General features: G+C 39.0%; 43 protein-coding genes, 4 pseudogenes and 1 riboswitch. Of the genes and pseudogenes, 5 read left to right on the top strand and 42 right to left on the bottom strand.

Features of this window, described 5'->3' with window-relative positions; all coding sequences use genetic code 11:
* The 8 genes from AWH02_RS02940 to AWH02_RS02905 form a co-directional block, all read right to left on the bottom strand.
* On the bottom strand, positions 1–4,345 hold a 4,345-nt coding region (locus tag AWH02_RS02940; protein WP_145762177.1), incomplete at its 3' end, for a CshA/CshB family fibrillar adhesin-related protein.
* A 180-nt stretch (positions 4,346–4,525) separates the two neighbouring features.
* Positions 4,526–5,128, bottom strand: coding sequence for a lysozyme family protein (locus AWH02_RS02935; protein ID WP_046165585.1), 603 nt, complete (start codon positions 5,126–5,128; stop codon positions 4,526–4,528).
* Positions 5,128–6,102, bottom strand: a complete 975-nt coding sequence (locus AWH02_RS02930) for a nucleoid-associated protein (RefSeq protein WP_060553589.1) — start codon at positions 6,100–6,102, stop codon at positions 5,128–5,130. Before AWH02_RS02930 ends, AWH02_RS02935 begins: the two co-directional genes overlap by 1 nt.
* 1 nt (position 6,103) lies before the next feature.
* On the bottom strand, positions 6,104–7,366 hold the full coding sequence (glyA, locus tag AWH02_RS02925; RefSeq protein WP_045503008.1) for a serine hydroxymethyltransferase: 1,263 nt from the start codon (positions 7,364–7,366) through the stop codon (positions 6,104–6,106).
* A gap of 47 nt (positions 7,367–7,413) precedes the next feature.
* Positions 7,414–8,004: an L-threonylcarbamoyladenylate synthase gene (locus AWH02_RS02920; RefSeq protein WP_060553588.1), complete on the bottom strand. Its 591-nt coding sequence runs from the start codon at positions 8,002–8,004 to the stop codon at positions 7,414–7,416.
* On the bottom strand, positions 7,997–8,827 hold the full coding sequence (gene prmC, locus AWH02_RS02915; RefSeq protein WP_060553587.1) for a peptide chain release factor N(5)-glutamine methyltransferase: 831 nt from the start codon (positions 8,825–8,827) through the stop codon (positions 7,997–7,999). Before prmC ends, AWH02_RS02920 begins: the two co-directional genes overlap by 8 nt.
* Positions 8,827–9,906: a peptide chain release factor 1 gene (gene prfA, locus AWH02_RS02910; protein ID WP_060553586.1), complete on the bottom strand. Its 1,080-nt coding sequence runs from the start codon at positions 9,904–9,906 to the stop codon at positions 8,827–8,829. The genes prmC and prfA overlap by 1 nt, the downstream gene beginning before the upstream one ends.
* Before the next feature lie 32 nt (positions 9,907–9,938).
* Positions 9,939–10,514, bottom strand: a complete 576-nt coding sequence (locus tag AWH02_RS02905) for a thymidine kinase (protein WP_045503019.1) — start codon at positions 10,512–10,514, stop codon at positions 9,939–9,941.
* Between the two features lie 121 nt (positions 10,515–10,635).
* Between AWH02_RS02905 and AWH02_RS02900 the strand changes: the two genes are divergently transcribed.
* Positions 10,636–10,818 carry a 4-oxalocrotonate tautomerase gene (locus tag AWH02_RS02900; RefSeq protein WP_060553585.1) on the top strand — a complete coding sequence of 61 codons (183 nt, stop codon included), beginning with the start codon at positions 10,636–10,638 and terminating at the stop codon, positions 10,816–10,818.
* 113 nt (positions 10,819–10,931) lie between these two features.
* Here AWH02_RS02900 and AWH02_RS02895 read toward each other — a convergent pair whose 3' ends face one another.
* The 11 genes and pseudogenes from AWH02_RS02895 to nox all read right to left on the bottom strand — a co-directional run bounded on the left by AWH02_RS02895 (position 10,932) and on the right by nox (position 23,371).
* Positions 10,932–12,197 (bottom strand): nucleobase:cation symporter-2 family protein, encoded by a 1,266-nt coding sequence (locus tag AWH02_RS02895; RefSeq protein WP_037622361.1) that lies wholly within the window; start codon positions 12,195–12,197, stop codon positions 10,932–10,934.
* A gap of 1 nt (position 12,198) precedes the next feature.
* On the bottom strand, positions 12,199–12,780 hold the full coding sequence (locus tag AWH02_RS02890) for a xanthine phosphoribosyltransferase (RefSeq protein WP_008808652.1): 582 nt from the start codon (positions 12,778–12,780) through the stop codon (positions 12,199–12,201).
* Positions 12,781–12,864: 84 nt separating this feature from the next.
* A riboswitch (purine riboswitch) is annotated at positions 12,865–12,962 on the bottom strand.
* Positions 12,961–13,944 carry a GMP reductase gene (gene guaC, locus AWH02_RS02885; protein WP_008808651.1) on the bottom strand — a complete coding sequence of 328 codons (984 nt, stop codon included), beginning with the start codon at positions 13,942–13,944 and terminating at the stop codon, positions 12,961–12,963. It overlaps the preceding riboswitch by 2 nt.
* Before the next feature lie 182 nt (positions 13,945–14,126).
* Positions 14,127–15,467: an MATE family efflux transporter gene (locus tag AWH02_RS02880; protein WP_060553584.1), complete on the bottom strand. Its 1,341-nt coding sequence runs from the start codon at positions 15,465–15,467 to the stop codon at positions 14,127–14,129.
* A gap of 70 nt (positions 15,468–15,537) precedes the next feature.
* Positions 15,538–15,729, bottom strand: a complete 192-nt coding sequence (locus AWH02_RS02875) for a twin-arginine translocase TatA/TatE family subunit (protein ID WP_060553583.1) — start codon at positions 15,727–15,729, stop codon at positions 15,538–15,540.
* On the bottom strand, positions 15,729–16,445 hold the full coding sequence (gene tatC / locus AWH02_RS02870; RefSeq protein WP_060553582.1) for a twin-arginine translocase subunit TatC: 717 nt from the start codon (positions 16,443–16,445) through the stop codon (positions 15,729–15,731). The genes AWH02_RS02875 and tatC overlap by 1 nt, the downstream gene beginning before the upstream one ends.
* On the bottom strand, positions 16,435–18,129 hold the full coding sequence (locus AWH02_RS02865) for an FTR1 family iron permease (RefSeq protein ID WP_060553581.1): 1,695 nt from the start codon (positions 18,127–18,129) through the stop codon (positions 16,435–16,437). Before AWH02_RS02865 ends, tatC begins: the two co-directional genes overlap by 11 nt.
* Positions 18,107–19,315, bottom strand: a complete 1,209-nt coding sequence (gene efeB, locus AWH02_RS02860) for an iron uptake transporter deferrochelatase/peroxidase subunit (protein ID WP_060553580.1) — start codon at positions 19,313–19,315, stop codon at positions 18,107–18,109. Before efeB ends, AWH02_RS02865 begins: the two co-directional genes overlap by 23 nt.
* Positions 19,316–19,319: 4 nt before the next feature.
* Positions 19,320–20,195 (bottom strand): annotated as a pseudogene (efeO, locus tag AWH02_RS02855) (iron uptake system protein EfeO).
* A gap of 135 nt (positions 20,196–20,330) precedes the next feature.
* On the bottom strand, positions 20,331–21,881 hold the full coding sequence (locus tag AWH02_RS02850) for a ClC family H(+)/Cl(-) exchange transporter (protein WP_060553579.1): 1,551 nt from the start codon (positions 21,879–21,881) through the stop codon (positions 20,331–20,333).
* Between the two features lie 113 nt (positions 21,882–21,994).
* Entirely contained in the window at positions 21,995–23,371 is a 1,377-nt protein-coding gene (nox, locus tag AWH02_RS02845; RefSeq protein ID WP_060553578.1) for a H2O-forming NADH oxidase, read from the bottom strand.
* Positions 23,372–23,649: 278 nt separating this feature from the next.
* On the opposite strand from nox, the gene AWH02_RS02840 reads away from it, so the two are divergent.
* Genes AWH02_RS02840 through AWH02_RS02830 form a run of 3 tightly spaced genes read left to right on the top strand, consistent with a single transcriptional unit; the run spans position 23,650 to position 26,463 of the window.
* Positions 23,650–24,579, top strand: a complete 930-nt coding sequence (locus AWH02_RS02840; protein WP_185952637.1) for an FAD:protein FMN transferase — start codon at positions 23,650–23,652, stop codon at positions 24,577–24,579.
* Between the two features lie 19 nt (positions 24,580–24,598).
* Positions 24,599–25,204 (top strand): NADPH-dependent FMN reductase, encoded by a 606-nt coding sequence (locus AWH02_RS02835; RefSeq protein ID WP_008808641.1) that lies wholly within the window; start codon positions 24,599–24,601, stop codon positions 25,202–25,204.
* Positions 25,205–25,221: 17 nt separating this feature from the next.
* On the top strand, positions 25,222–26,463 hold the full coding sequence (locus AWH02_RS02830; protein ID WP_045503061.1) for an NAD(P)H-dependent oxidoreductase: 1,242 nt from the start codon (positions 25,222–25,224) through the stop codon (positions 26,461–26,463).
* Between the two features lie 47 nt (positions 26,464–26,510).
* Here the strand turns inward: AWH02_RS02830 and sdbB are convergent, their stop codons facing one another.
* The 21 genes and pseudogenes from sdbB to AWH02_RS02725 all read right to left on the bottom strand — a co-directional run bounded on the left by sdbB (position 26,511) and on the right by AWH02_RS02725 (position 46,398).
* Complete coding sequence (sdbB, locus tag AWH02_RS02825) at positions 26,511–27,068, bottom strand: thiol-disulfide oxidoreductase-associated lipoprotein SdbB (protein ID WP_045503064.1); 558 nt, start codon at positions 27,066–27,068, stop codon at positions 26,511–26,513.
* 76 nt (positions 27,069–27,144) lie between these two features.
* Positions 27,145–27,855, bottom strand: a complete 711-nt coding sequence (gene ccdA2, locus AWH02_RS02820; protein ID WP_045503067.1) for a thiol-disulfide oxidoreductase-associated membrane protein CcdA2 — start codon at positions 27,853–27,855, stop codon at positions 27,145–27,147.
* A 281-nt stretch (positions 27,856–28,136) separates the two neighbouring features.
* The gene (locus tag AWH02_RS02815) at positions 28,137–29,840 is read right to left on the bottom strand and encodes a cache domain-containing sensor histidine kinase (RefSeq protein ID WP_060553576.1); all 1,704 of its coding nucleotides are present in this window, start codon (positions 29,838–29,840) and stop codon (positions 28,137–28,139) included.
* On the bottom strand, positions 29,837–30,571 hold the full coding sequence (locus tag AWH02_RS02810; RefSeq protein ID WP_060553575.1) for a response regulator transcription factor: 735 nt from the start codon (positions 30,569–30,571) through the stop codon (positions 29,837–29,839). Before AWH02_RS02810 ends, AWH02_RS02815 begins: the two co-directional genes overlap by 4 nt.
* A gap of 59 nt (positions 30,572–30,630) precedes the next feature.
* Complete coding sequence (gene msrB / locus AWH02_RS02805; RefSeq protein ID WP_060553574.1) at positions 30,631–31,737, bottom strand: peptide-methionine (R)-S-oxide reductase MsrB; 1,107 nt, start codon at positions 31,735–31,737, stop codon at positions 30,631–30,633.
* A gap of 15 nt (positions 31,738–31,752) precedes the next feature.
* Positions 31,753–32,316 carry a redoxin family protein gene (locus AWH02_RS02800; RefSeq protein WP_060553573.1) on the bottom strand — a complete coding sequence of 188 codons (564 nt, stop codon included), beginning with the start codon at positions 32,314–32,316 and terminating at the stop codon, positions 31,753–31,755.
* Between the two features lie 70 nt (positions 32,317–32,386).
* Positions 32,387–32,722, bottom strand: coding sequence for a hypothetical protein (locus AWH02_RS02795; protein WP_060553572.1), 336 nt, complete (start codon positions 32,720–32,722; stop codon positions 32,387–32,389).
* Between the two features lie 27 nt (positions 32,723–32,749).
* Complete coding sequence (gene ccdA2, locus AWH02_RS02790; RefSeq protein WP_008808632.1) at positions 32,750–33,460, bottom strand: thiol-disulfide oxidoreductase-associated membrane protein CcdA2; 711 nt, start codon at positions 33,458–33,460, stop codon at positions 32,750–32,752.
* A 142-nt stretch (positions 33,461–33,602) separates the two neighbouring features.
* Positions 33,603–34,652 carry a sensor histidine kinase gene (locus tag AWH02_RS02785; RefSeq protein WP_060553571.1) on the bottom strand — a complete coding sequence of 350 codons (1,050 nt, stop codon included), beginning with the start codon at positions 34,650–34,652 and terminating at the stop codon, positions 33,603–33,605.
* Positions 34,628–35,332, bottom strand: a pseudogene (locus AWH02_RS02780) (response regulator transcription factor). Before AWH02_RS02780 ends, AWH02_RS02785 begins: the two are co-directional and overlap by 25 nt.
* Positions 35,333–35,412: 80 nt before the next feature.
* A complete protein-coding gene (locus AWH02_RS02775) occupies positions 35,413–36,633 on the bottom strand; it encodes an SSURE domain-containing protein (protein WP_060553570.1) in 1,221 nt (406 codons plus the stop codon).
* 123 nt (positions 36,634–36,756) lie between these two features.
* Positions 36,757–37,452, bottom strand: coding sequence for a hypothetical protein (locus AWH02_RS02770; protein WP_060553569.1), 696 nt, complete (start codon positions 37,450–37,452; stop codon positions 36,757–36,759).
* A gap of 45 nt (positions 37,453–37,497) precedes the next feature.
* The gene (locus AWH02_RS11135; protein ID WP_060553568.1) at positions 37,498–37,704 is read right to left on the bottom strand and encodes a hypothetical protein; all 207 of its coding nucleotides are present in this window, start codon (positions 37,702–37,704) and stop codon (positions 37,498–37,500) included.
* 138 nt (positions 37,705–37,842) lie between these two features.
* Positions 37,843–38,166: a hypothetical protein gene (locus AWH02_RS02760; RefSeq protein ID WP_060553567.1), complete on the bottom strand. Its 324-nt coding sequence runs from the start codon at positions 38,164–38,166 to the stop codon at positions 37,843–37,845.
* 164 nt (positions 38,167–38,330) lie between these two features.
* Positions 38,331–39,656 (bottom strand): branched-chain amino acid transport system II carrier protein, encoded by a 1,326-nt coding sequence (gene brnQ, locus AWH02_RS02755; RefSeq protein ID WP_060553566.1) that lies wholly within the window; start codon positions 39,654–39,656, stop codon positions 38,331–38,333.
* Positions 39,657–39,806: 150 nt separating this feature from the next.
* Positions 39,807–40,361, bottom strand: coding sequence for a GNAT family N-acetyltransferase (locus AWH02_RS02750; RefSeq protein WP_045503088.1), 555 nt, complete (start codon positions 40,359–40,361; stop codon positions 39,807–39,809).
* Positions 40,362–40,416: 55 nt separating this feature from the next.
* Positions 40,417–42,195 carry an ABC transporter ATP-binding protein gene (locus AWH02_RS02745; protein WP_060553565.1) on the bottom strand — a complete coding sequence of 593 codons (1,779 nt, stop codon included), beginning with the start codon at positions 42,193–42,195 and terminating at the stop codon, positions 40,417–40,419.
* 9 nt (positions 42,196–42,204) lie between these two features.
* Complete coding sequence (locus tag AWH02_RS02740) at positions 42,205–43,941, bottom strand: ABC transporter ATP-binding protein (RefSeq protein WP_060553564.1); 1,737 nt, start codon at positions 43,939–43,941, stop codon at positions 42,205–42,207.
* Between the two features lie 263 nt (positions 43,942–44,204).
* Positions 44,205–44,666 carry a hypothetical protein gene (locus tag AWH02_RS02735; protein ID WP_060553563.1) on the bottom strand — a complete coding sequence of 154 codons (462 nt, stop codon included), beginning with the start codon at positions 44,664–44,666 and terminating at the stop codon, positions 44,205–44,207.
* Between the two features lie 276 nt (positions 44,667–44,942).
* Positions 44,943–46,154 (bottom strand): tyrosine-type recombinase/integrase, encoded by a 1,212-nt coding sequence (locus AWH02_RS02730; protein ID WP_060553562.1) that lies wholly within the window; start codon positions 46,152–46,154, stop codon positions 44,943–44,945.
* A complete protein-coding gene (locus tag AWH02_RS02725; protein ID WP_060553561.1) occupies positions 46,147–46,398 on the bottom strand; it encodes a DUF3173 family protein in 252 nt (83 codons plus the stop codon). Before AWH02_RS02725 ends, AWH02_RS02730 begins: the two co-directional genes overlap by 8 nt.
* A gap of 355 nt (positions 46,399–46,753) precedes the next feature.
* On the opposite strand from AWH02_RS02725, the pseudogene AWH02_RS11130 reads away from it, so the two are divergent.
* A pseudogene (locus AWH02_RS11130) lies at positions 46,754–47,439 on the top strand (IS110 family transposase); the annotation flags it as partial.
* Between the two features lie 117 nt (positions 47,440–47,556).
* Here the strand turns inward: AWH02_RS11130 and tnpA are convergent.
* Both tnpA and AWH02_RS02715 read right to left on the bottom strand, forming a co-directional pair.
* A pseudogene (gene tnpA / locus AWH02_RS02720) lies at positions 47,557–47,982 on the bottom strand (IS200/IS605 family transposase).
* Between the two features lie 499 nt (positions 47,983–48,481).
* A partial coding sequence (locus AWH02_RS02715; RefSeq protein WP_145762176.1) for an LPXTG cell wall anchor domain-containing protein occupies positions 48,482–48,877 on the bottom strand: 396 nt, incomplete at its 5' end.

The raw sequence follows: 48,877 nt of genomic DNA, 5'->3' as shown, positions 1-48,877 counted from the left end.
TTGGTTTCGTATCATCAATTGGAACCAATGGATTACCTTCTGTGAAGGTTGGGGTACCTTTTTGCGGTTGACCTTGGATACCATTTGAAGTGGCATCCGTTGAAGTTGGTGTTACTTTCGTAAACTCTGGACTGTAGGTTGCAGTGACTTCTGTACCGTTCTTATCTACGCGTTTGACTGTGACTGGATCTGGGTTTCCGACAAACTGTTTGTCTGGAGTGAAAGTTACAGTTCCATCTGGTGCAATCGTGTAAGTTCCTTGACCTGGAATGTTCTTCTCTTTGCTTCCATCTGCGAAGGTTGGCTCAACTGTTTCATCGATTGGAACCAGTGGGTCACCTCCTTGGAAGGTTGGGGTACCTGTTTGTGGAACACCCTGCGGACCTGTGCTAGTTGCGCCAGTTCCTGTAGGAGTCACTTTAGTCACTGTTGGTGTATAAGTTGCAGTAACTTCTGTACCGTTCTTATCTACACGTTTCACTGTGACTGGATTAGGAGTACCAACGTACTTCTTATCCGGAGTAAAGGTAATAGATCCATCTGGATTGATGCTGTATTCACCTACACCTGGAACTGTTTTCGTTGACTGACCGTCTTCGAAAGTCATTGGTTTCGTATCATCAATTGGAACCAATGGATTACCTTCTGTGAAGGTTGGGGTACCTTTTTGCGGTTGACCTTGGATACCATTTGAAGTGGCATTCGTTGAAGTTGGTGTTACTTCTTTCACAACCGCTTGGTACTTAACGGTAACAGGAGTTCCATTGGCATCCATACGAGTCAATTCAAGCTCTGGTGTTTCACCCTTGAACTGTTTGTCTGGAGTGAAGGTCACCTTACCATCTGCGTTCACTTCGAACTTACCAACATTTGGAACTTCCTTCACAGCTGTCCCATTGTCAAATAGTGGAGTCGAATCCGCTGGGAATGGAACTGAGTCATGGCCTGGAGTGAAGGTCACTTTACCTTCTTGGACTTGACCTTGAAGTCCTTCTGTCTTATCACCCGTACCAGTTGGTGTTACCTTAGTGAACTCTGGACTGTAAGTTGCAGTCACTTCTGTACCATTCTTATCCACACGCTTAACAGTTACTGGATCTGGTTTGCCTACAAACTGCTTGTCTGGAGTGAACGTCACTGTTCCATCTGGCGCAATCGTATAGGTTCCTTGACCTGGAATGGTCTTCTCTTTGCTTCCATCTGCGAAGGTTGGCTCGACTGTTTCATCGATCGGAACCAGTGGATCGCCACCTTGGAAGGTTGGTGTGCCGGTTTGTGGAACACCCTGAGGACCTGTGCTGGTTGCGTTAGTGCTGGTTGGGGTTACCTTAGTCACTGTTGGTGTATAAGTCGCAGTAACTTCTGTACCATTTTTATCCACACGTTTGACGGTTACTGGAGCTGGTGTCCCAACATACTGTTTCTCTGGCGTGAAAGTAATGGAGCCATCTGAGTTGATGGTGTAGACCCCAACACCTTGCACAGTCTTAGTTGGCTGACCGTCTTCGAAGGTCATTGGCTTGCTATCATCAAGCGGTACCGCAGGATCTCCCGCTGTAAAGGTTGGCTTGCCAGACTGTGCTTGACCTTGCAGACCAGTTGATTCAGCATTGGTGCTTCTTGGTGTTACTTGGGTTACCTTAGGTTGATAACGTGCTCGGTGTGCTTTACCATCGGTATCACTGACTTGAACTACCACTGGGTCTGGTGTGCCATAAAAAGTTTTGATAGGTTTGAAGATCACTTGGCCGGTATTTGGATCCAATTCATAGATTCCCACTTGCTGGCCATTAGACATTGCAGGCACCGTGTTGCCCGCTACCGGCTGACTGCTCGCATCCACAAAGCTGGCCGGACGAGAAGCGTCTGGTGTAACAGGAGTCGAGCTGGTATCATCATCGTTAAAGACTAACGTTTTATTTTGTTCCAGTCCCTGAAGATCACTTGATTCGTAGTTTGGAATCTTACGAACTGTCGGCACATAACGGCCATCCATTGTAGTCAATTGATCATTTTTATTAGGATCAGAAGCATCCGTCGAAGTCCATCCAGTTGATGTACCATTGCTATCAGTCCAGCGAATATTAATTCCGTCAGCAGTTCCAGAAAAATCCACTTTTGGTGTAAAGGTTACTTGCACATCATTGCCATTGACGGTCACTCGATAGGTGCCTTCAGGACGAACATACGAGTTAGCATTAGTTGGTGCGATAGCCGTTCCACTATTATCCAAAACCTGAGGCGCTTGGGTGCTCATAACTGTATTGACACTGTCGTCTGAGCGATCCGTTCCTTTAGGTGTGAAGTGAAGGACAGCAGTTTGAGTCTCACCTGTAAAGCCGTCTGTAGTCTGCTTCTCCCCCTTTGGAGAATAAATGCGGTGCAAGAGCATATCTTCTACTTCACCACTAAAGGCAATACCGGTTGGTTGCTCAATATCGCCTTTATTAGTCGCAATTCGGAAACGCATACCCAATTTGTCCACTTGACCGCCACTAATATTTGGGTTGGCATTGAAGGTCAAGGTATAGTCACCAGCAGCTGTAATCTCTTGTATGTTGCTACCTTCGCTTTCATTAAAGACTCCATCATTATTGAAGTCTATCCAGGCCTTGACATAAGATTTAGCATTGCCATTTGGGTTAGCTTTGATTTTGATCGTATATGTCCCATTTTTTGCTTTGTCTAAATCTAGCAAATCATTAGAAGTACTTAATTGATCGTCTGCTAGTAATTGGCTGGCTCCCTCGTCCTTAAGCTCCTTTTTATCATCCAGAACCCAGTCATTAGATGACTCAACATCAATATCAGCTGGCGTTGTTCCTAAATAAGGTTGATTGATAGGATCGTTTGTCACTGAATCACGTGTCGAAATGGTATGGAAGGCCTCACCATAACTTTCCGGCGCATCGCTCCCGTCTACCACGAGGAAGCCCATCATCATGGCTTGTTGCCCAGATGATGCAACATAGAAACCTACTTCAGAGGCCCCACGCGTCATCACGACAGGAACAGTCCGTTCATTAGAACGGTTTGGTCCAAAGACCTGACTTCCAAGACCACCCGTCACGGTATCTGGACTGAGGTATTTATACCAGTCTACGCTCTTATCCTTAAGGATTAAGAGGCCTCTTCTCTTAACGTCCTCATCATCCAACATTTTTTTGGTGATAACCGTATAGGCTTCTTTGGCCGGGCTCTTCATCTTCCATTCACCCATATATTCCCAACCCGTACCGTTAGTGGTAAAGATTGCGAATTCACCTGGGTTGGCATCTTCACCATCGGCCATAACCACCGTAGGGGCTACACGCTTACCAAGATAGGTAGCCTCAATATCGAATTTTACCCCCCAGTTGGTAGAGTTCATTGGATAAACTAACTGAGTCTTGCGCTTCTGAGTATTAAAGCCTTGGTCACGTATGGTCGTCCATTCGTTCTGGGCTGCCCCTGTGACTGATGGAGGTGGTGTTTTACCATAATATGGCGCAGATGTTAAGAAACCATTCTCAGCGTCGGGGTTATAGGTCCCCTCTGTTGCAGTACCTGCAACCCGCTTTTTATAGATTTCAGTTGAGTTAAAAGGCTTGAGCTCTTTGACCGTTAAGGTCACTACATAGCCAGGTGAAATTTCCTTGGTGAAGGTGGTCCCTACCTTAAGACCACCACGTTGATCCAAGTTTTTCCAACTTGCGCTATCTGAAAAATCAAGCCAACTAATCTGCTTAGCTAGCTGAACACTGTCTTTCTTAACTGATTCATCCAAGCTTGGTTTAGGGACCCTAGGCTTAGAAGTTGCATCGTCTGCCCCAGCAGGACCAGTACCTATCGTAACTCCTGTTGTTCCACTGTTCTCTTGTCCAGTAGGTGTAGCATCCCGTCTCACACGACGAGAACGACTAGCTTGAGTCACGTCTGTTTTCACTCCTGAATTCTCAGCTACTACCTGCGATTCAGTTGATCCTTGCCCAACAACAGTTGATTGAATATCATCACCACTTTTAGTTTCAATAGAATCGCTAGTTTTTTCTACTTCCTCTAATCCCGAATTTCTTTGAATAGGATTATCAGCGGATTGTGACTTTTCAGAATCAGGTACAGATTCCGTTTTTTCTGTATTTTGAACCTGTTCATAAGTTGTTGATTCGTCAGAAATTACTGGCGACTCGGTTACGTCTGCTTTACTAATCTCATTTTGGGATCCATTAGTACTAGTTTCTTCAGCACTAACTTGTGTAGCTGTCCCTAAAAGAATCAAGGTCGACAAGAGTACAGAACAAACACCAATGTTTAGTTTTCGAATTGAAAACTTACTCAGGTGAGTATTAAATAAATCTTTTCCCATAATAATCTCCTAAATACGCATTTAATTCCAATTAATTATTATACATTATTCTAATTAAGATATCTATATATATATCTTAATATAGAATAATATTTTATAATGAAAACCAAAAACTTATGTAGAATAAAAAAAGCTTAAAACCAATGAATCCTTGATTTTAAGCCAATATTAAAAAACATTTTAGAACCAATTCATAACTCTCATGATATACATATTTAGTCTGACCTGACGGGAATAATAATAATTACCGCCGTTGATATAGAGCTCTGGACCGTGGAAAATTGAAATCAAGTTATAGTAGCCATAGGTCTTGCCGGTTACATTTCCTAAGCTTGGTGCTACTACTTCTTTGGAATACTTTTTGGCCAGCTCCAGTGTATTCTCGCCACCGTTTTTAGCTACGTAGTCGATATAGGCTTGACCGAAATTATAGGCTTGTACTGCTGTCCAAACATCTACTTTTTTCTTGCTAGCCAACTCCAGGTTATCAGATAAGGTCTGGACGCCCTGACGAATACTTTCTTTGTTGTCCCTGATAGCATTGGTCTGACCGGTCGCGCTTTCACTGGACTGCATAACATCAGTATCTTTCCCCTTTGTTTCTGTATAAATCATGGCCAGTACCAATTCCTCATTAGCCGCTGTGTCACGTTCGTCCAATACTTCTCTGACTAAAGTCTGATACTTCATAACCTGCTTGACATCATGATGAATCTGATAAATCTTGTAGCCAGCAAAGAGCACAAAAAGGACTAGAATCAGTCTTCTTAGAAATTTAAACATTATTTATTTTGGATATCCTCGATGTTCTTAATCAAAATAGAATAGGTCCCATTATCGTTCTGAATAAATTCTACTGACTCTGCGTCTTGATAGATATTATTAGGAACAATGAGCTCGATTCCATTTGAAAGGGAGAGTTTTTGATTTTCAAACTTTTTCTTCTGGCGACTGCTGTCAATCTCATCAAATTTGACTGGCTCAGGAATAGCTTCCTTGACTTGGTCAATAAAACTAAGACGAGCTGTTAGATTGTTGTCAAAAAGATCATCAGCCAGTTTCTCAGGTGACAGTTCGTCATTTTCTTCCAGATTTTTGAAAATGCTGGACTTGACCTTGGACTGGAACTGGAAATCGTCTTTATTAAAACTTTCAGCAACCCTCTGAGCTGTTTTCTCTAAAGTTTTAATTGATTTCTTGGCTGAGATTGTCGGATTGACCTGCAAGAGATTGTCTGACATGTAATTGAGAAAGGCACCGTTGTACTTGATACGCTTTTCAATCAGGTGGTACTTGCGAGATCTGAGATTGATGACAACAGCCTCATCCGCACCTGTACCAAAGCCAGGCAGATTGTTCTGAGTTAGTTTGATAGGATTGTCCACCTCACCACCCAAGTGGGTCAGAGTTTCCCGCAGAGCAATCCGCAGAAAAGCAAAGTGCTCCACACCCTCTTTGTCAAACTGGACAAAAATCAGATCGTTGGTTTTCTGGTTTTCACTGACTGAAAACTCCTCTTGCCAAAGCTTAGCAACTGTCACTGATGTTTTCAGCAAGTCATCTGAAAGTTGGGATAAAAAGATGTTTTCGGGATCGAAAACACCTGTTTTAGCATCGTCAGAATACACCCGCTCAATCTTCTTGCGCAGGTATTCTTCAATCTTGGGAGTGATGTTGAGTAATTTATCCGCCAACAGCAGTTCGGTATCAGCTGGGCTGAATTGATGAATAATCGCTTTTTTTACGTAAATATCCATCTTAGTTCAAGCCCTCATAAAGTGGAAAAGCGTCCGTCAATTCGCGAACTTCTGCCCGCACTTGGTTCAGCACCGCTTCGTTCTCTGCATTTTCCAGAGCCTTGATAATAAGCTCTGCTACCTTGATGCTTTCTGTTACACCAAAGCCTCGAGCTGCAATTGCTGCTGTACCGATACGAATTCCACTAGTCTTAAACGGTGACAAAGTCTCGTAAGGAATGGAGTTTTTATTAAGCGTAATATTGACTTCATCCAAGAGATTTTGAGCTACTTTCCCGTTTTCTACAACCTTAGTAACATCCACCAAGAAAAGGTGATTTTCGGTGCCGTCAGAAATCACACGGAACTTGTCATGTTGACGGAAGACTTGGGCCATGGCTTTGGCGTTATCCAAAATCTGCTGAGCATAGACTTTGAAAGCTGGATCAAGTACTTCTTTAAAGGCAACTGCTTTGGCTGCAATAACGTGTTCCAACGGTCCGCCCTGAATTCCTGGGAAGATAGCTGAGTTAATTTTCTTAGCCAAGTCTTCATCATTGGTCAAAATCAATCCACCGCGAGGTCCTCGCAAGGTCTTATGGGTCGTCGTGGTTGTGATATCCGCATAAGGCACAGGGCTAGGATGGAGACCTGCAGCAACCAAACCAGCGATGTGAGCCATATCTACCATAAGCTTGGCACCGACTGCATCAGCGATTTCACGGAATTTTGAGAAGTCAATGATGTGAGAATAGGCTGAAGCTCCCGCCACAATCAGCTTAGGTTGAACTTCTTTGGCCTGCTGGAGGATAGCATCAAAGTCCAGTAATTCTGTTTCTGGGTCAACACTATAAGATACAAAATTGTAGGTTTGGCCAGAGAAACTGACCGAAGCACCGTGAGTCAAGTGACCGCCAGCAGACAAATCCATACCCATAACTGTATCGCCCGGCTCAATCAAAGCCATATAAGCTGCACAATTAGCCTGACTACCTGAGTGAGGTTGCACATTGGCAAACTTAGCACCAAAGATTTCCTTGGCACGTTCAATTGCAAGGCTCTCAATCACATCCACTACATCTGTCCCACCATAGTAACGGCGACCTGGGTAACCTTCAGCATACTTATTGGTCAAAATAGAACCTTGAGCAGCCATGACAGCTTTAGAAACGACATTTTCTGAAGCAATCAGCTCAATATTATGTTGCTGACGTTCTTCTTCTTTTGCAACTGCTTCCCAAATCTCTGGGTCAAATGCTTTGTAGTCTTCTTGGTCAAAAATCATAAGGTGTCTCCCTTCTTTTGCGAAAATAGGACCTAAGGTCCTAAAAGTTAAAATTTTATACCATTTACTTGGGCGAGGATATCCTCACGAGTAATCGCTCCCTGGCGTAAAATATGAGCCTTTTCTCCAGATAAGTCTAGGATGGTTGAATCCTGACCTGTCAAAGCAGCATCATCTTCTACTCCCGAGACTTGCTCTTGAAAATCCATCACAATCTGCTGAAAAGAAGTTCCACTAACTTTTCCAGAAAGATTGGCGGATGGACCAATCAAGGGACCGTACTTGCGAATCAAGTCCAGTGTAACCGAATGCTTAGGAATTCGAAAGCCAACAGTATCCATACCCGAGTTTATCCAAGTCGGCACTTGGTCATTGGCTTGGAGAATAATTGTCAATGGCCCAGGCAGAAAGGCTTGGTAGAGTTGATCTAGATAAGTGGGCTGATTCTTAGAAAAGGCATAAATCTCTTCTAAGCTAGCCACATTAAGATTAAGAGCCTTGTCGCGAGGTCTTCGCTTTAACTCATAGACTCGCTCAACCGCCTCTTCATTCAATGCCTGTGCAAAGAGGCCATAAACAGTTTCTGTTGGCAGGACAACTGCTCCGCCTGCTGCCAGAGTCTTTTCTATTTTATCCATTGTCCATCGCCACCATTCTATCTTTGCCAAATTGATCTTTCAGAACTCGGATTCGTTTTTGCGGGAAGGATTCTTTCAATAACTCCCTGACACCGTCACCCTGCTTGTAGCCAATCTCCAGATAGATTTTTCCTTTTTCTGTCAGATAGTCCCCTGCTTGCTCAGCTATTTTTCGGTAGATGGCATAGCCATTCTCTCCAGCAAAGAGAGCCATGTGAGGCTCTGAGGTCAGAACATTAAGTCCAACTTCATCCTTATCTTCTTCTGAAATATAAGGCGGATTGGAGACGATAATGTCAAATTTTCCTTGTATTACATCTAAGCAATCAGATTGGACAAGAGTGAGGTTGAGCCCGCAAGACTGAGCATTTTCTCTTGCCAAGGAAAGAGCATCGCTTGAGAGATCAGAAGCAGTAATCTGCCAGTCTGGACGGCTGTTTGCTAGTGCAAGAGCAATGGCTCCGCTACCTGTTCCGATATCCAAGACAGATAGAGGTGTTTCGGGATTTTCTGACAAAATCAGCTCCACCAGCTCCTCCGTCTCAGGCCTTGGAATCAACACCCGCTCATCCACCTTGAGAGTCAGGCCGTGAAAGTCACTGCTACCAATAATATATTGGGCAGGTTTGTGAGCAAGTAGCTGCTCTTGAATTGCTTTTAGCTGCTCACGTTCTTCCTGGCTGACTTCTGTCCGAAGTTTGAGAACAAAGTCGGTAAAGGAAAGCTGATTGAGAGCCCGATAAACGAAAGACAGGCTTTCTGCTTCTTCTCCCGCTGCTACCAGATCCTGCTCTAGCTCAGCCAAATATTGAGCCAATGTCATTACTTATTCAACTCTTCTAGTTTTTGCGTTTGGTCATAGAGAACCAAAGCATCAACGACTTCATCCAGTTTACCAGCTAAAATTGTGTCCAGTTTTTGCAAGGTCAGTCCGATACGGTGGTCTGTTACTCGGTTTTGCGGGAAATTATAGGTGCGAATCCGCTCTGAGCGATCACCAGTACCAATTGTAGACTTGCGTTCTGCATCCTGCTCATCTTGAGCAATTTGAGCAAAATGGTCTGCCACACGAGCTCGGATGATTTTCATAGCCTTATCCCGGTTCTTCTGCTGGGTCCGCTCTTCCTGCATTTCAACCTTGATATTGGTTGGCAGATGGACGATACGAACCGCAGTCGCAACCTTATTTACATTCTGTCCGCCGGCACCTGAAGCGTGGTAGATGTCCACCCGAAGATCTTTAGGATCAATGTCGTATTCCACTTCTTCAATTTCTGGCATCACCAAGACAGTTGCCGTCGAGGTGTGAACGCGACCTTGGCTTTCAGTCACAGGAACTCGCTGTACACGATGAGCGCCCGATTCATACTTGAGTTTTGAGTAGACCGACTGACCCGAGACCATAGCGACTACTTCCTTGATCCCACCTACACCATTATAAGAGGCTTCCATAACTTCAAAGCGCCAGCCCTGACTTTCAGCATATTTTTGATACATCTGCAAGAGGTCTCCTGCGAATAACTGCGCTTCGTCTCCTCCTGCAGCTCCGCGGATTTCAAGAATAATATTCTTATCGTCGTTTGGATCTTTGGGTAAAAGAAGAATTTTAAGCTTTTCCTCGTATTCTTCTTTTTCAGCCTTGGCATCTTTTAGCTCTTGCTTGGCCATTTCCTCCAAGTCCTCATCACCACCAGATTCCTTGATCATTTCTTCAGCGTCGACGATGTTTTGGAGGACTTGTTTATATTCGCGATAAGCTGTTACAGTATCGCGAGTTCCAGCTTCTTCCTTAGAAAGCTCCATGAAACGTTTGGTGTCAGAGACCACATCTGGGTCACTCAATAATTCTCCTAACTCTTCGTAGCGATCTTCAACCGCCTGTAACTGTTCATAAATATTCATAGATTTTTCATCATCTCCTTTATTTCAATCATTCAATTATTAATGTCTGGCTTAAAATAATGCTTGCGACAGACTGGGATATAAGTTTCATTACCACCGATTTGAATCTGTTCCCCGTCATATACTGGTTTTCCATGATCTGTTCGCAAAACCATAGTTGCTTTTCGTGAACAGTATTGGCAGATAGTCTTGATTTCCTCTATCTTATCAGCCAAGAGCAAGAGGTGTTTAGAACCTTCGAAGAGCTCGTTACGAAAGTCGTTTTTTAGACCAAAAGCCATAACCGGAACATCTAGCTCATCTACTACTCTAGCCAAATCATAGACATGGTGGCGTTTTAAAAACTGAGCCTCATCGATTAAAATACAGTAAGGTTTTTCTGGTAAATTTTTGATATAGCCCAAAATATCTGTATCTTCTTCAATTGCCATTGCCTGGCGTTTCATACCAATTCGGCTTGATACATACCCAACACCGTCTCGAGTGTCAACCGCGCTGGTCATAATCACAACACCCTTGCCCTGTTCCTCGTAGTTATGAGCAACTTTTAAGATCTCAATAGTCTTTCCTGAGTTCATTGTGCCGTATTTATAATATAATTGAGCCATAATCTCTAACTTTTTCTTCTTCCATTCTATAAGTTAATCCATTTAATTGTACCATAATTGGACAAGCATTAAAACCTAAATTGTGATAAAATAAGGTTAAGAAAATAAAGGAGGCAATCTAATGCCATTTGTTAGAATTGATTTATTTGAAGGTCGTACGCTCGAACAAAAGAAAGCTCTTGCTAAGGAAGTGACCGAGGCTGTTGTCAGAAATACTGGTGCTCCTCAATCTGCAGTCCATGTCATCATTAACGATATGCCTGAAGGAACCTATTTCCCACACGGTGAAATGCGTACAAAATAATCTATAACCGCTACTCAAGCGGTTTTTTTATTTGAAAAAGGCCGTAAATGTACTGACCCCAAAAGTTAGATATTAGAAATCTAACCTTTGGGGGGCAGTTCAAAAACAGCCTCTTATTTATTTTTTCGATTTAAAACAGCGTTTAAAATAATTGCTATAAGACTGGCCATGACAATGCCATTTGAAAAGAACATCTGTAAACTAGAAGGCAGACTGTTAAAAAGGCTACTTCCGTTTAAACCAACCCCAGCCGAAATAGAAACTGCTGCAATTAAAAAATTATGTTCGTTGTGCTCGAAATCAACACGAGCCAAGATTTGCATCCCTTGAATTGAAACAAAGCCAAACATGACTAACATTGCTCCACCCAAAACAGGATTAGGAATAATTTGAGCTAGAGCACCAAATTTTGGTACAAGTCCCAAAAGAACTAGGAATCCTGCTGCATAGTAGATTGGCAAACGAGTCTTAATTCCAGACAACTTGACCAAACCAACGTTTTGAGAAAAACCTGTATAAGGGAAGGTATTGAAGATACCACCAAGCAAGACTGCTAGACCTTCAGCCCTGTAACCATTACGCAGGCGTTTGCTATCTATCGGATCTTTGGTAAGATCAGACAAGGCTAAATAGACTCCTGTTGACTCTACCATAGAAACTGTAGCAATAATACACATCATGGCAATCGAAGAAAATTCAAACTTGGGAGCACCAAAGTAGAAAGGTGTAGGAATATGAACAATTGGAGCTTGAGAAACAGGAGTAAGATCTACTAGACCCATACAACCCGCAATAAAAGTTCCAATAACCAGACCAATCAAGATAGAAATAGATTTGACAAAACCTTTAGTAAAGATATTAATCAGTAAAATGATGAGTACAGTAACAGCTGCTAAGATTAAACTTTGAGCAGTTGGTTTCTCAACATTATTTCCCATATTACCAATCGCAACCGGAATGAGAGTTAATCCAATAGTTGTAATGACAGACCCTGTCACAACCGATGGGAAAAGATCAGCAACCTTTGAGAAAACACCAGAAATCAAAACGACATAGATACCTGATACTATGAGGGCACCAAACATGGCACCACTTCCGTGACTTTGTCCAATCATAATTAATGGAGCTACAGACTGGAAGGCTACTCCTAAAACGACAGGTAAACCAATACCAAAGTATTTATTTAACTGTAGCTGGAGAAAGGTTGCCACCCCGCACATAAAGATATCTGTTGAAATTAAATAAGTCAGTTGTTCAGCAGAGTATCCTAAAGCTCCAGCAATCATAATTGGAACCAAAATCGATCCCGAATACATAGCCAATAAATGCTGTAAGCCCAGAACGGCTGCTTGCGAATGTTTTTCTTCTTTGTATTCCATCTTATGCATCTGCCTTTCCAAATACAACTTTTCCATTTTCAAACTTTTCAATCCTAGCTAGAGAAACAACTCTTTGCCCGTCATCTTCCAATAATTTTCTTCCAGATTGAAAAGACTTTTCGATGACAATTCCAATAGCTTCAACACTCGCACCTGCTTGTCGAATAATTTCAACCAAACCTTTAGCTGCCTGTCCATTAGCCAAAAAGTCATCAATCACTAATACCTTATCCGAAGGACTCAGAAATTTTCCAGCAATTGAAACAGTCGAAGTCACTTGCTTTGTGAATGAATATACTTCAGCTGTTAAAATCCCCTCAGTCATGGTAATATTTTTAGCCTTTTTAGCAAAAATCATAGGAACTCCTAATGCCTCAGCAGTATAGACAGCTGGGGCGATTCCAGATGCTTCAATCGTCACGACCTTTGTAATTCCTGACTCACGGAACCTATCAGCAAATACCCGGCCTATTTCTTTCATTAAAGAAAAATCAACCTGGTGAGTCAAGAAAGAATCTACTTTGAGAATATTTTCCCCTAAAACATTTCCGTCATGGAGGATTCGTTCTTCTAATTTTTTCATTATATCTCCTTTTTAAAACAAAATAAGGACCCGCTTAAAGCAAGTCCTCATACAACGACAGTAACCTGTTACAAAAGTAACAGGAAACTTGTAAGACTCACTTATTGTTAGATGTTTGGCATCTTGTAGAGACCTTGCCCCAATCATTAGCAAGATAAATAAGTTTTTCTTTATTATACCTTAATGTGCATCGCCATTCCAAATAGAATTCTTAACGATAACATAATCAACTCTAGTTAAACTGTGCAGATCACGACCACCTGCATAAGAAATCGAACTTTGCAAATCCTGTTCCATCTCAGTCAATGTATCCTGTAAATGACCTTTAGCAGGCAGTAGAATCTTTTTTCCTTCAACATTTTTATAGGCACCCTTTTGGTACTCAGACGCGGAACCATAATATTCTTTGAATTTATCACCATCGATTTCAATAGTCTCACCTGGGCTTTCAATATGACCAGCAAAGAGCGATCCAATCATAACCATACTAGCCCCAAAGCGAATAGACTTGGCAATATCTCCATGTGTCCGAATCCCACCATCAGCAATAATCGGCTTACGGGCAACCTTAGAACACCATCTCAAAGCTGATAATTGCCAACCACCTGTGCCAAAACCAGTCTTTACTTTGGTAATACAAACCTTACCTGGTCCAATCCCTACTTTTGTCGCGTCTGCTCCAGCGTTTTCCAGTTCACGAACCGCTTCGGGTGTACCAACATTACCAGCAATGACAAAAGTCTCAGGCAGTTCTTTTTTGATATGTTGGATCATCTTAATTACACTGTCAGAATGGCCATGAGCAATATCAATGGTGATATATTCAGGTGCATCTCCTTTCAGACTGCTAACAAAATCATATTCATAATCTTTAACACCAACCGAAATAGAGGCAATCAATCCTTTTTCATGCATTCGTTTAACAAATGGCTTACGTCCTTCTTCATCAAAACGATGCATAATATAAAAATACCCTCCTCGAGCAAGCTCTTCCGCAACCGACTCATCAATAATCGTTTGCATATTAGACGGTACAACTGGCAAGCGGAAGGTGTGATTACCAAACTTCACTCGTGTATCTGCCTCAGATCGACTTTTAACCACACATTTTGCTGGGATGAGTTGGATATCTTCATAATCAAAAACTTGAAAATCATTTAGCATAGAGCTTTCCTCGCAATAATCTTTATTTAGACCTACCTATGCACTTTCGCATCGCTACGTCTTTCTTGACGTTTCCTAATGAAGTTTACCACAAAAATAAGATTTAGCAAAATTCTAAAGCTATTTAGCGAGTAATTGTTCGGATATCACGAACTAATATCAAATAAGAGAACTTTCACATTTTATTTGCATTTCTTTTCGACTTGCTTCAAACGAATTTGATAAAGAATACCAGTGAAAATCAAGCTGGCGATTAAACCAATCCAGTAGCCATAAGGACCTAACTTACAAATATTATCTAAAAATAATCCAAGCGGAAGAGCTACTCCCCAATAGCCAATTAGTCCAAGGTAAAATGGTACTGTCGTATCCTTGTAGCCACGAAGAATACCCTGTAAAGGAGCCGCAAACGTATCTGCTAGTTGAAAGAATAGGCTATAAGTTAAGAAGATGGAAGTTAGAGCGATAAACTCTGAGTTTGTACCATAAAGAGAAGCAACCTGATTTCGAAGTAAATAGAGAAATACAAGCGTAAATCCTGAAATAAGCAAAGCCGTAACCCTTCCTAAGCGACAGTATTTTTTTACATCATCATAGCGTTTGGCACCAATTTCATAAGAAACCACAATCGCCATTGCCGAAGATATGCCAGCGGGGAAGGCATACATAAGATTTGAAAAGTTCATGGCCGATTGATGGCTAGCAATCACCATTGATGGAAACTTGGCCATGATAAGCCCTACAACGGAAAAAATAACGACTTCAGCAAAAACAATTCCACCAATTGGTAAGCCCAGACGTAATCCCTCCTTAATTCCCTCTGCTACCACTCTTTGTCTTTTCCAAAGTTTATATGATTTAACCTTTGGATGTTTAATTAAAATCAATATTGAAATGAATAAGAGGACCCAGTAAGCTATAGATGTTCCAAGACCAACTCCTGCACCTCCCATTTCTGGAAAACCGAATGCACCATAGATTAAGGCGTAATTAAAACCAGCATTTAAAGGCAAAAGTAAAAGCATCAAATACATGGAGAGGCGAGTTAAACCAAGTGCATCTAAAAGTGAGCGTACGACACTAAAGAGTAAAAGCGGAATGATGCCAAGAGATAGGTACATGAGATAATGTTTAGCCACTACTGCTACTTGGTTTTCTAAGGTTAAACTATCTAAAATAAGAGGAGCTCCAAAAAATACCAATATAAAAAGGACAATTGATAAGCCAAGCGAAAGATAGATAAATTGATAAAAATCTGAGGCAATCTTTTTTTCATCTCCTTTTCCCAAATGATGCCCAACAATTGGCACTAAAGCAGATACAATCCCTGTTAAAAAGGAGAAAAAAGGACTCCATAGACTTGTAGCCATAGACACACCAGCGAGATGGAGAGTATCATACTGTCCAGTCATGGTTGTATCTACGAATGACGCTGAATAATTTGCCAACTGATAAATCAAGACGGGAATAAAAATCGAAAGAAATAACTTCAAGCGCTGGCTAAAATGATAGGTCTGATGCATAAAAATCTCCTCTAACCTTCTTTTCTCTAACTATACTATAAGCAAGGATGATAGTCAAAAAGAAAAAGGGTTACTCCCCTTTTTCCTTCTTGTCTTGCGAATCTGTGTCTTTCTCATTATTATTCATAGCATTTTTAAACTCTGAAAACATTTTTCCAATTGATTGTCCAAGCTCTGGTAAACGCTTGGGACCAAAAATTAGCAAGGCTCCTAATACAATAATAATAAGACCTGGCGCTCCAATATCTCTTAAAATGCCCATTATTCACTCCTCTTTTCTTTCTTTTTGTATATATAATAGCTGAGCAACAGACTGACTTCATAAAGTAAAATCAAGGGAACTGTCATAGCTAAATCGCTGATAAAGTCAGCAGGTGTCAAAATAACTGCTAGGACTAACAAAATAAAGTAAGCATACCTTCTATATTGTACCAAAAAATGTGGTTTGAGCAAACCAAGTGACGTAAAGAATGATACTAGAACTGGCAATTCAAACAAGAGGCCAAGCGGAATCGTTGTATGAAAGAGAAAGGCCAGATAATTTGGGGCGGTAAGCTGTGTCTCAAACAAGCCCTCTCCCAGTGAAAGAAGGACTTGTAAAATAGCTGGACTAACAAAATAAAAACCAAAAGCTAATCCCAAAACAAAACAGATAAAGGTCGTCGGTATGTAGGCAAAAATCGCTTTCGATTCCCTTGAAGTCAGAGCCGGCCTAACGAACTGCCAAATTTGATAAACCATAAAAGGCAAGGTCACACTAAAAGCTAGCAGGCTAGACAAACTGACGTAAATCCAAAGAATATCATTCGGTCCTAAGACAAGCAACTTCTTTTCAAATCCACTGGTCAACCAGCTATAAATATCACCTGCGTAGATAAAACCAAGTAAAAATACCAGAAGAAAGCAAGCTAAAGTCCAAATGAACCGTCTACGAAACTCTGTCAAATGTTCTACGATAGTTTGTTTTTTATGATCCATGGCTACTCTCACGATTCTTCCATGTAATGATAAGTACAATAACTACAAAAATCAATTGACAAGTTACAACTTCCAGACTTGGATAAATTCCAGCCCAATCAATCGACGGGAAACCATTGATCAGATGACTTGGTAAAATGTTAGTTAGCTGGAGAGCATGGATACTAACCCCCAGCATTTTAAATGCCAGAGCATAAATGAGCCAAGTCAGAATCAAGAAAATTCGATGTGGTTCGAAATAAGCAGAAGCTTTATTCATAACTAAAGCAAGAACAAACAAAACAAGAAGTGCCAGTCCTATCCCTAGGAAAAAGCCTGCCTTATCAATCCTAGGATAGATTCCCGCATAAAACAGAATCGTCTCTGCCCCTTCTCGAAATACAGCTAGAAAACTAAGAGCAAACATAGAAATGAAACTGCCAGTAGCTGTGACAGCCTTCATCTGGCTTTCCATAAAGTCATTCCACTTTTTAATTGAGGACTTGCTATGTAGCCAAATACCGACCAAAATCATCATTAAAACCGCAAAAATCCCGACTGCTCCTTCGATAATCTCACGATTAGAACCTGACGATACTGCTGGGAAAAGGAATTGAAGCAAGACAGCAATCGCTAAGCTTGCTAAAATCCCCATAACTGCTCCTGTATAAACCCACTTTAGTCCTTTATTCATCTTAGCTGCTTTTAGTGTCGTGACAAGAGCCATAACGATCAAGAGTGCCTCTACTCCTTCTCTCAAAAGAATGAGCATAGCATCAAAAAAGTTATAGGATGCACTCGTATCAATCTGCGACAAATCATTAATTAAGGCCTGTAGCTGATCTTGATATTTCTTTTCATTTCCCTTAACCATGATGACTGGAGTTTCACTCTCGACTCGAGTATAGAGACTAGGATTGCGCGTGCTAACGTCTCCTTCAATGCTTGGCCAGATAGTGATGAATTTTTTCATATTTGAGCTAGCTTCTTGAGTTTTTCCAGCTTTAAATTCATCCAAGGCTTTTTCAAGTAACTGGATGCCATCTTTTAAAGTGAGATTTCCTTCAGTTGTAGCAACCTCTTCGCCCTTTACAAAACTATCAATAGCAGTCTTTAAGTCATCAAAAGAAGATTGAACACTTGAAAAATCAACTGGCTCAGTCTCAATTGCACTACGTAAAAAAGAAATAGCCGTTTCAATCTTACCATAGTGAGCTGTACTATTATCACGAACAACTCCTTCATTCACCGTCCAGGTTGAGTTCATTTTTTTATAAGCTGAACGAGTTTGTTCAAGATTCTTTGCTGAAATAGCTGCCTGTAAATCTGCAAATCTTGACTCTAATCGACTAACCAACTTTTCTTTTTCAGCATTAAGATCGACTGGATGTTGCTCCTTATCAAACTTTAAGAGCTCAGACGAAATCGTTGTTAAGTTTTCCTTAGTCACTTCATTTATTGTCAATGCTTTGCTGACTTCTTTACCAGCTGGTGAATCATGGTTCTCTAATTGTTCAAATCCTTCCTTTATCTCATCAACCAATTTCTTTGCTTTAGCCTGGTCGCCTTGCTCTACAGCTCTTGTAGCATCCGTTACCTTTACAAAAAGCTGGCTAAAGCCCTCTTCAGCAAAAACAGGTTTAGCGAAAAAAAGGAAGGCTATTGCCAAGATAATTAGGAGTTTATTCAAATAATTTTTGACCAAGGTACTCTCCTTTTTTCACACCAGCAAAGCAAGCAAAGAGGCCACTACCAATATGTGTTACATATTCATTCATCTTGTCCTGAGCTCCAAGATTAGTCTGTACTTTTACAAAACTATCCGGATTCTTTTGGAAGGCAAGAAAAAGAAGACCTGTATCAAACTGACCTGTTTTCTCGACGATACCATCGGAATAAGAATAAGATCGACGATAGATTGGTTTGTTTACTTCTTTAGCTAAGCGAACGTGAGAATCGACCGGTAAGAGATCTAAATCAACCTCATCAAATTCATCTTTCTTACCAAACGGGGCGCCACTTTCTTTATAACGACCAAATGTATTTTCCTGCTCCTGTAGGTTTGTCCGATCCCAAGTCTCAAGAAACATTTGAATACGACGAACAGCCATATAAGTGCCACCTTTCATCCAGTCGTCACTATCAGTCCAGATTACTTTATCAAAATCCTTTTCTTTGGTCACATTGGCAGTTCCATCCTTAAAGCCAAAAAGATTTCTAGGTGTTGACATACGGTCTCCAATTGCTGCAAAACCTGATTGACTCCATTTCATGGTAATAGTATTTCTGGCCTTACGGACTAGATTTCTGACTGCATGAAAAGCTACTTGTTCATCATCAGCGCAAGCTTGGATAACAATGTCACCACCCGTGTACTTTTCTTGCAATTGCTCTTTTGGAAATGGGGGTAAATCACGAAATTCTTTAGGACGCTTCTTTTCTAGGCCCATTTTTTTCAAAAAGTCAGCTGACACACCAAAAGTAAGGGTCAAACGATAGGGATTTAGACCCACTGTTTCACCAGTGTCGCTAGGTGGCAAAAGAGCATTGGAGCCATCTTTTTTGACCAATTCCCCATCCACTAGCTTGCTACTATAATCAGTCCAATCCTTAAACATTTGAATAACTTCTTCTTTGTCGGTACTATGTAAATCAAGCACTACAAAATAGATATTTTTTTGCATTGGAGTCGTAATCCCTGCTTGATGCTCACCGTAAAAGCTGATTTCTTCACCACCATCGGAAATTTTCTTTTCTTCTTGTGCTTTATTAGCGAAAAAAGCAGAGGCACCAGAAACACCCAGTGCTAGACCAGCGCCTCCAATCCCTGCTTTTTTAAGAAATTCACGACGGTCCATCTTTTTTTCAAACCATTTTTCGTCGTTTGTCATATCATTACTTCCCGTTCAAAATGACTCCCATTTGGGACAGAGGTTCACCAAGTTTTGTAACTGCTTCAGCTAATTCTTTAGTATCCTCTTTAGTTAAGTCTGTATATAGCTTATAGTGCTGACTATCTGTCATATGTTTATCCAAGAGGCTATTAACATTTTTAAATTCTTTTTCTAAAGAAGCTACAAGCTTTTCGTCTTTATTCTTGATAAGTGGTTTAAAAAGTTGGAAAATTTTCTCTGCACCCTCAATATTTGCACGGAAATCGTACAAATCTGTATGAGAGTAGATTTCCTCTTCACCAGTAATCTTGCTTGTTGCAACTTCATTTAATAAGTCAACAGCACCAGTCAGCATCATATCAGGAGTAACCTCTACTGTTGCAACTTTGGCCTTCAATTCCTTAATGTCATTAACCAATTGATTAGCATAAGTTTCTGTTCCAGAAGTGGTATTTTGTTCCCACAAGATTTTTTCAATACGGTGGAAGCCTGACCATCCTTCTTCAGTCTTGTTCTCATCCATATAATCTGCTAAACGAAAATCAATTTTTACATCAGACTCACCAAAACTTTCAGCAATCGGTTCTGATCGTTCATAGCTCATTCGAATAAGTGGATAGATTTTCTTTGCTTAGTCAAGCTTTCCTTCCTTAAGAAGAGAGGCGAATTTTTCAGTATCGGTTAACAACTGATCAATTTGTCCTTCCACAAAAGTCTTATATTCTGACGTAGCCTTATCTAAAGCCTTCTTATCATTAGACGATAAGGTCACTTTTGCTTCACTACTACTTGAAGAAGTTTTGCTTGTGTTTGTATTTGCAGAACAAGCTGTCATGAGAACAGCTGCTGAAAATAGGACAAGGCCCATTTTTTTCATGGTCTATCTCCTTTAAATTCTAAATAATGTTCAAGAAATTATATCAAAAATTTTCTCATTTTTCAATAAATTGTCAGATAATTTAATCCAAATGAAAATTCCCTTGTCAGTTTAAAAAAACAAGGGAAGTATATCTTATAGTAATAAGTCTTTTATTTTTCCAATTTCATGTTGTTTAACGACCAAATAAATCGTATCCCCTAAGTAGAGTTTAGTACTTCCGTTAACAGTATTCTTCTTACCTTTATGAATATTCATAACAATCAGAATATCTGGCGGAAGATTTAAATCCCTCACCTGTCTATTCGAAATTTTTTCGGAAACAGGGATTTCTATTAAAGTTGTTTCTCCATCATCTCCTATATTATCTGGGAGCATTCTTTCTAACATAGCTTCATAAACTGGTGCTCCGCCTAGCAGATCCATTATGATATAGGCTGTTAAGGTAACGATTGCTATAGGCATTAGATTTCTGATATCGCCCACCATCTCAGTCACTAAGATCATGGCTGTCAGGGGAGCTTTTGATATTGCACCAAAATAACCACTCATGCCTAAAATGATAAAAATTGGAAATTGATTCCAACTAACAAGGCCAAACTGCACACAGATATTTCCAACAATCGCTCCTAATAGAGATCCCAGTGCTAAAATCGGAAGAAAAATACCACCTGGCAAACCACTTCCATAAGAGATCATACTCCAAATAAATCGAATAAGAAAGAAAGCAATAAGGCTTGTAAGTAAGTAATTATGTGAATGCAAGGAGAGAATCAATTGATTCCCTCCTCCTAAAATTTGAGGCAGAAAATAACCAAGAGGTAAAATCAAGACAAATGCCACTGCCGGGTAGTAGTTCGGTGATAAGTGTAAAATCTTACCGATTTTTTTATACAAGTCAGGCATATACAGGACAACTTTTTCGTAAACATAACCTGAAATTCCTAAGAAAAGGCCCATAAGTAGATAAATCCAGTATTGTTGCAATTGCATTGCTGGGATATTATCAGGCATATCTAAAACAGGTGTAAGTCCAAAAATCACCAAGGAAACAAAATTTGCTACCAGACTAGCTACCAGAGTTGAGATCCAAAAAAGTTTTGAAAAATGGCGATAAACTTCTTCGACCACAAACAATAAACCCGCTATCGGAGCATTGAAGGCAGCAGCCAGACCAGCTGCAGCTCCACTAGCAATCAAAACCCTTTCTTCAACGGGACTAAGCTTAAGCCATTTTGCTAGCCCTTTACCTCCAACAGCCCCTAGTTGAATACTAGGTCCTTCCCTACCTAACATGAGACCACTTGAAATAGCTAAAAAGCCAGCAAGAAATTTTTTCCATAATACACTCCACCAGTCCAAGGACATGAGCCCCTTCAGCTCAGCCTCTACTTGAGGAATACCCGATCCTTTAATATTCTTTTCAGACTTCATTAGCCAAGCAACCAAAAACATAATAAGTAGGTAAAGGATTAAAATTATTACTAGAAAAATTAAATTTTCATGGCTTTTTTCATACAAGGATTGAATCCAATGAAAACTCTTCTCAATCATGAGGCGAAAAAGACCTACAATACCTCCAACAAACAAGCCCACTAAAATCCCACGAAAAACTTGAGAAATAATAGAACTATTTGCCGACTGAAACTCCCTTTCAGGAAGAGATTGAACAACTTTTTCTTCCATATCTTCTCCTACCCTTTTTAAAACTATTGTACCATATTTTAAAAAGGAGCTAAACTATTTTTGAAAGTGGATCTAACATGCAAAAAGCTCCTCAAAAAGGAGCTTTCTTCATTTTATTCAGCTGAAAGTGCAGCCATAGTAATGTAATTATATGGCTTGTTGAAGTGTGGCAAGAAGAACAAGTCCATAAGAGCAAGCTTATCTATTGTCACTTGTTCTTGAATTGCTAATGAGAACATGTGGATACCCATTGAAATTGAGATATCACGAGAAACCATTTGTGCCCCTAAAACAATACGAGTGTCCTTGTCATAAACGATTTTCAATGCTACTTCATGGTTATCATGCTTGATGAATTCTGGTTTTTGCAAGTCGTTGAAACCAGTTTCTACTGCATTATAACCCGCTGCTTTTGCTTTTTCAAGAGTCAAACCAGTTGATACCATGTGAAGGCCATAGATTGAAATACCATTTGATCCTTGAACACCAATTCCTTCTAATTCATGTCCACAAGCATTGTGTGCACCCACGATACCAGAACGAACAGCATTTGAAGCCAAAGCGATGTAACTTGTTTCTTGACGAGCATTGTCGTAAATCGTTGCACAGTCACCAATAGCAAATACACCTGGGATTGAAGTTTCTTGCTTCTTATCTACTAAAAATGCACCGTTACGGAACAATTCGATTTTTCCTGCTCCCAATTCTGTATTTGGACGGAAACCAACAGCAAGGATAACCATATCTACATCAAATGTTTCCTTATCAGTTACTAAGCGTTCAACTTTGCCATCGCCTTCAACTGCCTGTACAGTTTGACCAAGCGCTAAGCGAATATTGTGGTCTTCCAAGTTCTTAGCCATCATTTGCGTAAAGTCTTTATCATAGTATCCATTCAAGACAGTATCTACGATATCAACCAAAATAACTTCTTTTCCAAGACGCTCAAAGGCTTCAGCAAGTTCAACACCAATGTAACCACCACCAACTACTGCAACACGCTCAATATGTTTACTCTTGTCTTGAAGTTTTTCAATAACTTCCTCTGCATTTTGGTATAGTTTTACAAATTGAAGATTTTCAAGAGTTGCTTTAAATTCACGATTTCCTTCAACAATTTCAGCACCTTTGATTGGAGGAATGATTGGGGTAGAACCTGTTGCAAAAATTAACTTTTCATAAGATTCAACATATTCTTTACCATCTACTAATGCTGTAACTTCTTTTTTATCATAATCAATTGAAAGAACCGGAGCATTCATGTGAACTGTTGCGCCTTTTGCTTCTAACTTTTCTTTATCAGAGTAAAATAGGCCCTCAGCTCCATCGATTTGCTTTCCAATCCAAAGAGCCATACCACAACCAAGGAAAGAAATGTTTGAATTTTGGTCAAAAACTACAATTTCATTTTCTGAACCATAATTATCAAGCATAGTATTAATACATGCTGTACCTGCGTGGTTAGCACCTACTACAACAATTTTACTCATAGAATAAATCCACCTTTAAAATTTAATTTACCAGAGTATTATACCATCAATCTGTTAGCGGTTTCAACAAAAATGCTCAATATTTTTCATTTTTCTAAGAATCATATGAAAACACCTATTTACAGTCGTTCTTTAAAAATCGGATTAATAGTAGGTATGGATGCAAGGAAAGCTACTTATTTTTTCTGAAAATATATAAAATTCATTTGTGAAAACGTTGTCTTTTTGATATACTAATAAAGTAGATTATGAACTATTTAGGAAAGGTTGTGATAAAAGTGGATCTCACTTCTAGATCCATTCGTTTAATGGGATCGACAATTAGCATTTCTATTTTACATGAGAATGCTGACTTTCTTCTAGATGAGGTTTTTTCCTTATTAAAAATATATGAAAATCGTTTCAGTGCTAATGATGACAGCTCAGAACTAATGCAAGTGAATCACGCTGCTGGAAAAGAGCCGATCTGTGTTCATCCTGATTTGTTCGAGCTAATTGAACTAGGGAAAAAACACAGTCTTATTCCAGGCAGTCATCTCAATATCACTATAGGGCCCCTTATTCAAACTTGGCGTATTGGCTTTAAAGATGCCAGAGTCCCGATCGCTTCTGAGATTGAAAAGGTTCTTTCCTTAACCGATCCAGAAAACATTGAATTAGATCCAATATCCCGTTCAGTATTTTTGAAACAGTCTGGGATGAAGATTGACCTTGGTGCCCTCGCTAAAGGATATATCGCTGATAAAATCTCCCATTTCCTAAAAGAAAAAGGTGTCACTTCTGCACTCATTAATCTTGGAGGAAATATCCTGACTATTGGCCAGAACCAACAAAATAATCGTTTATGGCGCATCGGAATTCAGAATCCAAAACTAGCTCGCGGAAACAACTTAGCCTTGCTGTCCATCCAAGACCAGTCTGTTGTTACTTCGGGAATCTATGAAAGAAATCTGAAAGCAAATGGCAAAATATATCATCATATTTTCGATCGAAATACTGGATATCCAATTGATAATCAGTTAACCAGTCTCACCATTGTTTCAGATAAATCAGTTGATGGAGAAATATGGACAACACGCTTATTTGGTGACAGCCCTAGTTCTATCTTAGAAAAAGTTGAGCAAGAAAATGGAATCGAAGCCTTCGTTATTACAGAAGATAATCAAATTTTTTATTCATCTGGTCTTACCCCAGAAATTCTATCCTAAATCCAGAAAGGAACCTACTATGTTAAAACTTATCGCAATTGTTGGAACAAATTCTAAACGTTCCACAAACCGGCAACTTCTTCAATATATGTCTAAGCACTTTGCTGACAAGGCTGAAATCGAGCTGGTAGAGATTAAAGATATCCCAATGTTTAATAAACCTGCTGATAGAAGTGTGCCTGAGTTAGTATCAGAAATTGCCGAGAAAATCGATGCAGCAGACGGTGTACTCATTGGAACACCTGAGTACGACCACTCTATTCCAGCTGTACTCATGAATGCTCTAGCTTGGCTTTCTTATGGCATCTATCCCTTGCTGAACAAGCCGGTCATGATTACTGGTGCTTCTTATGGTACTCTTGGTTCCTCTCGTGCCCAGTTGCAGCTCCGTCAAATTTTGAACGCTCCAGAAATCAAGGCAAATGTACTTCCAGACGAGTTCCTGCTTTCACATTCTCTTCAAGCTTTTGACCCAAGCGGAGATTTGGTGGATCTTGATGTTGTCAAAAAATTGGATGCTATCTTTGATGACTTCCGTATCTTTGTCAAAATCACTGACAAATTGCGCAACGCACAAGAATTGCTTCGCAAAGATGCTGAAGAATTTGACTGGGAAAAATTGTAAGATAGGAGACTGAAAGAATGAAATTTGTTGGAATTGTAGGATCAAACTACGAACAATCATATAACCGAAAATTATTGGAATTCATCCGCCGTCAGTTCAAAATTAAATTTGAATTGGAAGTCTTAGAAATCGATGAAGTCCCAATGTTTAACCAGGATGAAAAATGGGATGAAAGCTTCCAATTGCGTTATTTGTATAACAAAATCACACGTGCAGACGGCGTCATCATCGCAACTCCTGAGCACAATCATACTATCAGCGCTCCTTTGAAGAGTGTCTTAGAATGGCTCTCTTACGAGGTTCATCCTTTCGAAAACAAGCCTGTCATGATTGTCGGTGCATCATACTACGACCAAGGAACTTCTCGTGCTCAAGTTCACCTACGTAAAATCCTAGACGCTCCAGGTGTAAATGCTTATACTTTACCTGGTAATGAATTTCTTCTAGGAAAAGCAAAAGAAGCTTTTGACAATGATGGCAATATCACTAACGAAGGTACTGTTAAATTCCTTGAATCATGCTTAGATAACTTTATCAAATATGTAGAGGTGGTTTCAAAATTGAAAAAACCAAAACCAATTGAACCTGAAGACTTAGATTGTGGAAAACCAATCGCTACAACGATTACAGAAGTTGATCCAGATGATCCAGAATGGGTAGAAAAAGTTGCAGAAATCACTGGAGCTGTTTCTGGAGATACTTATGTCAAGTTGGACCATGGTATCTTGACTGTTAACCAGATTGATATGTTCTTGAAGGCTATGCCATTTGAATTAACATACGCTGACGATAACAACCAATTCCTCTACTACAACAACGCTCACCAAGATCCAGACACCATGTTTGCTAAACGCGTGCCACCTCAATCAGGTAGCCGTATGTCAACCGTTCATGGTTCTCTTCCGCCAGCACGTATGAAGAATGTAGAGTGGGTTATCGGAACACTTCGCAATGGAAATCAAGAATACGTACGGACAATTGTCCCAGGTTCACCTGCAGGTGTTATCAACACCCACAACTACCAAGCGATGTACTATCCTGATGGATCATACGCTGGTATCAATGAAATCGTCTTTAACTTCCAACCATGGCTTGACTGGTATCTAAAAGAAACTGGTCAACGTTTGGTTGGTGGTAGCGGACCATTTGCTCCTGCTGGAGGTCATGGAGACGCAGATGCTACTTCTGGCGCTTCAGATGCTGGTGGTCACGGAGATGGTGGAGGAGGTGCCGATGCCTCTTCTGGCGCAAGTGCTTAAGTAAAAATAAAGAATGGAAATTTTATCCATTCTTTTTTATATTCTATTTACTTCATTTCTTTAAAGGCTGCTTCAGCATCTTCGTTGCTGATAGCTCCAAATTGAATTTTACCAATTTTTCCTTGACTATCAATGAGAATTTCTGTTGGAATACTTCTGATTTGATAGGCTTGGAAGGTAGTTGCTTGGCTATCATATAAAACTGGAACATCTTTATAGCCCTGTTCTTCAAACCATTTAGGGAAGTCTGTTTCAGACTTTTCACCCTGAATTCCTGGGGCAATGACACTTAAAATTTCGAAATCGCGGTCTTTCTTTCCAGCCAATTCTATTAGTTCTGGCATACTTTTCTTACATGGTCCACACCAAGAAGCCCAGAATTTCAAGTAAACTTTTTTTCCTTTATAATCAGATAACTTAACAGTTTTTCCGTCCATAGACTTCAAAGTAAAGTCAGGAGCTTCCTGACCGACAGCTATCTGACCGACAGAATTCTGAGCAGGTTGATTGCTACTGCTTTTTGTTTCCATTCCCATCTCGTCAGAGCAAGCAGTTAAAAACACTGCAGCTAACAAACCAACACCAAAAGTTAAATATTTTTTCATCACTTTCTCCTTTTATAAGAAAATATCTAATCCCAAAAACATAAAAATTTTTTCAAATTGTTTAGGGCACTAACACTTATCCAAATAGCCCTGACAAGGCGTTCAACTGTCCAAGCATGAGCAAGATCCCCATCAGAATAATAATAACACCACCGATTTTTTTCAGAAGCCCCATATAAGGTTTAATTTTATTAAAATACTGCATCACAAAGCTAGATGCCAATGCTAAAATTAGAAAAGGTAGAGCCATACCCAAGGTGTAAACCAAGGTTAGAATAGCCCCCTGAAAAGCACCATTCCCTCCTGAAGCAGCCAGTGCTAAGACTGAACTTAGAATAGGACCAATACACGGAGTCCAACCAAAACTAAAAGTAATTCCCAATACAAATGCTGAGAGAAACTCGTTGCGTTTACTATCTTTTTTAAAAGCGACATTTTTTTGCATTTGCAAGGGTTTAATATTGATTAATTCCATTTGGTGGACACCAAGTAGAATAATGATGATCCCCATAACATAGCGGAACCAAGAAGAATTAATAATTGCTCCTAAAAAACCCGCCCCAAATCCTAAAATGAAGAAAACACATGATATTCCCGCAATAAAACAAAGAGTCTTAACAAGTCCATACCAGGCAATTTCTCTGCCTAAAAATCGAACAGTTCTGGGTTTATCCTCTGAATCTAATAAGATTCCGATATACACCGGAAGTAAGGGAAAAATACAGGGAGAGAAAAATGATAGCACTCCCGCTAAAAAAACTGAAACTGAGAAAAGTAAGCTTTCCATCATCCATCCTTCTTTTTTATTATGTTACTTAACAGAGATGAGAAATGAATTTTCTCAATAACTCTACTAGTTTTTTCTAAACAATTTAGAACTTTTTACAGAGAGTCCTACTGTTCTATAAACCATTATAAATGAAAGCGGATTATTTTTCACAAATTTGCTACGGTATTTTTTGTTATCATTTTCGTACTAACAAAATGATGAATTTTAATTAGAAAGTATTAAACAGAAAAAGCCGGAAAAACTCTCTCCGGCTATAAGTTATTTTATTCAATCAACTACTATTTATCATAGGATAGCGGCAGATATATTTTGATCAGAGTAAAGATATCTTGCTCCGACTGGATTTCCATATGATAGTCTTCTCCGAACTGCAGTTTCAAGCGTTGATCGACATTTTTCAGACCAACACCACCTAAGCGAAGGAGAGTCTTTTCCGATGAATCTTGGAGATCAAAGCCACATCCGTTATCATAGATAGACAATAGCAGTTTTCCTTCTTCTACTTTCGACGTCACTCGAATCATGCCTTGTCGGTCAATTTCCTTGATACCATGGTAGATGGCATTTTCAACCAAAGGTTGTAGTACCAGCTTAGGCAATTTATAATCAGCTAGAGATTCATCCTCTTCAATCGCATACTGGAGCTTGTCACCATAGCGTTGCTTCTGGATAAAAAGATACTGACGAACGTGATCAATCTCATCTTTAAGAGCAATCTGTTCATGTCCTTGATTGAGCGCCAAGCGGAAATACTGAGCGAGTGATTTTGTTACCTCAACAACACGCTTGCTATCATTAAACTCAGCCATCCAGACAATCGTATCTAAGGTATTATAAAGGAAATGGGGATTAATTTGAGCCGAGAGAGCTCGGAGCTCATAACGACGGACATTTTGTTCTTCAGTCTTAACAGCTTCCATTAGTTGTTCGATTTGATCCAGCATTTTATTGAACTGCTGTGCCAAGTCAACCAACTCCGGAGAACCCTTTGCCTCCGCTCGCAAATTTGAGTCACCTGCCCCAATCTTCAGAATGACTGCTTGTAGATTCTGGAGAGGCTTAATCCACAAACGCAGAACAAACCAAATACCAATCAAGCACAGCAGGAGTGCTAAAACGCCCATTCCTACAAAAGAATAAAGCATCTGTGACTGAAGCATCTGCAATTGCTCTAATGAGGCAACGCCAATTAAAGTCCAATCACTATCTGGAATGTCAATCTGATAGACAAATGCCTGTTTCTGGTCTGCGTAACCGTCCTTGACCGAGATATAGGGCTGCATAGCTTTCATTTCCTGACTAGAGGAATAAACACTCTTCTTAGGATGGTAGACAAATTCATGCTGGCTATTAACAATAAAACTAAAGCCCTTCTTTCCTAGCTGAAGCTGATCCAAATAGGCTTTGAGACTATTGTAGCCGATATCCAGACGCAAAACACCAAGATTCTGCCCTGCTTCATCTACTACTTCCTGAGTGACGGAAACAACCCACTTCTCCTTCTCTGACGACAGAGACTCCTTGCGAGCAGGTGTCAAGACAGGCATGGCTCTGGTATGGACAGCTTCCTGGTACCATTTTTCATTCATCATATCAGAAGACGTCTGCATGCTGATTTGAGAATCTGTCGAGACCACACGTCCATCCTTGGTAACCAATACTGCCGACACCAAATCCGGATCTGTTTCAATGATGGTCTTCATCAAAGCTTGCACTGACGTTTCGCTGCTTTCTTGATTCTGAGCAAACTTCCGAATCGTTTCTTCCTTACTTAGTGTAGAGGTGGTTTGTTTTAATTTTTGCAAATAGGAAGCAATGAACTGACCGCTTTGCTCCATACTATTGCGCGTCGTTCTCTCTGTCAGCTGCCGAATAGTTCCCGAGCTAGTCTGATAGTAAAGACTCCCAACAAATCCCAAGAGGAAAAGAACCAGCAGAAAAATATAGACAATCAACTGGATAAGAAGCGGATATCGTTTCATTTCTCCTCTCCTTTTTTAAACTGCCGAGGTGTCAGCCCTACCACCTGCTTGAAGCGCTGAGAAAAATAGTTCATATCTTCAAAACCTACCTGCTCTGCTATTTCATAAATCTTCAAATCTGTAGTCAAGAGTAAGAGTTTTGCTTTTTTCATCCGTTCTTGAATCAAATAATCTTGAAAGGGCAAGCCTAGTTCTTTTTTTATGAGAACACTTAGGTAGGATGGGCTAAATCCTAGTTGAAAAGCCAAACTTTTCAGACTTAATTCTGGATCAGACAGTTGTGCATGAATAGCTTCTTCCATTTCAGAGCGCTGTCCCTGATCGACCAAGTTTTGAATCTGGGCTTTTTTTCTTTCCTTATCAAGTTTGGTCTGCACTTTGGCCAACATCTCCTCAACATCTGTCTTGGAAAAAGGCTTAAGAAGATAGTCATCTGCACCTAGTTTAATGGCTGTCCTAGCATAGTCAAAGTCATCATAACCTGTCAGGAAAACAATATGACACTTAGGAGCCTTTTCTCTGGCTAGCTTGGCTAGTTCAAGGCCATTCATCAGTGGCATATTGATATCGGTCAGCAGAATGTCAACAGAATTTTCCTGAAATTTTTGCCAAGCTTCTCTTCCATTTTCAGCCTGGGCAATGACTTGCATACCAAACTGCTCATAGTTTACTAAGGACGCAATTCCCTGTCTTACCAGATATTCATCCTCTACAATCATAATTGAATACACAAGATTCAACTCCTTATTTTAGCTGGATTTATTATAGCAAATTTTATCAAAAAAAGCTCTTAAACATAATCCAAAAGGTAACCGTAGCCCTTCTCCTCCATCTCAGCTTTTGGAATGAACTTGATTGACAAACTATTAATACAATAGCGCAAGCCACCCTTGTCCTTAGGACCGTCTGTGAAAACATGGCCCAGATGGGAATTTCCAACCCGACTACGAACTTCTGTTCGAGTCATATTGAAGCTCTTGTCTTCTTTGTAAGTCGCAACATCTGGACTGATAGGACGTGTGAAACTCGGCCAACCGCAGCCTGAGTCAAACTTATCCTTTGATGAAAAGAGTGGCTCTCCTGTCACCACATCCACATAGATACCAGCATCGAACTTATCCCAATAGCGGTTAGAAAAGGCCCGCTCTGTGTCATTCTTTTGTGTGACTGCGTATTCTTCAGGAGAGAGCTTGGACTTAATCTCTTCATTACTGGGCTTAGTATAACGATTAGCATCAATAACAGGGTAGGCAGCTTGATTAACATCAATATGGCAATATCCATTAGGATTCTTTTTTAGGTAATCCTGATGATAGTTTTCAGCCTTAACATAGTTTTTTAATGGTTCTTTCTCAACAGCTAGAGGTTTATCGTACTTCTTAGCCACTTCATCAAAAACTTGATTGATGGTATTCAAATCTGCTTCATCCTTATAATAAACACCTGTCCGATATTGTGTACCTTGATCATTACCTTGTTTATTTTTAGAAGTTGGATCAATAATACGGAAATAATGAAGTAAGATTTCTTTGAGAGATATCTTTTTAACGTTATAGGTGATTTTTACTGTCTCAGCATGACCAGTTTGGGAAACTAATTCATATTTGGTCGTGTCACCCTTACCATTTGCATAGCCGGACTCAGCATCAATGACACCTGGTACTCTAGAGAAATACTCTTCTACACCCCAGAAACAACCACCTGCCAGATAGATTACACGCTTATCAGCTTCTTTAACATCTTCTTTCTTTTTCTTTACTACTTCCGTCTTACTCATTGAAGCTTTCTTAATCTGTTCAAAAGATGACTGATTGCTATTTCCGGCAATCGTATAGACTAGTCCAAAGCATACAAACAAGCTAAGGATAACCAGAAAAATTTTCCATTTTCCTCCCATGTTTATTGCTCCTTTCTACTTGATTTCTTTCAATGTTTTCTCAATATCTTCCTTGCTCATGTAGCCAATGTGTGTCTTGGCAAGTGAACCGTCACTGCCTACGAAGAGTGCAGATGGATAAGATCGAATACCGTATTCTTTCAACAATTCTCCCTTAGTATCCATCAGAACTGGGAAGTCTTTGTAGTCCAAAGACTTATACCATTTCTTAAAATCATCTGCTGACTTTTCTCCATTAAAGGTCGGAGATACCACTGATAAGACGACATAGTCCTTCCCTTCCTGCTCCTTAGCCAAGTCATTAGTATCTCCAAGAGTGGATAAACAGATAGAACACCAAGAAGCCCAAAATTTTAGATAGACTTTCTTACCTTTAAAATCAGATAACTTGTAAGTCTTGCCGTCCACACCCTGCAGACTAAAGTCTTTAGCCATCTTGGTAGATTGACCAGAATCAGCTTTTGTTTCTATATTACTTTTAGCACTTTTAGAAACTTCCGAGTTTGTCTTCTGATTTGAACAGGCTCCCAAAAAGCCGACACAAAGTAGACTGATAGTCAATATTGATAACTTCTTCATCGTTTTCTTTCCTTTCAAAATAAGGAGAAAGCCGACAAAACTGACGACTTTCTTTCCTATGGTGGAATTACTATTTGTCAGATGACATTTCGGATGAATCTTTCATGTCATCCTTCATGCTTGAATCGCTTGACTTCATATCATCCTTTTTCATATCATCTTTCATATCAGACTTGCTGTCGGACATCATAGAAGAGTCCTTCATATCATCCTTTTTCATTTTATCATCAGACATGCTGGAGTCTTTCATATCCTCCTTCTTCATGTCGTCTTTTTTCATATCGTCTTTCTTCATCATGCTACTGTCATCAGTCTTTTTCATATTACTGTCTGACTTTTGACTAGAACAGGCAGCTAGGACAAAGATACTAAGTGCAGCGATTGTAAGTGAAGCGATTTTTTTCATGATAAGTCTCCTTTAATTATATAATATTTATCCAAATAATGATGCTAAAGCGTTTAGATTCCCAAGCATCAGCAAAATTCCCATAAGTATAATGAGAGCACCACCAATCTTTTTGAGAACTCCCATATAAGGTTTTAGTTTAGAAAAGCGTTGTAATACCCAACCGGAAGCCAAAGCCATTGCTAAAAAAGGAAGCGATAAGCCCAAAGTATAGACTAGCATGAGCAAACCACCTTGCAAAGCACCATTACCTCCAGAAGCCGCAATTGCTAAAACAGAACTTAGGACTGGTCCTACACAAGGTGTCCAACCAAAGCTAAAGGTAATCCCCAAGAGAAAAGCATTAAGAAAGTCACTTCTTTTACTATTCTTTTTAAGTTGAATGCTCTTTTGCTTTTGCAGTTGTTGGATATTGATAAGTCCCATCTGGTGGATTCCCAGTAGAATGACAATCCCGCCCAAAACGTAGCGAAACCAAGGGGCATAGAGGACTTGCCCTAGAGCACCAGCTCCATAGCCCAAAACCAAAAATACAGTTGATAAGCCAGCTATAAAGCAGAGCGTCTTAACTAGACCATACCAGGAAATATCTTTTCCCATAAACCGAACTGTTTTCGGCTGATCCGAATCCAGCAGAATTCCTACATAAACTGGCATAAGCGGTAAGATACAAGGCGAGAAAAAAGATAGAATTCCCGCCAAAAAAACAGAAATAAAGAACAAAAAACTTGTTGCCATTTCAAAAACCTCTCTATCAATTTCTGACTCTAGTATAAAATAAAAATCTCCCTAAAAATAGGGAGATCGATTTGAAAAAACTTGAATTTGATTTTATCTTTGCTAAATCAAGAGTTAAAAATATTTATCACTTATTATGGATTTATGTTAAGTTGAGAGTAAATGTAAAAGTGCTTCCTAGGCCATACTGGCTTTCGACCGTTATTTCCCCACCCAGCTGATGAGCCAACTCACGTGCAATAGCAAGGCCCAGACCATGCCCACCTGTCTTCATATTTCGAGAAGTTTCCACACGGTAAAGGCGTTTAAAAATCTTATCCAAATTCTCAGGAGCAATACCCCGTCCCTCATCCTTCACACTGATTGTCAAGATTTGCTCAGTTAATTGAGCCACGATCTCAATTTTAGTTCCAGGGTCGGAGTATTTAAAGGCATTATTTAGCAAGTTGAGCAAAATACGGGAAAGTTTATCGTAATGGCTCTTAATTTTCGCTGACTCAGGAGACACTTGAATGTAGATATCCCGCTCCTCTCGCTCAATCAATAGTTGAAATTCACTCATAGCCTCAATCAATAGCTGGTCTAGAAAGACTATTTCAGCTTCTCCATCTGATTCTATTTGAGGCTGGGCATTAAGAGTCAAAACATCCAATTCTTCCACCAATTTATTCAAACGCTCTGTCTGACGGCTAATCGTGGTCAAGTAATGAATCTGCTCCTCTTCTTCAATCACTCCATCTAAAATCCCCTCCACAGTCGCCTGAATAGAGGTAATAGGAGTTTTAATATCGTGAGAAAGCTGGGCAATCATCATTCCTTTTTCTCGTTCACTTTCATTAAGCGATTCAAATGTTTCTTGCAAATTATGCGACATATCATTAAAAGCCTGACCCAACTCTTGAAATTCGATAGGACCCTTGGCGTCAATCTCTGTACTATAATCCTTGTCAGCTATATTCTGAGCCTGTTTTTTCAGATGCCAAAGGGAAGAAAATACTGGCGATAAAAGAAAGAGACTGACTGCCGCTCCTATAAAACTAGCAATCAATGTCATTCCAACTAGGAAATAAATCTCACTTTTTACAATCAACATTCGCTGGACTGCCCAGAAAACGAGTAAAATCGTTAGTAGGTTAGAAATTAGGTACCCTACTAGAATGTAACTTTTTAATTTCGTTTTCCACCTCGTGATCTTTCCATTTTATACCCAAGACCCCAGACAATTTTGATAGCCGGAGTGTCTGAACTGGCATACTTGGTCAATTCCTGTCTCAGAGCATGGATATGAACATTAAGTGTATTGGTATCATCTACGAAGTCTTCCTGCCACACCTTCTCGTAAAGCTCCGTCTTTGAAAAAACTCTCTCAGGATTACTAGCTAAAACCCAAAGCAGTTCAAAGGACTTCACTGTTAATTCCAAAAAATACTCCCCGATACGAGCCTCATGAACCACATGATTCATCGTCAAGTCACCGAGCTCAATTTGTTCGATCTCACCTCCACGATGAAGTCGGCGCAGAATATTATTGACTCTTAGAACTAGCTCGCGCGGACTAAAAGGTTTTGCTATAAAATCATCTGCTCCTAAGCTCAAGCCATAAATTTTTTCTTGCTCGCTGGTCTTAGCCGTTGTAAAAAGAAAAGGTTGATCAGGTACTATATACTGGACCTCACTGATAAAGTCATAACCGTCCATATTTGGCATCATGATATCCGTGATGATCAAGTCAACAGATTTCTTTCTGAAAAGATCTAATCCCTCCACGCCATCTCGAGCCACTAAAACTTGGTAGCCAGCCTACACAAGATAGCGCTTTTTGATATCCAGAATATCCATCTCATCATCAACAAGTAAAATTGTCTTTCCCATTTGCCAATCTCCTGATAAAAACAGTGTTATACTGGCTTTAGTATAACACTATTTTTAGTAATTTTTAAATGATTTGAACCTTAATCCTTTTGTTTTTCTTTCAAACCTAGCAGGCTAAGAATTCCTGCCAAAGCTAGTCCTAAGAAACCAATGGTAGCTGTAGCTGTTTGAGCTTCACCAGTTGTGGGTAACGTAGCCTTATCATTTTTTTTCATCGTATCTGCCATCGGCTTAGAAGTTGGGTGTTCCCCCTTCACATCAGTCATGCGATGATCTACTTCCTTCGTACCCTCAGCTGTACTCATAGAATCTGTTGCAGAAGGCTTCTTATTCATCTGACCTTCTTGAGATGGTGTTGTAGAAGGTTTCATATTCATTTGACCTTCTTGAGATGGTATTGTAGCCATTCCTTTTCCACGAAGCTGAATCGTTACTTGACGAGTCGCGATAAGATTTGTCAAATCTGGTTTGCCATCTTTGGCACCATAGACCTTGACAGTAGCTTGGTAACTGCGAGTTCCGTTAGCGCGAAGTTGGTCGAGAAGGGCTTGCCCGTCTTTACCTGTAGTATTGCCGTTCAAATCCACTTCGTAGAAGTATTGACCTTTCGCTAAGCCTTCAAGTGGCAAGAGGGCTGGATTGTTAGCTGAACCATTGTCTGACCAAGGAGCCTTGTCAGAAGATTTGAGTAAGAGACGCGTCAACATGCCGTCTCCACCGAAAGCTTCATACGGAATAACTTGATTAACGCCTGCCAAGAATGGACCAGGAACGTTCGCTTTTTCTAAATAGCTGGCCGGAACGTCTACTGAGTCCTTAGTATTTTCTTCAACTCCTTTTCTAACTTCATCTGGAGTCGTTACCGATTGAGAAGTAGTCGCTTCACGATCTTGGTTTGAAACTTCAACAAGAGTTGCCTCCGGTTTAGCTTCTTCTTTTTGATTGCTAACTTCTGCCATAGTCTGTTCTTCTTTTGGTTTTACCACTTCTCCCTTAGGAGCTAGGCTAGACTTATCTAGAGAAATAGTTTCATCAACCTCTTCCTTAGGAGTTGACTGATTTGCAGTTAGAGCCGAATTCATTTCTTCTTTTAAAGCTGTCTCTGGCAACTTATTCTTTTCTAATAATGACGAATCTTCTTGAAGAACTTTAGTAGGAGTTGAAGTGAGATCATCTGCATGTACGGTATTTGGTTGACCAACTAGCAAAAAGAAACCACTGGCAACAACGACGGAAGCCACACCCACGCTTAAACGACGGATTGACCAGCGGGTATATTTTTGATTTGTATTGAATTTCATAAGATTCTCCTTTAGGTTTGTTTTTTTATGACTCTAGTATAAAATAAAAATCTCCCTAAAAATAGGGAGATCGATTTGAGAAAACTTGAATTTGATATCTTGATAAAGAACTTTTTATTCATTTTAGGATTCCTCTTCTTCTCTTTCTGCTTCATATTCTTTATTCCATTCTTTAAGATATTCAAGATAACTATTTAAATACTTTTCAAAATCTGCGTCATTTTCATAAGGATAGGAATACAATCGTTTGGTGTACCACTTGAAACCTTTTTGTCCTTTGTAAAAATAATCAATTTTTGTAGGAAGAAAATCTTTATTAAAAGATATCCTAACTTTGCTAAAGCCAAGCTCTTTATCCATAAACAATTCTTCAAATTCTGGAGATCTTTTAGCTTTGTAGAGCGATTTATTCACAAGGGTCTCTGGGGACATGATGATTTCATAATTTGCATTCTTAATTTGATTGGGCGTCACCTTAAGGTTAAGAAGAGCTGAGGAAACTTCGCTGTATAGAGCCTTATTATAAGAATCTTGCGCATCTTCTCGCCCATACTTGCTATACTCTTGCCCATCTTTAATGGCCCATCCATTACTAGTATCAAAGAATTCCCTTTTCTTTAAATCAAATGCAATTCCTTTCGAATAGAACTCCTCTTCTACATCTGTCACTTCCTGTACAAATACAAAACGTTTTTGCAGAAGAATGCTAGAAGCTTTGAAAGTGTAAAAAAATAACAAGTTCTGTATTACAATGACTAGGACAATAAAGATAAATAGAGCTTTGTAAGCCCTAATATAACTTGACCATTTTTTAAACATTCTCACTCCTTTTGTTATGAAGGTAATTATCTATGATAAGAAATCCTACTTTTTACTTTTCTTTTTATCTGCTTCTATTTTCTGTTGATCCTTGTATATCTTGTAAACACTATCCAAGTCTTCTCTAAAATCAGCTTCATTCTTGTAAGGATAGGAATAGGTTCGCCAGGAATACCAAGCTAGACCATTTTCACCCTCATAATAAAGTTCAACTTTCGTAGGTAAATTTTCTTTATTAAAGCTAATCCTCACTTTTTTAAAACTATCTTGATAAATTGAATAAAGTCGTTCAAGTTTTGGTATATGCCTTTCCTTCAGCAGATCCTTATTGATAACTTCATCTGCCGAAAGTGTGATCTGATAACTTTCTATAAATATTTGATCGCTCGTCTATTTAGGGTGAGACAAGATAAATGAAAACTCATCTAAAAGAAGCTGGTCAAATCGATCTTTTGCATCTTTTTCCCCAACGTCATCATATAATTTTCCGTTTTTAATAAGGTATTGGTCATTTTCAAAAGCCTCTTTATTTTTAAAATCAATTCCTCTGACACTATGATATCGGCTTTCAACGTAGACAAAACCTTTCTTTTCTAACAGCTCATACATGGGACCTTTTTGAAGAGAATCCCTAGGAATCATAAAGAAATAAAAGGCAATAGAAAGAAAAGGTAAAGAAGCAAGGATTAAAATCAAACTTTTCTTATTTTTCATTCTTTCAATTCACACCTCCTTAAAGAAAATAAAAAGCTGTTTCATAAATATATCTTAACTGTTCTAAAAAAAGCTATTCACTAGAACAATATTATACCAAAGTACTTCAACAAGAGCTTGAAACAAATAAAATCCCCAAGCCACAAAAACTTGAGGATTATACTCTAGATCATTTCAAAAGATTCACTTTTTTGTTTATCAGGTAAAATGAGTGACAAAATAATTCCTAAAAGAGCTGGAAGTAACCAAGGCAAAGAAGCTTGGGCAAAAGGCAAAGTATTTATTGCATCCATAACTTCCTTGACTTTGAATAAAGAACCCAAAATGCTTGCAAGAGCAATCAAAGTCACTAGCGTAACTGTCACTTGCATGCCAATTTTTGACAAGGGTAAGAATTTATTTACAATAACAATCATCACAATCACAATCGTAACTGGATAAAGGATTTGCAAAACTGGTACTGAATACTGGATAATCGCATTTAAACCAAGGTTAGCAATGGCATAACCAATCAAAGTAAAGATGGTTGCATAAGTTTTATAAGAGACTTTGGGGAAAGTATTATTAAAGAACTCTCCTGTTGAAACAATCAAACCAGCTGTAGTCGTAAAGCAAGTCACCGTAACCATAACAGCCAGGAAGATTTGTGCTGTAGGACCAAAAATAGCTTGAGTGGCTTGAGATAGGACATATACACCAGGGTTGCCTTTTGCAATCACTTCAGCAGGAACTGGAAAATGATTACCTAGATATCCTAAGCCAATATACATAGCACTAAAGGCAAGGGCAACAATTAGTCCAACAATCCAAATAGTTGAAATGTATTCTTTTTTATTTTTGAAACCCAGTTGATTCAGTGTAGTTACAGCAATCACACTAAAAGCAACCGAAGCCAAGGCATCTAAAGTATTATATCCTTCCAAGAATCCTTGTCCAAATGCTGATGCAGCATAGGTAGCTGAAGCCTGCTGAGGTGCTGCTGAGCCATATTTAAAGGCACCCAGTATAATTAAAATAATAATTAAAATTGCAAAAACTGGAGTTAGGATGCGACCAATCCGATCTAAAATCTTTGATGGATTTAAAGAAATCAGATACGCTGCGGCAAAATAAATTGTCGTGAAAACAATCAAACCAAGACCAGTTATATCTTTAGGAAGTAAAGGAGATATCCCAACTTCATAGGCTACTGTTGCAGTCCGCGGAATCGCAAAGAAGGGACCTATAGACAGATACAAGGCTACAAGATAAACGATGGCAAACCAAGGAGCGATTTTACGTGAAATCTCATGAATGTATCCCTTAGGATTGAGAGTCCCAATAACTAAGGTTAATACAGCAATCCCGACCCCAGATAAGACAAAGCCACCAATAGCTGGCCAAAAATTAGAACCCGACTGAACACCCAAAGATGGCGGAAAAATCAGGTTTCCTGCACCAAAAAATATTCCAAACAAGAGCAAGCCTGTTAAGGCACCTTTTTTTATCATAATAACTCCTCTTTATTTATAACATTTTCACATTATATCAAAAATATTATATTTTGCAAAATAAGTAAAATCAAGAAGAAATTCGTCATAATTAAAACAACTATTATTCAGAATAAGACCTCTGAAAAATAGTTCAGAGGTCTTATTTATTTACGCATCACTAAATCTTCTATGCTTAATTTCAAATTCAAAAAAGTTCTTCTCTTGGAGCATATGAAAAATATCCCGATAGGCTTCCTCATCAAAGTGATCACCTAAATATAAGATTTCAAAGCTTAGGTCATCATATTCTAGAAAAGCATTACTCGTTTTGAATCCATTTCTTTTATAGAAGTCCATACGTGCTTGACGTTGCTCTAGATTATCACACTCTTCATCTAAACGTTCTACTTCTAAAACCATGGTTTTTTGGTAAAACTCTGTTAGTTTATGGATGATTTCTCCTCCATAACCATGACTGCGAAGATGTGGCATAATCGCAAAAAAACTAACATAAAAGCATTTTTCATTGTAGATCGCAAAAGCAAAGCCCACAAACTCTTCTTCATTGTAAAAAGCAAAGAAATGAGATTGTTCATCGTTGGTATAGCGAAGAAATTCACTAATAGGAACTCTCTCTTCTTCAGGAAAAGCTTCTCGATTAAGAGCTTCTACCTTATCTAAATCAGGAAATTCTGCTGTAATAATTTGACTAGTTAAAGACATTGCTACCTCACTTCGTTTAATATTCTAGCAGTTACCAAACATTTTAGCAAGTTTTTCAAGCTTCTTCTGCTTTCTTAGAAAATTGACTTTGATAAAGGTCATAATAAAATCCTTTATCTGCCAAGAGACTCTCGTGATTGCCTTGCTCGATAATCTGACCATCCTTGAGCACCAAAATCTTATCTGCCTCCTGAATGGTCGACAGTCGGTGAGCAATGACAAAACTGGTCCGCCCTTGCATGAGTGTCTTCATAGCCTTCTGAATCAAGAGTTCAAGACGTGTATCGACAGACGAAGTTGCTTCATCCAAAATCAGAATCTTAGGATCTGCTAAAAGCGCTCGTGCAATCGTAAGCAACTGTTTCTGACCCAGCGAGATATTGCTTGACTCTTGGTTCATTTCCATGTTATATCCACCTGGTAATGTACGGATAAAGTGGTCCACATTAGCTGCCTTGGCCGCTTCTACAATTTCTTCATCAGTAGCCTCTAAGTTCCCGAAGCGAAGATTTTGCTTAATCGTTCCCTCGTAAAGCCAAGCGTCTTGCAATACCATACCAAACTGTTTGCGGTAGTCCTGACGGCAAAGGTCTCGAATATCATGTCCGTCGACAGTAATCTCACCTTTAGTAACGTCATAGAAACGCATAAGAAGATTGATCAGAGTCGTCTTACCAGCTCCTGTTGGACCGACAATGGCCACCATCTCACCTGGTTTAACCTCAAGATTGAAGTTCCGAATAAGTGGCTTATCTGCCACATACTGGAAGTCTACATCATGAAAGCTGACCTGACCAGTTAAGTCGTGTTCTAGTCTTTCAGACACATCATTGACTTCATCTGTCTCGTCCAGAACTTGGAAAACCCGATCCAAAGAAGACTTGGCGCTTTGCAATTGGCCTGCTAGCTGTGTTAAGTTTTGAATCGGCTGACTAACCTGCCAGACATATTGAACAAAAGCTTGCATATTCCCAATTGTTAATTGTCCAGAGATTACTTGTAAACCTCCTAAGATTGCTACAATCAAATAGGTTAAATCAGAAATCGCGTTTAAAACTGGCATCATCAAGCCAGAAATAAAACTAGCCTTAAAACCTACTTCTTGAAGATTTTGTGTAATTGCTTCAAAGTCTTGACTAGAAGCTTCTTCTCTTCCATAGAGTTTTAGAACATTAAAACCGCTTAGATTCTCTTGGACAAAACCATTCATTTCCCCCAAAATATCAGCCTGCTTTTTGAAGTAAGGTTGAGATTTCTTCAAAATAAAGTTTGCTGCAAAATAAGTCAAAGGAATACTGATAATCACAAGCAGAGCAAGTGACAAGTTTAGATAAAGAACCATAAACATAACCAAGGAAATAGTAAACACAGCATTCACTACTTGCAAAAAGCTTTGTTGCAAAGCATTTGAGACCGTCTCTACATCACTAGTAAATCTGCCTAGTAAATCCCCAAACTGGTGCTTATCAAAATAAGATACGGGAATCTGATTAATTTTATGGCTGAGTTCATTTCTCAAATCACGAATTGTATTTTGTACAGCGTTGGTCATAAAATAGTTGGAATAGTAAGAACCGATTTCATAGAAGAGTGCTCGAACAAAGTACAAGACCATGACCCAACCAACATAACTAGCATTAATGTGAGCTCCTTCAACTCCCTTAGCCATATCCAAAAGATTGCTAGTCAGTTCTGTAATTGCAAGCCCCAACACAAATGGCTCTAAAACACTCATAACGACACTGAGAATCTTGAGGAAAACAGCTAAAATGACAGATACTTTATAGACTTTTAAATAGCTCCATAAGCGAGCAAAAGAATGTTTTTTCTCCATGTTTCCCTCCTATTCTTCTGTTAATGATTGACTGTTAAGCTGGGATTGGGCAATTTCTCGATAAATGGCATTGGATTCCATGAGTTCTTCATGTCTTCCCCGACCAACGATTTCACCCTTATCCAAAACGATAATCTGATCTGCATCCATAATCGTGCCAACCCGCTGGGCAACAATTAAAACTGTTGCATCTTGGGTTACTTCTTTCAAACGACGACGTAAGATAGCATCCGTCTTGTAGTCGAGAGCTGAAAACGAATCATCAAAGATATATATATCCGGCTCTTTTACAACAGCACGAGCGATTGACAGACGTTGTTTTTGACCTCCAGAAAGATTGCTTCCTCCTTCAGCCAGGTGTGTTTCAAATCGCTCCTCACGACTTTCGATAAATTCTTTAGCTTGAGCCACATCTGTGGCTTGATTTAGTTCTTCATGACTGGCATCTTCTTTACCATACCTCAAGTTTTCTGCGATGGTACCAGTAAATAGCAAAGCTTTTTGAGGAATGAAACCAATCTTTTGACGCAAGGCTTTAAGTTGATAGTCTCTGACATCAACTCCATCTACCAAAATTTTCCCTAGGGTAACATCATAAAAACGTGGAATCAACTGTACTAGGGAAGACTTACCTGATCCTGTAGAACCAATAAAGGCGATAGTTTCACCAGGTTTTGCTTTGAAAGAAATATTATGAAGAACTGGACTTTCCGTCTCACCTGGATAAGCAAAGGTAACATTATCAAACTCCAGGTAACCATGACTTTCAGTTTCAGTAATACCCTCTTCATTAGGATTAATGGAGATAGGCATATCCATAACTTCCTTCAAGCGTTCACTAGAAACGGCTGTTCTAGGATACATGGTAAAGAGACTTGATAAAAATAAGAAAGAAAGTAAAGCATGAAAACTGTACTCAATAAAGGCAACTAAATCACCGATTCTTAATTCTCCACTTCCTAAAGGCTGCAAAGCAAACCAGACAATAGCAACAATCATGGCAATAATGATTTGAACAAATAAAGGTTCTGTTAATCCTGTCAGTTTGAACAATTTATTGGAATTGTCAGCATAGATTTCATTTTCTGAAGCAAAGCGCTCCTCTTGAAACTCTTCTCTGGCAAAAGCACGAATGACCCGCAAACCCGTTAAATTTTCTCGAGCGTATTGGTTAATTTTATCCAAAGTTTTTTGCTGCTTCTCTGATAGAGGACGTGTCTTAACAGCCACATACCAAACCACTACCGCCAAAAAAGGAACAGAAATGGCAACAATCCAAGCCAAGGACGGACTTGTTAAAAAGATCATAAAAACACTTGAAATCATCATCATGGGTGTAATGACCCCCATTTTTAAGCTCTGCTCAGCAAATTGCATGAGAACAAAAGCATCACTTGTAATCCGTGTCACAAGCGAAGACACACCAATCTGTTCATATTCATGATGAGAATACTCTTGTAGCTTAGCGTAAAGATCATTTCTCATATCCCGAACCATACTAGTTGTTAATTTACCAGCCGCATAGGACAGGACAATTCTTCCAAAGACTCCAGCTACAATAACTAATAACATTATAAACGCCCAAAAATACAGACGACTGGTATCTCCCTGATTAATCCCCTCATCAATCATACGAGCAAGAACTGTAGGAAGACCTAAATTTACAATAACAAAGAAAATCGCTCCTATGAAATCCAATAAGAGCCATTTAGGATATCTTCTTAAATAAGACCAAATATATTTCATCTCTCCTCCTAAAAATCATTTTTAAACAATAAAAAAGCACTCCCCAGCACTTTTTCATACACAACTGAAAAATTGAATTCCTTTGCTTCAATTCATCAATATTATACCAAAAGCTGTCTCATTCCTGCAAGAGGAATCTGAAGAAAACAAGAGCCTTTTTGATTTGAAAGTTTGTAGTTTTAATAAATCAACTCCTAGTGGCCATTCATTTAACAAGCCATAAATCATTGAAAAAAGTGAGATTATAAATCTCACTTCGTTCACTATTTAGTTCGTTTAAACTTAGCATCTTTGAAGATTGCCAGAGTAGCTTTGTCAGCTTGACCAGATTCCAACTGAGAAAGATCCAATGTCAACACATCGCCTTCAATTTTGTACTTAACTTTGTCGTTGCCACCCTTTTCTGATTCAAGAGTTTTATTCTTTTGATCAACTTTTAATTTATAATCTTGATTTTTCTTATTGCCCAAAGCTTTAGCTTCAAGAGTTACTTTACCTTTGGTATCTTTGATTTCAATCGTCATTTTCAAAGAAAATTGATCAGCGTATTTTTCTGCTTCTTCACTTGAAGCGCCTTGCTCCTTAAGTGTGTTCTTGATAAAATCCTTAGAAGCCTCATAAACATAGGTTCCGTTGTCACTCTTAGCAGCACCTGAACATGCTACAAGGATAATAGCACCAATTGCAAAAATTGTAGCTAAAACAATACGTTTGATAGATTTCATTGTATACTCCTATAAATTTGATATTGCTATTATAACAAAAATTTCACTATCTAACAATAGCCCGAAAAGAGAAATTGATTTTTGGAAGTTATATAGTCTGATTAAAAGAGAAGATTCTTTTTCTCAAACCTTAAATAATGATACAAGGCAAAAGATACATACTAGAAATTACAAAAAAACCAGAGCCTAAACTCTGGTTTTCATTTTCATTGGAAACTCTATTATTTAAGAGTAACTGAGGCGTCGTTGCTTTGGTTGTTCTCACACAGCTATTTTTTACTTGGTTTCTTTACTTGGCGGGATTGTGGCGGGATTTGCAGTTAGTCCGAGCTCTCCTAACACCTCTGTTATTTCAGCACCGCCAGTAACAATCTGTCTATCATAGAAATGAGAATAGATGTTTAGTGTTGTAGCTTTGTCCTTTCTTCCTGAACGAGCCGAGACATACAAAACATCTTTTTTTAGAACGTTTATCATAAACGAATCATGACTATGACGTAGACCTTTCCCAGTAATAACCGGAACCTTAGCCACTAGTGCATGCCTTTTTAACATTCGACTTAAGGTAGATTTGTTCATTGGAGAGTTAGACCGTGCTAACACGAAATTATCTTCTCTATTATACACTTGTACAGTTCTCCAATTTTGCAAAACTTTAACAGTTTCGTCATCTACTTCTAAGAAACGCATTCCTGCCCTAGTTTTTGTCTGCTCTTTTCGAACGTATTTCCCATTCCCTTGATATTCTAAGGTAGACTGAATATGAATAACTTTATTTTTAAGATCTATGTCTGACCACTTTAAACTAAGACCCTCAGAGACTCGCATCCCCGTCATAAAATAAAGCCAGATAGCCGTATAAAACTGCCTCTCTTCATAAACTGTCTGATCAAAAGTTTTTAATACCTTTTCAAGTTCCTCTACAGTCCAAAATTCAGTTTTCGGTTTTTCTCCTTTAGGATTGTCTAACTTTCGACAAGGATTATTCTCAATGTATTCCAAGCGTTCTGCATAATTTAAGCACTTCTTCAGTTTACACCAAAGTCCTTTTGCGTAGTTTGGAGAGTAGTCTTCCATTAAAGATAATCTAAAATCTTCGCATTCCCGAACAATGATTTCAGACAATTTCTTATCAGCAAAAACTTCAATAAAAGTCTTATACTGAGGATAAGCAGTTTGGTAGGTTACGGGCTGAACAGTTTTCTTATAATAAGGCAAATAGACATCTTCCATAAATTTTGAAAATGGAATATCTAATTGTGGTCTTTTTGAACTGGCACTAGCTATTTTAGCATTGTATTCAGTTCTTATCCTACAGACTTCGTCAAAGGCTTGCTTTTCTGTTTTAAAATCAATTCCAAATTGATCTTTATAAGATTTAACCCTAAACCTCTTTCGGTCACCCGTAGATGGATCTACACTGAATTCAACCTCATAATAAATCTTTCCTTTCTTATTTCGACTTACGCATTTATATTTTTTACTCATTTTGTTCCTTTCTTTCAGAAAGCAACTTAAAGCCGAGTAATTCTTCTACAATAAACGTAGGAGCTAAATTAAGACGAGAATTATCAAATGGTGATTTACTTAATTCTACCACATTATTCAATAAAGCTCTAGATTCTTCAAATTGTCGAACAGCAATTAACTTTGCTTGTCTTATAATATCCCGTGCCGTATGTTCAGGGAAACCTAATTTCATTAATTCTGTATGATTTATTGTTTGCATCATCTCTTCCTTCTAATTCTTAATTACAGAGATTTCCATCTTTTGATAAGGCTTAGAATAGTTCAATAAATTAAATCATTAACCAAAAGCCTTAAACTACTTTTCTATAAAATAATTGTACATAGCATAATAGTCAAATTTCATCTATATTTTCGAAATGATAAAGTAAAGGTATCTTGTTAAGTCGTAGTGCTCTATGGCGCTAGATGTCGTTTTACAAATTGGCAAGAGACCTGTTTTAGTTCAAATTTTATCAAAGTATGTGGGATATGCCAGACATCATATTGGAAATGAAATCACTAAAATAAGGAATCCATTCAAGACAAAGAAGTAAACATGATATGGATAAGTTTTAGGAATTGATGTGAGTAAAGCAAACTCTGAAGTAGCTATTCTTATCAACGGACAAAATATACATGGTTACTACTCTATGCCCAATGGTACGATTGGATTTAATCACCTACTGAAAGACCTGAAAACAGAGCAACACAACAGATATTATATTCCAAGCTACGGGTGTCTATTCTCACCGTCCTCAAGCATTTCTAGATAATAATGGATACGCTTATATACGTCTTAACCTTCTGGAAGCTAAAAACAGTTGAATAGTCTGCGAGCACGGAAAATAGATAAAATTGATGTAGACAAATTAGCTTCCTCACAAATTTGTCTTAAATCGTAAAACAACTTATAGTGACCCCAGCCGATTCTATCAGAATCTGACAGAAGATATCGTCAGGCCTAAGAAAATAGGTTACACAAGGTTCTTCAAGTTTCCTTCCCAGAAATCGAGAACTTGCTCTCTATACCTACAGGATAGCAATATTGGAATCTCTTGACGGTCTTCCCAACCAAACAATATCTTTTATTAATATTGATCTCAAACACTTTTAAACTAGTGATTATCTGGCACAGGAACATATTACCAAGCGTAGTAATCCTTACACTAGAAAAATCCTATATAAATATATTCATAACATCGCTTCAGCTAGTCACACCAATCCATATCACATTGCAGACTTCTATGAGAATCAAAACCACCAGTGTAAACTGGTGGTTTATTCTGCGGCTGTAAGCCGCTTCTACCGGTCAGGGGTAAAAGCCCGCCGAAATAGCTTCCTCGCGCACCACTTTCCCGAGCAGGTACTTAAGCACCTTGACTTACTTTCTCCTATTCATTTCGCCAGTAAACGGATCTACTGCCTCGAATAAAGTAAGCTGGTCTGCTACTCTGTCTTCTTGTAATTGATTTTGAATATATTCAGCTATCACTTTCTGATTACGGCCTACCGTATCTACATAATAGCCTCTGCACCAAAACTTTCGATTCTCATATTTGTATTTTAAATTCGCATGCTTATCAAAAATCATCAAGCTGCTATTTCCCTTTAAATATCCCATGAAAGCCGAAACACTGAGTTTGGGCGGGATACTGACAAGCATATGAATATGATCGAAACAAGCATTGGCTTAATGGATGGTCACACCTTTTCGCTCACATAAGTCACGTATGATTTTTCCGATACTAGCTTTATATCTGCCGTAAATGATTTGACGACGATACTTTGGTATATGATAAACTTTCATTAGCCTCTCTCATGAGATATCTCCTTTGTGATGTTTAGTAGTGGTGGGGAAACCACTTCTATCTTATCAGTTTAGGAGGTTCTTTTCTTACCACGCTAAAAGCTATCCGGAACCACTAGCATAGCTAGTGGTTTTCAAGAGACAACAAAGAAGACAATCGCAGACGACTTTAACTAAGCCACATGCGATTGTCTTAATACATCAACTCATCAGGATAATGTATTACCTTGTAATGCATAACAAACTTTACAACTATACTTCAACTTAAAATCATTAAAGCCAACTATGCCCTATCATTGTAACAGCTCGTTTCAAAAGATGTCAGATGAGGTGTATTTTTAGTGTACCAAAATTTTCAAAAAACAGCTCGAACTCATCCTTAAAATATTACCTTAATACTCAATGAGAATATATTTTGAACTGGAAATCCGCATTACCCTTGACAAATAGTAGAAAAGAATCTAAATATTTCTCTTATTTATGTATCCATAGAAAAAATTTAGTCTTCTTTTTTCTTGCGAGTTACAAGACCAAATCCACTCATCAGACCAAGGATACCAAGAGCTGCAAGGACAGAAGGAGCTTCTGTACCGGTTTTAGGCAATTCTTTAAGCGTGCTCTTAACTGGTGTTTTACCCGCTGGTTCTTGTTTGTGTGGAGTGACCTTTTTTCTGTAAACATGGACTGTATTTCCATCTTTATCAGTTATCGTCTTGATAAATTCATAGCCTGGAATATCCTTCTTCGGTTGTTCACCATCCTCTGTTGGATAACCTGGAATTTCATTCCCTTCCTTATCCTTGTGACTGGTCTTAACCTTCTCATAAACGTGTTCTGTGTCGCCGTTTGGAAGTTTCTTAGTCTCTACGAAGCGGTAGCCTGGAATATCTTTCTT

Source organism: Streptococcus gordonii (assembly GCF_001553855.1).
Taxonomy (GTDB): Bacteria; Bacillota; Bacilli; order Lactobacillales; family Streptococcaceae; genus Streptococcus; species Streptococcus gordonii.
Note: the sequence above shows the minus strand (reverse complement) of the source record. Positions and strands in the feature narration are given on the sequence as shown.

Excerpts from the sequence above, each read along its gene's own strand:
- AWH02_RS02745 (WP_060553565.1), bottom strand. The coding sequence starts at position 42,195 with ATGGAGAAAAAACATTCTTTTGCTCGCTTATGGAGCTATTTAAAAGTC.
- AWH02_RS02890 (WP_008808652.1), bottom strand. The coding sequence starts at position 12,780 with ATGAAAAAATTAGAAGAACGAATCCTCCATGACGGAAATGTTTTAGGG.
- tatC (WP_060553582.1), bottom strand. The coding sequence starts at position 16,445 with ATGGATCATAAAAAACAAACTATCGTAGAACATTTGACAGAGTTTCGT.
- guaC (WP_008808651.1), bottom strand. The coding sequence starts at position 13,944 with ATGCTAAATGATTTTCAAGTTTTTGATTATGAAGATATCCAACTCATC.
- AWH02_RS02905 (WP_045503019.1), bottom strand. The coding sequence starts at position 10,514 with ATGGCTCAATTATATTATAAATACGGCACAATGAACTCAGGAAAGACT.
- nox (WP_060553578.1), bottom strand. The coding sequence starts at position 23,371 with ATGAGTAAAATTGTTGTAGTAGGTGCTAACCACGCAGGTACAGCATGT.
- sdbB (WP_045503064.1), bottom strand. The coding sequence starts at position 27,068 with ATGAAAAAATATTTAACTTTTGGTGTTGGTTTGTTAGCTGCAGTGTTT.
- AWH02_RS02930 (WP_060553589.1), bottom strand. The coding sequence starts at position 6,102 with ATGGATATTTACGTAAAAAAAGCGATTATTCATCAATTCAGCCCAGCT.
- AWH02_RS02895 (WP_037622361.1), bottom strand. The coding sequence starts at position 12,197 with ATGGAATACAAAGAAGAAAAACATTCGCAAGCAGCCGTTCTGGGCTTA.
- AWH02_RS02770 (WP_060553569.1), bottom strand. The coding sequence starts at position 37,452 with ATGTTTAAAAAATGGTCAAGTTATATTAGGGCTTACAAAGCTCTATTT.
- AWH02_RS02730 (WP_060553562.1), bottom strand. The coding sequence starts at position 46,154 with ATGAGTAAAAAATATAAATGCGTAAGTCGAAATAAGAAAGGAAAGATT.
- AWH02_RS02875 (WP_060553583.1), bottom strand. The coding sequence starts at position 15,729 with ATGGGCATTTTAAGAGATATTGGAGCGCCAGGTCTTATTATTATTGTA.
- AWH02_RS02760 (WP_060553567.1), bottom strand. The coding sequence starts at position 38,166 with ATGAAAAATAAGAAAAGTTTGATTTTAATCCTTGCTTCTTTACCTTTT.
- AWH02_RS02750 (WP_045503088.1), bottom strand. The coding sequence starts at position 40,361 with ATGTCTTTAACTAGTCAAATTATTACAGCAGAATTTCCTGATTTAGAT.
- AWH02_RS02775 (WP_060553570.1), bottom strand. The coding sequence starts at position 36,633 with ATGAAATTCAATACAAATCAAAAATATACCCGCTGGTCAATCCGTCGT.
- ccdA2 (WP_045503067.1), bottom strand. The coding sequence starts at position 27,855 with ATGGAAAGCTTACTTTTCTCAGTTTCAGTTTTTTTAGCGGGAGTGCTA.
- AWH02_RS02735 (WP_060553563.1), bottom strand. The coding sequence starts at position 44,666 with ATGAAATCTATCAAACGTATTGTTTTAGCTACAATTTTTGCAATTGGT.
- glyA (WP_045503008.1), bottom strand. The coding sequence starts at position 7,366 with ATGATTTTTGACCAAGAAGACTACAAAGCATTTGACCCAGAGATTTGG.
- brnQ (WP_060553566.1), bottom strand. The coding sequence starts at position 39,656 with ATGATAAAAAAAGGTGCCTTAACAGGCTTGCTCTTGTTTGGAATATTT.
- AWH02_RS02740 (WP_060553564.1), bottom strand. The coding sequence starts at position 43,941 with ATGAAATATATTTGGTCTTATTTAAGAAGATATCCTAAATGGCTCTTA.
- efeB (WP_060553580.1), bottom strand. The coding sequence starts at position 19,315 with ATGACAAACGACGAAAAATGGTTTGAAAAAAAGATGGACCGTCGTGAA.
- prmC (WP_060553587.1), bottom strand. The coding sequence starts at position 8,827 with ATGACATTGGCTCAATATTTGGCTGAGCTAGAGCAGGATCTGGTAGCA.
- msrB (WP_060553574.1), bottom strand. The coding sequence starts at position 31,737 with ATGGGAGGAAAATGGAAAATTTTTCTGGTTATCCTTAGCTTGTTTGTA.
- AWH02_RS02850 (WP_060553579.1), bottom strand. The coding sequence starts at position 21,881 with ATGGAAGAAAAAGTTGTTCAATCTCTTCCTGAAAGGGAGTTTCAGTCG.
- AWH02_RS02880 (WP_060553584.1), bottom strand. The coding sequence starts at position 15,467 with ATGCATCAGACCTATCATTTTAGCCAGCGCTTGAAGTTATTTCTTTCG.
- AWH02_RS02830 (WP_045503061.1), top strand. The coding sequence starts at position 25,222 with ATGAAATTTGTTGGAATTGTAGGATCAAACTACGAACAATCATATAAC.
- AWH02_RS02815 (WP_060553576.1), bottom strand. The coding sequence starts at position 29,840 with ATGAAACGATATCCGCTTCTTATCCAGTTGATTGTCTATATTTTTCTG.
- AWH02_RS02795 (WP_060553572.1), bottom strand. The coding sequence starts at position 32,722 with ATGAAAAAAATCGCTTCACTTACAATCGCTGCACTTAGTATCTTTGTC.
- AWH02_RS02935 (WP_046165585.1), bottom strand. The coding sequence starts at position 5,128 with ATGTTTAAATTTCTAAGAAGACTGATTCTAGTCCTTTTTGTGCTCTTT.
- prfA (WP_060553586.1), bottom strand. The coding sequence starts at position 9,906 with ATGAATATTTATGAACAGTTACAGGCGGTTGAAGATCGCTACGAAGAG.
- AWH02_RS02900 (WP_060553585.1), top strand. The coding sequence starts at position 10,636 with ATGCCATTTGTTAGAATTGATTTATTTGAAGGTCGTACGCTCGAACAA.
- AWH02_RS02800 (WP_060553573.1), bottom strand. The coding sequence starts at position 32,316 with ATGAAGAAGTTATCAATATTGACTATCAGTCTACTTTGTGTCGGCTTT.
- AWH02_RS02920 (WP_060553588.1), bottom strand. The coding sequence starts at position 8,004 with ATGGATAAAATAGAAAAGACTCTGGCAGCAGGCGGAGCAGTTGTCCTG.
- ccdA2 (WP_008808632.1), bottom strand. The coding sequence starts at position 33,460 with ATGGCAACAAGTTTTTTGTTCTTTATTTCTGTTTTTTTGGCGGGAATT.
- AWH02_RS02725 (WP_060553561.1), bottom strand. The coding sequence starts at position 46,398 with ATGATGCAAACAATAAATCATACAGAATTAATGAAATTAGGTTTCCCT.
- AWH02_RS02835 (WP_008808641.1), top strand. The coding sequence starts at position 24,599 with ATGTTAAAACTTATCGCAATTGTTGGAACAAATTCTAAACGTTCCACA.